General features: G+C 65.5%; 49 protein-coding genes and 3 tRNA genes (1 of these 52 running past the window's edge). 22 read left to right on the plus strand and 30 right to left on the minus strand.

Going from position 1 to position 57,671, the window contains the following annotated elements:
• Positions 1-366: 366 nt before the first annotated feature.
• Genes JYA52_RS05775 through JYA52_RS05785 form a run of 3 tightly spaced genes read right to left on the minus strand, consistent with a single transcriptional unit; the run spans position 367 to position 7,998 of the window.
• Positions 367-4,122, minus strand: coding sequence for a 1,4-alpha-glucan branching enzyme (locus tag JYA52_RS05775; protein WP_205652251.1), 3,756 nt, complete (start codon positions 4,120-4,122; stop codon positions 367-369).
• Position 4,123: 1 nt separating this feature from the next.
• A complete protein-coding gene (gene treS, locus JYA52_RS05780; protein ID WP_205652252.1) occupies positions 4,124-5,920 on the minus strand; it encodes a maltose alpha-D-glucosyltransferase in 1,797 nt (598 codons plus the stop codon).
• Positions 5,921-5,925: 5 nt separating this feature from the next.
• Entirely contained in the window at positions 5,926-7,998 is a 2,073-nt protein-coding gene (locus JYA52_RS05785) for an alpha-1,4-glucan--maltose-1-phosphate maltosyltransferase (protein WP_205652253.1), read from the minus strand.
• 131 nt (positions 7,999-8,129) lie between these two features.
• Here JYA52_RS05785 and glgP point away from each other — a divergent pair, with 131 nt between their 5' ends.
• Positions 8,130-10,748, plus strand: coding sequence for an alpha-glucan family phosphorylase (glgP, locus tag JYA52_RS05790; RefSeq protein ID WP_205652254.1), 2,619 nt, complete (start codon positions 8,130-8,132; stop codon positions 10,746-10,748).
• A gap of 32 nt (positions 10,749-10,780) precedes the next feature.
• Here the strand turns inward: glgP and JYA52_RS05795 are convergent, their stop codons facing one another.
• From JYA52_RS05795 to glgX, 3 genes are read right to left on the minus strand one after another with little or no spacing between them, the layout of a single operon-like run.
• Positions 10,781-11,137: a barstar family protein gene (locus JYA52_RS05795; protein WP_205652255.1), complete on the minus strand. Its 357-nt coding sequence runs from the start codon at positions 11,135-11,137 to the stop codon at positions 10,781-10,783.
• A 4-nt stretch (positions 11,138-11,141) separates the two neighbouring features.
• Entirely contained in the window at positions 11,142-11,603 is a 462-nt protein-coding gene (locus tag JYA52_RS05800) for a guanyl-specific ribonuclease (protein ID WP_205652256.1), read from the minus strand.
• 25 nt (positions 11,604-11,628) lie between these two features.
• The gene (gene glgX, locus JYA52_RS05805) at positions 11,629-13,737 is read right to left on the minus strand and encodes a glycogen debranching protein GlgX (protein ID WP_205652257.1); all 2,109 of its coding nucleotides are present in this window, start codon (positions 13,735-13,737) and stop codon (positions 11,629-11,631) included.
• A gap of 113 nt (positions 13,738-13,850) precedes the next feature.
• On the opposite strand from glgX, the gene JYA52_RS05810 reads away from it, so the two are divergent.
• The gene (locus JYA52_RS05810; RefSeq protein WP_205652258.1) at positions 13,851-14,660 is read left to right on the plus strand and encodes a carbon-nitrogen hydrolase family protein; all 810 of its coding nucleotides are present in this window, start codon (positions 13,851-13,853) and stop codon (positions 14,658-14,660) included.
• A gap of 297 nt (positions 14,661-14,957) precedes the next feature.
• Here the strand turns inward: JYA52_RS05810 and rlmB are convergent, their stop codons facing one another.
• The 6 genes from rlmB to JYA52_RS05840 form a co-directional block, all read right to left on the minus strand.
• Complete coding sequence (rlmB, locus tag JYA52_RS05815; RefSeq protein WP_205652259.1) at positions 14,958-15,953, minus strand: 23S rRNA (guanosine(2251)-2'-O)-methyltransferase RlmB; 996 nt, start codon at positions 15,951-15,953, stop codon at positions 14,958-14,960.
• 92 nt (positions 15,954-16,045) lie between these two features.
• Entirely contained in the window at positions 16,046-17,500 is a 1,455-nt protein-coding gene (cysS, locus tag JYA52_RS05820; RefSeq protein ID WP_205652260.1) for a cysteine--tRNA ligase, read from the minus strand.
• A gap of 57 nt (positions 17,501-17,557) precedes the next feature.
• On the minus strand, positions 17,558-17,884 hold the full coding sequence (locus JYA52_RS05825) for a hypothetical protein (protein WP_205652261.1): 327 nt from the start codon (positions 17,882-17,884) through the stop codon (positions 17,558-17,560).
• Positions 17,885-17,971: 87 nt separating this feature from the next.
• A complete protein-coding gene (gene ispF / locus JYA52_RS05830) occupies positions 17,972-18,490 on the minus strand; it encodes a 2-C-methyl-D-erythritol 2,4-cyclodiphosphate synthase (RefSeq protein ID WP_205652262.1) in 519 nt (172 codons plus the stop codon).
• Between the two features lie 4 nt (positions 18,491-18,494).
• Positions 18,495-19,277 carry a 2-C-methyl-D-erythritol 4-phosphate cytidylyltransferase gene (gene ispD, locus JYA52_RS05835; protein WP_205652263.1) on the minus strand — a complete coding sequence of 261 codons (783 nt, stop codon included), beginning with the start codon at positions 19,275-19,277 and terminating at the stop codon, positions 18,495-18,497.
• Between the two features lie 150 nt (positions 19,278-19,427).
• Entirely contained in the window at positions 19,428-19,910 is a 483-nt protein-coding gene (locus JYA52_RS05840; protein ID WP_026266570.1) for a CarD family transcriptional regulator, read from the minus strand.
• Positions 19,911-20,237: 327 nt separating this feature from the next.
• On the opposite strand from JYA52_RS05840, the gene JYA52_RS05845 reads away from it, so the two are divergent.
• The gene (locus tag JYA52_RS05845) at positions 20,238-20,807 is read left to right on the plus strand and encodes a hypothetical protein (protein WP_205652300.1); all 570 of its coding nucleotides are present in this window, start codon (positions 20,238-20,240) and stop codon (positions 20,805-20,807) included.
• Positions 20,808-20,905: 98 nt separating this feature from the next.
• On the opposite strand, the gene JYA52_RS05850 is transcribed toward JYA52_RS05845, so the two are convergent.
• Both JYA52_RS05850 and JYA52_RS05855 read right to left on the minus strand, forming a co-directional pair.
• Positions 20,906-21,586 carry a response regulator gene (locus JYA52_RS05850; RefSeq protein WP_205652264.1) on the minus strand — a complete coding sequence of 227 codons (681 nt, stop codon included), beginning with the start codon at positions 21,584-21,586 and terminating at the stop codon, positions 20,906-20,908.
• Entirely contained in the window at positions 21,583-22,764 is a 1,182-nt protein-coding gene (locus tag JYA52_RS05855) for a sensor histidine kinase (protein WP_205652301.1), read from the minus strand. The genes JYA52_RS05850 and JYA52_RS05855 overlap by 4 nt, the downstream gene beginning before the upstream one ends.
• Before the next feature lie 206 nt (positions 22,765-22,970).
• Here JYA52_RS05855 and phoU point away from each other — a divergent pair, with 206 nt between their 5' ends.
• Positions 22,971-23,636, plus strand: a complete 666-nt coding sequence (gene phoU / locus JYA52_RS05860; protein ID WP_205652265.1) for a phosphate signaling complex protein PhoU — start codon at positions 22,971-22,973, stop codon at positions 23,634-23,636.
• Between the two features lie 81 nt (positions 23,637-23,717).
• Here phoU and JYA52_RS05865 read toward each other — a convergent pair whose 3' ends face one another.
• Positions 23,718-24,464, minus strand: a complete 747-nt coding sequence (locus JYA52_RS05865) for a phosphoglyceromutase (protein WP_205652266.1) — start codon at positions 24,462-24,464, stop codon at positions 23,718-23,720.
• A 70-nt stretch (positions 24,465-24,534) separates the two neighbouring features.
• On the opposite strand from JYA52_RS05865, the gene JYA52_RS05870 reads away from it, so the two are divergent.
• Positions 24,535-25,365: a class I SAM-dependent methyltransferase gene (locus JYA52_RS05870; RefSeq protein ID WP_205652267.1), complete on the plus strand. Its 831-nt coding sequence runs from the start codon at positions 24,535-24,537 to the stop codon at positions 25,363-25,365.
• Positions 25,366-25,378: 13 nt separating this feature from the next.
• Here the strand turns inward: JYA52_RS05870 and JYA52_RS05875 are convergent, their stop codons facing one another.
• Together JYA52_RS05875 and JYA52_RS05880 are read right to left on the minus strand one after the other, a co-directional pair.
• Positions 25,379-25,735 (minus strand): DUF2516 family protein, encoded by a 357-nt coding sequence (locus JYA52_RS05875; protein ID WP_205652268.1) that lies wholly within the window; start codon positions 25,733-25,735, stop codon positions 25,379-25,381.
• 9 nt (positions 25,736-25,744) lie between these two features.
• Positions 25,745-26,929, minus strand: coding sequence for a trans-sulfuration enzyme family protein (locus JYA52_RS05880; RefSeq protein ID WP_205652269.1), 1,185 nt, complete (start codon positions 26,927-26,929; stop codon positions 25,745-25,747).
• 134 nt (positions 26,930-27,063) lie between these two features.
• Here JYA52_RS05880 and tmk point away from each other — a divergent pair, with 134 nt between their 5' ends.
• From tmk to JYA52_RS05900, 4 genes are all read left to right on the plus strand, one after another.
• Positions 27,064-27,720 (plus strand): dTMP kinase, encoded by a 657-nt coding sequence (tmk, locus tag JYA52_RS05885; protein WP_205652270.1) that lies wholly within the window; start codon positions 27,064-27,066, stop codon positions 27,718-27,720.
• Positions 27,717-28,859, plus strand: coding sequence for a DNA polymerase III subunit delta' (locus JYA52_RS05890; RefSeq protein WP_205652271.1), 1,143 nt, complete (start codon positions 27,717-27,719; stop codon positions 28,857-28,859). Before tmk ends, JYA52_RS05890 begins: the two co-directional genes overlap by 4 nt.
• A 63-nt stretch (positions 28,860-28,922) precedes the next feature.
• Positions 28,923-30,494: an alpha/beta hydrolase gene (locus tag JYA52_RS05895; RefSeq protein ID WP_205652302.1), complete on the plus strand. Its 1,572-nt coding sequence runs from the start codon at positions 28,923-28,925 to the stop codon at positions 30,492-30,494.
• A 132-nt stretch (positions 30,495-30,626) separates the two neighbouring features.
• Positions 30,627-30,699, plus strand: a tRNA-Thr gene (locus JYA52_RS05900).
• 862 nt (positions 30,700-31,561) lie between these two features.
• Here the strand turns inward: JYA52_RS05900 and JYA52_RS05905 are convergent.
• Both JYA52_RS05905 and JYA52_RS05910 read right to left on the minus strand, forming a co-directional pair.
• Entirely contained in the window at positions 31,562-32,770 is a 1,209-nt protein-coding gene (locus tag JYA52_RS05905) for an MFS transporter (RefSeq protein ID WP_205652272.1), read from the minus strand.
• A 5-nt stretch (positions 32,771-32,775) separates the two neighbouring features.
• Complete coding sequence (locus tag JYA52_RS05910; protein WP_205652273.1) at positions 32,776-33,690, minus strand: LysR family transcriptional regulator; 915 nt, start codon at positions 33,688-33,690, stop codon at positions 32,776-32,778.
• Between the two features lie 275 nt (positions 33,691-33,965).
• Here JYA52_RS05910 and JYA52_RS05915 point away from each other — a divergent pair, with 275 nt between their 5' ends.
• From JYA52_RS05915 to JYA52_RS05935, 5 genes are all read left to right on the plus strand, one after another.
• Positions 33,966-35,045 carry a PrpF domain-containing protein gene (locus tag JYA52_RS05915; protein WP_205652274.1) on the plus strand — a complete coding sequence of 360 codons (1,080 nt, stop codon included), beginning with the start codon at positions 33,966-33,968 and terminating at the stop codon, positions 35,043-35,045.
• Between the two features lie 83 nt (positions 35,046-35,128).
• On the plus strand, positions 35,129-36,328 hold the full coding sequence (locus JYA52_RS05920; protein ID WP_205652275.1) for a Bug family tripartite tricarboxylate transporter substrate binding protein: 1,200 nt from the start codon (positions 35,129-35,131) through the stop codon (positions 36,326-36,328).
• Between the two features lie 8 nt (positions 36,329-36,336).
• Complete coding sequence (locus JYA52_RS05925) at positions 36,337-38,307, plus strand: tripartite tricarboxylate transporter permease (protein ID WP_205652276.1); 1,971 nt, start codon at positions 36,337-36,339, stop codon at positions 38,305-38,307.
• Between the two features lie 40 nt (positions 38,308-38,347).
• Positions 38,348-38,728: a universal stress protein gene (locus JYA52_RS05930; protein ID WP_205652277.1), complete on the plus strand. Its 381-nt coding sequence runs from the start codon at positions 38,348-38,350 to the stop codon at positions 38,726-38,728.
• Positions 38,729-39,281: 553 nt separating this feature from the next.
• Complete coding sequence (locus JYA52_RS05935; RefSeq protein WP_205652278.1) at positions 39,282-40,727, plus strand: SLC13 family permease; 1,446 nt, start codon at positions 39,282-39,284, stop codon at positions 40,725-40,727.
• Positions 40,728-40,764: 37 nt separating this feature from the next.
• Here the strand turns inward: JYA52_RS05935 and JYA52_RS05940 are convergent, their stop codons facing one another.
• Entirely contained in the window at positions 40,765-41,838 is a 1,074-nt protein-coding gene (locus JYA52_RS05940) for a DNA polymerase IV (RefSeq protein ID WP_443623171.1), read from the minus strand.
• 79 nt (positions 41,839-41,917) lie between these two features.
• Positions 41,918-42,376 (minus strand): hypothetical protein, encoded by a 459-nt coding sequence (locus JYA52_RS05945; protein ID WP_205652279.1) that lies wholly within the window; start codon positions 42,374-42,376, stop codon positions 41,918-41,920.
• Positions 42,377-43,096: 720 nt separating this feature from the next.
• Between JYA52_RS05945 and JYA52_RS05955 the strand changes: the two genes are divergently transcribed.
• Positions 43,097-44,104 carry a hypothetical protein gene (locus JYA52_RS05955; RefSeq protein ID WP_205652280.1) on the plus strand — a complete coding sequence of 336 codons (1,008 nt, stop codon included), beginning with the start codon at positions 43,097-43,099 and terminating at the stop codon, positions 44,102-44,104.
• A gap of 39 nt (positions 44,105-44,143) precedes the next feature.
• On the plus strand, positions 44,144-44,323 hold the full coding sequence (locus tag JYA52_RS05960) for a hypothetical protein (RefSeq protein WP_205652281.1): 180 nt from the start codon (positions 44,144-44,146) through the stop codon (positions 44,321-44,323).
• 127 nt (positions 44,324-44,450) lie between these two features.
• Here the strand turns inward: JYA52_RS05960 and JYA52_RS05965 are convergent, their stop codons facing one another.
• From JYA52_RS05965 to JYA52_RS06000, 8 genes are all read right to left on the minus strand, one after another.
• A complete protein-coding gene (locus JYA52_RS05965; RefSeq protein ID WP_205652282.1) occupies positions 44,451-45,296 on the minus strand; it encodes an aldo/keto reductase in 846 nt (281 codons plus the stop codon).
• A 95-nt stretch (positions 45,297-45,391) separates the two neighbouring features.
• Complete coding sequence (locus JYA52_RS05970) at positions 45,392-45,835, minus strand: hypothetical protein (protein WP_205652283.1); 444 nt, start codon at positions 45,833-45,835, stop codon at positions 45,392-45,394.
• 7 nt (positions 45,836-45,842) lie between these two features.
• Entirely contained in the window at positions 45,843-46,517 is a 675-nt protein-coding gene (locus JYA52_RS05975) for a bacterial proteasome activator family protein (protein ID WP_205652284.1), read from the minus strand.
• A 38-nt stretch (positions 46,518-46,555) separates the two neighbouring features.
• A complete protein-coding gene (locus JYA52_RS05980) occupies positions 46,556-47,020 on the minus strand; it encodes a GNAT family N-acetyltransferase (protein ID WP_205652285.1) in 465 nt (154 codons plus the stop codon).
• 2 nt (positions 47,021-47,022) lie between these two features.
• Positions 47,023-47,214 carry a YbdD/YjiX family protein gene (locus JYA52_RS05985; RefSeq protein WP_205652286.1) on the minus strand — a complete coding sequence of 64 codons (192 nt, stop codon included), beginning with the start codon at positions 47,212-47,214 and terminating at the stop codon, positions 47,023-47,025.
• A gap of 13 nt (positions 47,215-47,227) precedes the next feature.
• Positions 47,228-49,528 carry a carbon starvation CstA family protein gene (locus tag JYA52_RS05990; protein ID WP_205652287.1) on the minus strand — a complete coding sequence of 767 codons (2,301 nt, stop codon included), beginning with the start codon at positions 49,526-49,528 and terminating at the stop codon, positions 47,228-47,230.
• A 119-nt stretch (positions 49,529-49,647) separates the two neighbouring features.
• Positions 49,648-50,208, minus strand: a complete 561-nt coding sequence (locus tag JYA52_RS05995; RefSeq protein WP_205652288.1) for a PadR family transcriptional regulator — start codon at positions 50,206-50,208, stop codon at positions 49,648-49,650.
• Entirely contained in the window at positions 50,208-51,191 is a 984-nt protein-coding gene (locus JYA52_RS06000) for an NAD(P)H-quinone oxidoreductase (RefSeq protein WP_205652289.1), read from the minus strand. The genes JYA52_RS05995 and JYA52_RS06000 overlap by 1 nt, the downstream gene beginning before the upstream one ends.
• A gap of 113 nt (positions 51,192-51,304) precedes the next feature.
• Between JYA52_RS06000 and JYA52_RS06005 the strand changes: the two genes are divergently transcribed.
• The 3 genes from JYA52_RS06005 (at position 51,305) to JYA52_RS06015 (ending at position 52,693) form a co-directional block, all read left to right on the plus strand.
• A tRNA-Ser gene (locus tag JYA52_RS06005) sits at positions 51,305-51,392 on the plus strand.
• A gap of 197 nt (positions 51,393-51,589) precedes the next feature.
• Positions 51,590-51,793, plus strand: a complete 204-nt coding sequence (locus JYA52_RS06010) for a hypothetical protein (RefSeq protein ID WP_205652304.1) — start codon at positions 51,590-51,592, stop codon at positions 51,791-51,793.
• Positions 51,794-51,901: 108 nt separating this feature from the next.
• Positions 51,902-52,693, plus strand: a complete 792-nt coding sequence (locus tag JYA52_RS06015) for a VOC family protein (RefSeq protein ID WP_205652290.1) — start codon at positions 51,902-51,904, stop codon at positions 52,691-52,693.
• 272 nt (positions 52,694-52,965) lie between these two features.
• Here the strand turns inward: JYA52_RS06015 and JYA52_RS06020 are convergent, their stop codons facing one another.
• Positions 52,966-54,903 (minus strand): FAD/NAD(P)-binding protein, encoded by a 1,938-nt coding sequence (locus tag JYA52_RS06020; protein ID WP_205652291.1) that lies wholly within the window; start codon positions 54,901-54,903, stop codon positions 52,966-52,968.
• Positions 54,904-54,964: 61 nt separating this feature from the next.
• Between JYA52_RS06020 and JYA52_RS06025 the strand changes: the two genes are divergently transcribed.
• The 3 genes from JYA52_RS06025 to JYA52_RS06035 form a co-directional block, all read left to right on the plus strand.
• Positions 54,965-57,220 carry a prolyl oligopeptidase family serine peptidase gene (locus tag JYA52_RS06025; protein ID WP_205652292.1) on the plus strand — a complete coding sequence of 752 codons (2,256 nt, stop codon included), beginning with the start codon at positions 54,965-54,967 and terminating at the stop codon, positions 57,218-57,220.
• A 139-nt stretch (positions 57,221-57,359) separates the two neighbouring features.
• Positions 57,360-57,447: transfer RNA gene (locus JYA52_RS06030), tRNA-Ser, on the plus strand.
• A gap of 128 nt (positions 57,448-57,575) precedes the next feature.
• Positions 57,576-57,671 carry the beginning of a phytoene desaturase family protein gene (locus tag JYA52_RS06035; protein ID WP_205652293.1) on the plus strand. 1,515 nt of this gene lie beyond the right edge of the window, so only the first 96 of its 1,611 coding nucleotides appear in the window; the start codon lies at positions 57,576-57,578; the stop codon falls past the right edge of the window.

Raw genomic sequence — 57,671 nt, forward strand, 5'->3', positions numbered from 1 at the left:
GGCGAGCCCGGCAAATCAACCAATTCATATAAAATAAACCGGTATCAACAAACTTGGCACACTATTGAGTTCTCAAACAACAGACACACCCGGCACCACCACAACCAACCAAACGGTCGCGGATCGCTCCGGAGCAACTTTCCAAACTTACCCGCTCGCTTCGCCCTAGTCAAATCGGCTCCTGCGACTCCCTGATACCTGAGGCATCTTAGTCGCTGTACCGACCGACTCCGGGGAGCGGCGCGGAAATAAACTCTACCACTACTTTTCCCGGTAGCCAACCCGCCTGCAGAAGGCACGGAAGAGGCCCGGAATCACGGGGATTCCGGGCCTCTTCCGGCAGCCTGGTCAGAACCAGGGGTGCCGTCAGCTCACTGTCGTCTCCGGCAACTCGGCCTTGGCCGAACCGCCCGGCAGGGTCTGGGCATTCGTGCCGGCCGGCTTGAAGTAAACAACGCCCAGCGGCGGCAGCGTCACCGTCAACGTGGCGGGCTGGCCGTCGATGGCCACGTCCTCCGCTGCCAGGTCGCCGTCGTTGAGCACCCCGGAGCCACCGTAGGTCGCTGCATCAGTGTTGAGCACTTCGGTCCAGGCGCCCACGGACGGTACTCCGAGTGCGTAGTCCTTGTGCGGGCCTCCGGAGAAGTTGACCGCCACAACCACGGGGTTTCCCTCGGTGTCCCACCGGACGAAGGTCAGGACGTTGCGGTCCGCATCCGCTCCGTTGATCCACTGGAAACCGCCGGGCTCGTTGTCCCGTGAGTACAGTGCCGGCGTCGACTTGTACAGCTCGTTGAGGTCCTTCGTCAGTAGCTGGAGCCCGCGGTGGGCGGGGATGTCCGCCAGCCACCAGTCAAGGCCGTGCTGCTCGGACCATTCTGCTTCCTGGCCGAATTCGGTGCCCATGAAGATGAGCTGCTTGCCGGGGTGCGCCCACTGGTAACCGAGGAAGGCGCGCAGGTTTGCCAGTTGCTGCCAACGGTCGCCGGGCATCTTGCGGAGCATCGAACCCTTGCCGTGAACAACCTCGTCATGGCTGATGGGGAGGAGGAAGTTCTCGGTGAAGGCATAGACCATCGAGAAGGTGACTGTCCCGTGGTGCCACTTGCGGTTGACAGGATCCTCGGAGACGTACTTGAGCGAATCGTGCATCCAGCCCATGTTCCACTTGAGCCCGAAGCCGAGGCCGCCGTGGCTGGTGGGACCTGTGACGCCGGGGAAGGCGGTGGATTCTTCGGCAATCATGACTGCACCGGGATGGGTCTTGTACACGGTGGCGTTGGTTTCCTGGAGGAAGGAGATGGCCTCCAGGTTTTCGCGCCCGCCGAAGCGGTTCGGCTGCCACTGGCCGTGCTCGCGCGAGTAGTCCAGGTACAGCATTGAGGCGACTGCGTCCACCCGGAGACCGTCGATGTGGAACTCATCAAGCCAGTAGAGCGCGTTGGCCACCAGGAAGTTGCGGACCTCGGTGCGGCCGAAGTCGAAGATCAGGGTGCCCCAGTCCGGGTGCTCCCCCAGGTTCGGATCGGCGTGCTCGTACAGCGGCTGCCCGTCGAACTGGGCAAGCGCCCAGTTGTCTTTCGGGAAGTGTGCCGGCACCCAGTCCAGGATGACCCCAATGCCCGCCTGGTGGAGCGCATCCACCAGGTAGCGGAACTCGTCGGGGTGCCCGAAGCGTGACGTCGGCGCAAAGTAGGAGGTGACCTGGTAGCCCCAGGAGCCGCCGAACGGGTGTTCGGCCACCGGCATGAACTCGACATGGCTGAAGCCCAGCCACTGCACATACTCGACGAGTTCCTTGGCGAGTTCCCGGTAGCTGAGCCCCAGGCGCCAGGATCCGAGGTGGACCTCGTACACGCTCATGGGCGAGTTGTGCGGATCCCGCTCGGCGCGCGCCTTCATCCACTCGGCGTCCTCGAACCGGTAGTGGGACTCGACAACCCTGGAAGCAGTCAGCGGCGGCACCTCGGTGCCGAACGCCAGCGGGTCGGCCTTCTCTACCCAGTAACCGCCCTTGGTCTTGATCTCGAATTTGTAGCACGCGCCAGCCGCAACGCCGGGCACGAACAGTTCCCAGACGCCGGAGGACCCCAGTGATCGCAGGGAGTTTTCCCGCCCGTCCCAGGCGTTGAAGTCGCCCTTGACGCGGACTGCCTCGGCGTTGGGGGCCCACACGGCGAAGGACACGCCGTCGACGTCTCCCAGCGCAGACTTGTAGTGCTGGACATGGGCGCCCAGGACGGCCCACAGCTTCTCGTGGCGGCCCTCGCCGATCAGGTGCAGGTCCACTTCGCCCACGGTGGGGAGGTAGCGGTACGGCTCGTCCACCGTCACGGGTTCCGCGCCTTCGTAGGCCACTTCCAACCGGTAGTCCGGCACGTGGCCGGCCTGCAGGGGCTCCAGCACGGCGACCCAGACGCCGTCGGTCTCATGGGTCATCGGCACGGAACCGGCTTCGGTCACCACGGTGACCGCCTCGGCCAGGTGCTTGACGGTACGGATCGTTACGTGGCCGTAGTTATCCAGATGCGCACCCAGCACGGAGTGTGGGGCGTGATGCTCACCGGCCGCCACTCGTGAGAGCGTGTTCGCATCCACATGGAGGGGGGCATGGGGCCTATCTGTAGGTGCAGAGCCTGTCATCTTCTTACCTTCCGCTGCGGCTCCGGCCGATTCGCCGGGGCCTTTACTGCTGAGGAGCCGCCTGGACGCAGTCACAGGAATGGCTAGCCAGTCCGGCCTGTTGCGCAATTCATACACGACTTCGTACAACGCCTTGTCCAGCCACAATGCCACAAAGAGCGGGGACTTCCGGTCTATGGTGCCGGGAGTGACCTCGGAGTAGCCGGTCAGAAATGCCTCGGCGCAGTCGTCCACCCAGGATTCGGGCACCCGCGCTTCGCTGCTCTCGCGTTCCGCGGCGCCGGCGGCATAGTCGAAGGAGCGCAACATGCCCACCACGTCCCGCAGCGGGACGTCCGGAAAGTTCCGTTCCGAAATGGGCCGCATTGGCTCGCCCTCGAAATCGAGGATTGCCCACCGGTCCGGCCCGCCGTTTCGGCCGGGCACCTGGAGGATCTGGCCAAGGTGAAGGTCGCCGTGGATGCGCTGCAGCGCACCTGCCGGCGCCCCCTCCAGTTGCGTCAGGAGGCTGTGCAGTTCGTTCTCATAGGGCCCGACGGCGGGACCGGCTTCCGTCCAGGCCTGCCGCACCCGCTGGGCTACTCCGGGCGCAATGACCCCGCCGGGGACGGCCTCCGCGGAAACACCCAGGGTTTCCGCGAGCCGCCGGTGGACCGTCGCGGTGGCGTGGCCCAGGGCGTGGGCTTCCTGCGTGAAGTCCGTTCCTGCCGCGGCCGCATCGACCGCAAGCCGCCAGGCGTCCCGTCCGCCGGCCAGGAACTCGTGGGCAACGGCCAGTTCGCCTTGCACCGGGCGTGCCACGGCAGCGTCCGGTCCGGAACCGGTGGCCGCCGCCTGCTGCGGAAGCCACTGGCCGGTGACCCAGCCGAGCGTGGCCGGCACCTCTGAGGTCTGCGCTGCGGACAGGGCAGCTCCGACCTCCACCTCCGGATTGCGGCCGGCCGAAAGCACGCGAAAAAACTTGACGATGGCCGCGGAGACGCCGTCGTCGGCAATCACTGATGTGTTGGACTGTTCGCCAGAGAGGACGCGGACCGTGCCGGCGGCGCTCGGCAGCGGCTGGCCGCCGCCCGGGAGGTGCCCGCTGGCCGCCCCGCCCGAGGCGACTCCCTCTGTTCGCATGAGGTCAAGCCATTCGGCGATGAACACCGGATCGTGGACGCCATCGTAGATCCAGCGGTGCCCCAGTTCGGCGTCGTCGATTTCGCCGATGAGCGCGCGCCCGGCAGCAGCCAACGGCGTGCTGCGGTAGCTGAGCGGCACCTGGACAACATCGGTGCGGCCGCCGCCGTCGGCCGTTTGGGACACCACTGAGGCGAGGACCACCTCGAGTCCTGCCTCACCGGAGGAGTCATTGAGGGTGAAGCCGCCCACCGGGGTCAGCGAAAATGCGGCCGCCTTTACCGGGAACCAGCGCTGGCTTGGCAGCCACTGGCGCAGCAGCTCGTGGAGCGTCGGGGTCAGTGTGGATTGTGTCATGTCAGCCCTCAATGGACAGGATGGGCATCGCCTGGGTGTAAGGGGATGCAGGGTTGGAAGCGGCGGACCGTACGCGGAGCCAGAAGAAATCGTGGCTGCCAAGGGTTAGTGTCAGGTTCCCGTCCTCGCCGACTCCCGGGAACGTCTGGCCACCGAACACATCGCGGAGGCCGCGGCCGGCGAACTGCGGCAGCTTCAACGTCGTCGCCACCGGGTGCTGCGAAAGGTTGAAGGCGCACAGGATGGTTTCGGCTGGTTCCCCGGCCGTGTTGCCTTCCGGAAGTTCACGCAGGTAGGCCAGCACCACTTCGTGGTCGGCTTCGACGTGCCGGAAGCTGCCGAGGCCGAACGCGGCGTGGTTCCGCCTGACGCTCAGGATCTGCCGGGTCCAGCGCAGCAGCGACCCGGAGTGCGCGGCCTCCGCCTCAACATTGGCCATGCTGTAGTTGTAGACCAGCGACTGGATCACCGGGAGGTACAGCTTGCCCGGATCGGCGTTGGAGAATCCGGCGTTGCGGTCAGGGTTCCACTGCATGGGAGTGCGGACGGCATCGCGGTCTTCCAGCCAGATGTTGTCGCCCATGCCGATTTCGTCGCCGTAGTAGAGGAACGGGCTGCCCGGCAGCGACAGCAGCAGGGCGTTGATCAGTTCGATCTCGGCCCTGGAGTTGTCCAGCAGCGGCGCCAGGCGGCGCCTGATGCCGATGTTGGCCCGCATGCGGGGGTCCGGCGCGTACCAGCCGAGCATGGCGGCGCGCTCGTCGGAGGTGACCATTTCCAGCGTGAGCTCGTCGTGGTTCCGCAGGAAGGTCCCCCACTGAGCGCCCTCGGGGATGTCCGGGGTGTCGTGCATCGTTTCGATGATGGGGGCAGCCTTCTGGTCACGCAGGGCGTAGTACAGCCGCGGCATGATCGGGAAGTGAAAGGCCATGTGGCATTCCGGCTCTTCCTCGGTGCCGAAGTACTCCACCACTTCGTTGGGCGGCTGGTTGGCCTCCGCGATGATGACCCGGCCCGGGTAGCTCTCATCCACCATCTTCCGCAGCTTGCGGAGGAACTCGTGGGTGGCGGGCAGGTTTTCGCAGTTGGTGCCCTCCTCCTCGAACAGATACGGGATGGCGTCGGCCCGGAATCCGTCGATGCCCTGATCCAGCCAGAACCGCACGACGTCGAACAGCGCGTCGATGACCTTGGGGTTCTCGAAATTGAGGTCAGGCTGGTGGCTGAAGAACCGGTGCCAGAAGAACTGCCGCCGGATGGGATCGAACGTCCAGTTGGATTCCTCGGTGTCCACGAAGATGATGCGGGCGTCCTGGTACTTCTCATCGGTGTCGCTCCACACATAGAAGTCGCCGAACGGACCGTCCGGGTCCTTGCGCGACTCCTGGAACCAGGGGTGCTGGTCCGAGGTGTGGTTCAGCGGCAGGTCGATGATCACCCGGACGCCGCGGGCGTGGGCCTCGGCCACGAGCCGTTTGAAGTCGCTGATGGTGCCAAACTCATCGAGCACAGAGTTGTAGTCGGAGATGTCATAGCCGCCGTCACGAAGCGGTGACTGGAAGAACGGCGGAAGCCAGAGGCAGTCCACGCCCAGCCACTGCAGGTAGTCGAGCTTCTCGATCAGGCCGTGGAAATCACCCGACCCGTCGCCGTTGGCATCCGCAAAGCCCCGGACCAGCACTTCATAGAACACCGCCTTCCTGTACCACAGTGGATCATGCTGCAATCCCGGCGCATTGAGCTCGAATGTGCTCTTCGGAGTGAAGTGATGTGACGGGTTCTGCGGGCTGAAACTCACTGAGGCTACCTCCGGATGTTCAGTATGTGTGCAGGTTCAACGTGGGCATCGAGTCTGACGTAGTTGTACTCCCCCCATTCCCACGTCTCGCCCGAGATCAGGTCGTCCACCCTGAAGCCGCCGTTCGGCGTAAGGTCGTCCGGGTCGAGCTGCAGTGCGGCCAGATCCAGCGACACCGTGCTTTCCCGGGTGCTGTGCGGGTCCACGTTGACTACCACGATGAGGGTGTCCTTGGTGCCATCGGGCAGGGTCTTGTGCTTGGAGTACACGATGGTGGCGTCATCCGTGCTGTGGTGCAGGGTCAGGTTCTGCAGGTCCCCCAGCGCCGGATGTGCCTTGCGGATCTCGTTGAGCCTGGTCAGGTACGGGGCGAGGGTCCGGCCGGACGCGGCAGCAGCGTCCCAGTCCCTGGCCTTGTACTCGAACTTCTCGTTGTCGATGTACTCCTCCGCGCCGGGCCGGGCCACATGCTCGTACAGTTCGAAGCCGGCGTAGACGCCCCACAGCGGGCTGGCCGTTGCAGCCAGCGCAGCACGGATCTTGAAGGCCGCCGGCCCGCCGTACTGCAGGTACTCGGTGAGGATGTCCGGCGTATTGACGAAAAAGTTCGGCCGGAAGTAAGCCGGCGAGACATGGCTGACCTCCTGGAAGTACTCTTCCAGTTCTTTCTTCGTGTTTCGCCACGTGAAGTACGTGTACGACTGCTGGAAGCCCGCTCGGCCCAGCGCGTGCATCATGGCAGGCCGGGTAAATGCCTCAGCCAGAAATACGACTTCGGGGTTTTTCTTGTTGACCTTGGCGATCAGCCATTCCCAGAACCAGACCGGTTTGGTGTGCGGATTGTCCACGCGGAAGATCTTCACCCCGTGGCTGACCCAAAGCTGGACGATGCGGAGGATTTCCTTGGACAGGCCCTCGGGATCGTTGTCGAAGTTGAGCGGGTAGATGTCCTGGTACTTCTTGGGAGGGTTCTCGGCGTAGGCGATGCTCCCGTCCACCCTGGTGGTGAACCATTCCGGGTGGGACGTGACCCACGGGTGGTCCGGCGCCGCCTGCAGGGCGAGGTCCAGCGCCACCTCGAGGCCCAGCTCCGTGGCACGGGCTACGAAAGCATCGAAGTCCTCGAAGGTGCCGAGATCGGGGTGGATGGCGTCATGGCCGCCCTCCTTCGCCCCAATGGCCCAGGGTGATCCGGGGTCGTTCGGACCGGCGATCAGGGTGTTGTTGGGGCCCTTTCGGTGCTGGACACCGATGGGGTGGATTGGCGGCATGTAGATGACGTCGAAGCCCATGTCCGCGACAGCTTCCAGCCGCTTGGCCGCTGTCTGGAAGTTGCCGGAGGTCCAGGCGCCGGTCTCGTGGTTACGGACGGCGCCTTCGGAACGGGGGAAGAACTCGTACCAGGCACCGCGTCCGGCGAGGTCCCGCTCTACTAGGATCGGGAAACGTTCAGAAACCGTGACCAGCTCCCGGATCGGCTCGCGGCCAACGATCTCGACTACGTCTGCGCCGAACCCGGCAGCGAGACGCTCCTCAGCGGACTTGGAGGTATCGGACAGACCCACGACGGCGGCCCTGAGCGTGTTCCGGTCGGCGGAGTTGCGGAAGGACTCCTCGGCGGCCTGCGACAGCAGGGCAGCCCCCTCGTCCAGCATCAGTTCGACGTCGATGCCGGCTTCCACCTTGACCTCGGCGTTGTGGTGCCAGGTGCCATAGCGGTCGTGCCAGGCCTCGATGACGAAAGACCAGTTACCCGTGGCGTCGGGCGTGAGCATGCCTTCCCACAGGTCCGTGCCCTTGCCGCGGTCCCCGGGCGGGGGCTGGAGGCGCACACGCTGGCGCTCCTTGCCCGTCGGGTCCAGCAGGACGGCACTGACGCCCAGCTGGTCGTGGCCTTCACGGAAGGACTGTGCACTGACCACGATTCCTTCGCCAGGGAGCGCCTTGGCGGGAAACTTCCCCCCTTCGACTACCGGCTTAACGTTCGTGATCGGGAAACGACCAAATCGAAGGCCATCCGCGATCGAAGCTTTGGACGTTTGCTTGGCTGGGGCACTGGTTCGCGTGTTAGTCGTCACAGGCTCGACATTAGCGAGAAAAGCAAGCCATTGCTAAGCCTGCGATCTTAATTAATGAACTGATTCGTCATTTACCGGAAAGTAATCGAAACCGGTTCCTGCCGTTCATCTTCTCGATTAGTGTGGCGCAGGTGAAGGCAATCCGCAGATTTACCGTCCGAACCGTTCTTCCCGAGCCGATCCGGCCGCTGGCCCGGTTGGCCACGAACCTGCGCTGGTCCTGGCACCGGCCCACCAGGGAACTCTTTGAAGGACTCAACCCCAAGGTGTGGGCTGAATGCGGCAACGATCCGGTCAGCTTCCTCGGGCTGGTGGGCCGCGAAGAAATGCATCGGCTGGCCACGGACCGGGACGTCGTGGCCCGCGTGCGCGCCGCGGCGGACGACCTGGACCGGTACCTGGAGCAGCCGCGCTGGTACCAGGGCCTGGGCGAGGACGCTCCCGCCTCCATCGCGTACTTCTCCCCCGAATTCGGCATCACGGAGGTGCTGCCGCAGTACTCCGGCGGCCTGGGCATCCTGGCCGGAGACCACCTCAAGGCAGCGTCGGACCTCGGCGTTCCCCTGATCGGCGTGGGCCTGCTGTACCAGGCAGGCTACTTCAAGCAGTCCTTGTCCCGCGACGCCTGGCAGCAGGAGACGTATCCGGTCATTGACCCGGATGGGCTGCCCCTGACGCTGCTGCGCGAACCGTCCCCCGACGGAAGCGGAAAGCCCATCGAAATTTCGCTGCCGCTGCCCAACGGGCGGCGCCTTGCGGCGCACATCTGGCGTGCCGACGTCGGACGCGTTCCCCTGCTGCTGCTGGATTCCAACGTTCCGGGCAATGACGACGCCGCCCGCGGCATCACCGACCGCCTCTACGGCGGCGGCGGTGACCACCGCCTGCAGCAGGAGCTGTTGCTGGGCATGGGCGGGGTGAAGGCGCTGCGCGTCTACCAGCGGCTGACCGGAACCCCTGCCCCGGAGGTGTTCCACACCAATGAGGGCCATGCCGGTTTCCTCGGGGTCGAGCGGATCCAGGAACTGATGGCCGGTGATCAGGCACTCACCTTCGATGAAGCGCTGGCCGCGGGCCGCGCGTCCACGGTTTTCACCACGCATACGCCGGTGCCGGCCGGCATCGACCGCTTCGAAACCGCACAGATCCAGCACTTCTTCGAGGCGGGGCTTGCGCCTGACGTGCCGACTGCCCGCATCCTCGATCTGGGCCGCGAGAACTTTGCCGACGGCAACCCGTTCGTCTTCAACATGGCGGTCATGGGCCTGCGCCTCGCGCAGCGCGCCAACGGTGTGGCCAAGCTGCACGGCGAAGTGTCCCGCGGCATGTTCGCCGCCCTCTGGCCAGGATTCGATCACTCGGAGGTGCCCATCACGTCCGTGACGAACGGTGTGCACGTGCCGACGTGGGTAGATTCGAGGATTTCCAAGCTCGCCCGGGAACGGTTCGGCGCGGAAGCGGAAGCCATGGGTCGCTGGGACCTCGCCTACAACGTCAGCGACGCCGAGGTCTGGGGCCTGCGGCGCGAAATGCGGGCCTCGCTCGTGGAGGATGTCCGGCGCAGGCTCCGCGCGGCGTGGAAAAAGCGCGGCGCCGCGGATGCCGAGCTCGCGTGGACGGACTCCGTGCTGGATCCGGACGTCCTGACCATCGGCTTCGCCCGGCGTGTGCCCACGTACAAGCGGCTGACCCTGATGCTGCGCGAACCGGAACGGCTCAAGGCCTTGCTGCTGCACAAGGAGCACCCCATCCAGCTGGTCATTGCCGGCAAGTCCCACCCCGCGGACGACGCGGGGAAGAAGATGATCCAGGACCTGGTGCGCTTCACGGATGACCCCAAGGTCCGTCACCGCATCGTGTTCCTCCCCAACTACGACATCGCCATGGCCCGCACCCTGTTCCCGGGATGCGACGTCTGGCTTAACAACCCGCTGCGCCCGCTGGAAGCCTGCGGCACGTCCGGCATGAAGGCGGCCATCAACGGCTCCCTCAACCTTTCGGTGCTCGACGGCTGGTGGGATGAGATGTACGACGGCGAAAACGGCTGGGCGATTCCGACCGCCAACAACGGTGCTTCAGCGGACGAACGCGACGACATCGAGGCAGCCGCCCTGTACGAACTGCTCGAGACGCAGGTGGCGCCGCGCTTCTATGGCAACACGGTTTCCGAGGCGGCCGGGGCTGCCGGACCGTCCGCCACCGGCCACGAGAAGATCCCCACGCACTGGGTGTCCATGATCAAGCACACGCTCGCTCACTTGGGCCCGGCCGTCTCCGCCGAGCGCATGCTCCAGGACTATGTCAACGTGCTCTACCGGCCGGCTGCGATCTCCGGCCGGCACGCTGTGGCGTCCTCCTTCAGCCAGGCCAAGGAACTCGCGGCGTGGACCTCCAAGGTCCGTGCAGCCTGGCCCCAGCTCCACGTGGAGCATGTGGATTCCCTGGGCGTGTCCGAGGATCCGCAGATCGGCGACACCCTCGAAGTCAATGCCTACGTGGGACTGCACACCCTGACGCCCCAGGACGTGGCTGTGGAAGTCGCCTACGGGCAGGCCGAGGAGAGCGATGAACTCGCCAACGTGACCCTTGTAGAGCTTGATCCGAAGGACGAACTCGGCAACGGCCGCTACTTGTTCACAGGCTCCATCGTGATCGACCGCTCCGGGTCCTTCGGCTACACGGTGCGCGTGCTGCCCAAGCACGATGCGCTGGCATCCAAGGCGGAGCTGGGACTGATCGTCAACGCCTAAGCCGGGTGGCGCCGCAGCTCAGCCATCCTCGGCTACAGGAGCACCGCGATGACGGCCAGGTCCTTCCCGGCGTAGCTTTCGGCGTCCTGGAGGATTTCGCAGATGATGCCGAAGGACCTGTCGCTGCGGAAGGCTGCCGGCACCTGCCAGATGACCGTGAGGGGCTCCTCTCCGTTGTCGGAGATGGCGTCCGCGAAGTCGTGCAGTGAGTCGTTGAGTGCGTCCAGGTTAACGCCGTAGTGTTCCGGGAATTCCAGTGCTTCGCCGAAGGTGGCCAGCACTTCCTTCCTGGAATCGGCCGCCGGGACCACGAGGCTGCGGCGGCCGGCGTCGGCGACCTGGTCAGTCAGTTCCTCGACGGTCCACGTGTCTGCGGAATAGATCTTCATTGCGCTATTTGCCCTCTGCTATGAACTTGAACGACCCGTAGTGGTCTGCCGTGTAGTATTTTTCGCCCGCCTTGCCCGCCACGATTCTGCGGGCGCCGCGGTCGGATTCACCGGGTGTGGGGACAGTGTACTCGCGGTAATATCCGCCGGATTTCCGCGGCAGGATCCGCTCAAAGTTTCCGAACGTCACGCCGTCGCGCTCGTAAGGGTACGGCCCGCCCCGGCGGATGAGCGCGAGGGTTCTGCGGCCTTCGGCGGGAAGCTGCGATTCCCGGATGGTGGCCAGGCCTGAGGGGTTGGGAACCGCACTGACCTCTGCCGTTGCCGAAGGTGCGCGCGAGGACGGTGCCGCCGTCCCGGATTCCGCCGGGGCGGGACCGCCCGGCTGCGGCTGCAGCCCGCTGGACACGACGAGCGCCACTCCCAGCAGCACCACCAGCACCACGGCTGCCAACAACCTGCGCATGTTCACGCTTTCCCGTCCGGTGGTGCTAGGTGCGGTAGATGTTGATGGTGTTGGCCTGCACGACGTCCCGCTCGCCGGACGCCACCTCGAAACCCTGGCGCTGGTCATGGAGGTCGGATGTGGTCAGGCGCAGTTCGAACAGCCGCTTGGCTGTGCCGTCGTCGTTGACCGCCTGGGGAAGGGCGACCTGGATATCTTCCCGGCCGCCGTTGACCACAATCAGACCGGCCATCTGCCCATCGTCCGAGCCCAACAGCAGCTGCACCACCCGATGCCTGGGATCGTTCCACCGTTCCATGGTCATCGGCTCGCCATTCTGGTCATACCAAAACAGGTACGACAGCGCGTCCCGCACCGGATAGTCATGCGGCTGCCCGGCAAGGAATTCCTTGCGCAGCCGGATGACACGCTTGGTGCTCCGGAGCATGGCGTGCGATTCTGGCGTGCTGGTCCAGTCAAGCCAGGCGAGCGGGTTGTCCTGGCAGTAGGCATTGTTGTTGCCCTGCTGGGTGCGGCCCAGTTCATCGCCGGCCGTGATCATGGGGACCCCGAGGGAGATCATCAGCGAGGCCATCAGGTTCCGCTGGGTCTGAGCCCGCCGGGCAAGGATGGTTTCGTCCTCGGTCGGGCCTTCAAGGCCGTGGTTGTAGCTGCGGTTGTCGCCGTGCCCATCCCGGTTCTGTTCCCCGTTGGCCTCGTTGTGCTTGCGGTCGTAGGACACAAGGTCGGCCATGGTGAATCCGTCATGGGCCGTGATGAAGTTCAGCGAGGCCAGCCTGGAGCGGCCTGACGGTTCGAAGAGGCTGGCGGAACCGGACATGGCATCTGCCAGCCGGGCCACCGAGCCGCCGTGGCCGCCGGCCTCGATGGCCGCGCGGTCGGCGAGCCAGAACGAACGCATGGCATCGCGGTAGTGGTCGTTCCAGTCAACCCAGCCGCCCGGGAAGCGGCCGGTCTGCCAGCCCCCGTACCCTACGTCCCAGGGTTCGGCTATGAGCTTGACCCGCGACAGTACCGCATCGGCAGCAACTGCCTTCAGGAAGGGGTGGTTCGGATCAAACTCATTGGCGGCGTTCCGGCAGAGCGTCACGGCGAGGTCGAAACGGAAGCCGTCCACGTGGAATTCATCCACCCAGTACCGGAGCGAATCCAGCACGAGCTGCACGACGCGCGGCTCGCCAAAGTTGAGTGTGTTCCCGCAGCCGGTGGTATCGATGTACCTGCCGTTGCCGTCCGTGCGGTAGTACTTCTCCTCCCCCAGCCCTCGGAAACAGACAGTGTTTCCGTCCGGCCCGCCTTCGGCGGTGTGGTTGTAGACCACGTCCAGGATGACCTCGATGCCGGCGGCGTGCAGGAGCTTGACCATGCCCTTGAACTCATCCTGCACCGCCTGCGGCCCGGACTCCTGCGCAGACTGCGTTGCATATGCGGGGTGCGGGGCAAAGAACGCGGCGGTGTTGTAGCCCCAGTAATTTGTCAGGCCCAGGTTCTGAAGGTGCGGCTCGTCGAGGTGGAAATGGACCGGCAGCAGCTGCACCGCAGTAATTCCAAGGCCGGTGAGGTGCTCAATCATCGCAGGGTGGGCCATGCCGGCGTAGGTGCCGCGCAGCGCCTCCGGGATGTCCGGGTGCAGCATGCTCTGCCCACGGACGTGTGCCTCGTAGATGATGGTGTCCCGCCACGGGGTGTGCAGCCTGTCGTCGGATCCCCAGTCGAAGTCGCTTGACATCCTCACGCTGGTGAGCAGGTCCCCGCGCTGGTCCACCGCCCGCCCATAGGGATCGAGCAGCAGCGGGTGCCGCTCGCCGTCGTCGAAATCCACTGTGGGGACCGAGAGCGGAAGGACCTCGGCATCGGGGGCGGCACGGAAGCCGTAGCGCGAGCCGATGGGGAGGCCCTCGACAATGCCGTGATGGACGCCGTCGGTGACGTTCGGCAGGGTCTGGATGCGCCAACTGCCGCCCGGTGCCTGGTAGGCGATCTCCAGGGTCCGTACACCGGGAGCATAGACCGCCACGTTAGTTCCGCCGGAGGAGCCGTCAGCGGCCGGCCCCGGGCGGAGAGTACTTACGCCGAGGGGCAACGCCCGGGAGGCGTCTACTGCGGAGGCTGTGTCTACTAAGGGCATTACCATCGATTAAAGCTTAACTGTCACGTTCTAAAAGCCGTTCTATTCCGGCGTGTGACGTTTCGCTAACGTGGCGGCGCCGCTGCCGACCGGAATAAGGCACCGAGGTGGAGGTATTTGTGAAGATTGCACTGGCCCAGATCATCACCGGTCGGGACGTGGAGGGCAACCTGGTCCTGGTTGCGGAGTACGCCCGCCGGGCCAAGGAAGGCGGCGCCGAACTGGTTGTTTTCCCCGAGGCCACCATGCGCGCGTTTGGAAATCCGCTGATCGGCATCGCTGAGCAGCTCGATGGACCTTGGGCGGACCGGGTCCGTTCCATTGCTGCCGAGCTGGGCATCGTCATCGTCGCCGGTATGTTCACCCCCGGTGCGGCGTCCGCGGCAGGAGGCGGCAAGGTCCGGAACACGCTGCTCGTGACCGGCCCGGGCGTCGAAGCAAGCTACGACAAGGTGCATCTGTTCGACGCGTTCGGCTTCCTTGAGTCGGATACCGTGGACGCCGGAAGGGGGCCTGTGACGTTCGACGCCGGCGGTCTCACCTTCGGCTTGGCCACCTGCTACGACATCCGGTTCCCGTCCCTCTTCACCGCAAATGCCGACCGCGGAGCCGTTGCCAACATCATTTGCGCGTCCTGGGGTTCCGGCCCGGGCAAGGTGGACCAGTGGAAGCTTTTGGCCCGTGCCCGCGCCATCGACACCACGACCTATGTGCTTGCCTGCGGCCAAGGTGACCCTGCCACCGAGGGCATCGAACCGCGCGGCGTAGCGCCCACCGGAGTTGGGCACTCCGCCGTCGTCTCGCCGTTCGGTGAGGTGCTGGCAGAGCTCGACGGCGCCGCCGGCCTGTTGTTCGCCGACCTCGATCCCGCCGTCGTCAAGGAAGCCCAAACCAGGCTGCCCGTCCTGGCCAACCGCCGCTCGTTCTAGGCAGGCGCTGAGCGCAGCTTCCGCACCCAAGGATGACCCTCCCGCACTTCCCACAACCTAACGGAAACCCTCCCGCACTTCCCGCAACTTAAACGGAAACCCTCCCGCAAATGATGAACTGCGGGAGGGTTTCCCGTTTTCCGGCAAGAAGTGCGGGAGGGTTTCCCGTTCTCCTGCAAAAACTGCGGGAGGGTTCTCATCTATCCAGCGAAAGGTGAGGGAGCGTCTCGACAGGCTCGACGACCAGAGGGTGCCGTTCCCGCTAGCCGTCGACGGCGGACACCACCCGGGAGGGTTCTACTTCGTTGCGCGCTGGCGGGACACTTCGTAGAGGGAGATACCGACGGCCATGGAGGCGTTGAGCGATTCCATGGCGGAGTCGATCGGGATCGAGACGATCTGGTCGCAGTTCTCGCGGACCAGCCGGCTGAGGCCCTTGCCTTCTGAACCGACCACGATGCAGACCGGCTCGGTGGCCAGGGTGAGGTCCGGCAGGGAAACGTCGCCGTCGCCGTCGAGCCCCAAAACGAAGATGCCCATGTTCTTGAACTGCTTCAGGGCGTTGTTCAGGTTCGACGCACGAGCCACGGGCACGCGGACGGCCGCGCCGGCGCTGGTCTTCCAGGCGGAGGCCGTGACACCCACGGAGCGGCGCTCGGGGACGATGACGCCGTGGCCGCTGAATGCGGACACCGAGCGGATGATCGCGCCCAGGTTGCGGGGATCCGTAATGCCGTCGAGGGCGACAAAGAGGGGTGCGTTCGAGACGTGCCCCTTCTTCCAGCGGTCCACGGTCTGTTCAGCGAGATCGTAGGCGTCCTGGTATTCGTACGGCGGGATCTGCAGCACGAGGCCCTGGTGCACGGCGTCGTCGGTCATCCGGTCGAGCTCGGGCTTGCCGGTTTCCAGCAGCGGGATGCCGCGTTCGGCAGCGAGTTTGAGGGATTCCTTGACGCGGTCGTCCATCTCGATCCGGATGGCCACGTGCAGTGCCTTCGCCGGGATCCCGGCGCGGAGCGCCTCCACGACAGAGTTCCGGCCCGTGACTACTTCCTCAGTGGCGCGGCCCTTCGGGCCCGACCGTGCACCGGCGCTGCGGCCGCCGCCGCCGGAGCGCTTGGCCTCGGAGCGCTCGGAGAGCTGCTTGTTCTTGTAGGCCTTGTGATACGGGCGGTCTTCGGCCTTGGGGGTTGGCCCCTTGCCTTCGAGTGCCTTGCGGCCGTGGCCACCGGTTCCGGTGGTGGGGCCCTTCTTGAGCTTGCGGATTGCGCCCGGGCGACCGTTGTTGGCCATGAGTTCCACCCTTGGTTGTATTGAGTACGTCTGAACTCCAGTCTACTGACTCAAGTTAAATCGCTGACCGGGGCGGGTCGCTGCCGGAGGAATCAGCCGCGCTGAAGGCTCCACGTGGCGCCGTCCGCGCCGTCTTCAACCACGACGCCGGCGGCCGAGAGCGCGTCCCTGATGGCGTCCGAGGCGGCCCAGTCCTTCCGGGCTCGGGCATCGGCGCGGGCGGCGAGCTGCGCCTCCACGAGAGTTCCGAGGGCGGAGGTGGCCTGATCGTCGACGGCGGGCTGCGCGGCGTCGCTGATTCCCAGGACGCGGAGCATGTCGGTCACGCTGGTGAGCGCCTGCCGTGCCGCCGCGAAGTCGCCGGCGGTGAGCGCTGAATTACCGGCCCGGACGGTGTCGTGCAGCGACGCGAGGGCCTGCGGCACGTTGAGGTCATCGTCCATGGCGGCGGCGAACGCGTCCGGCACCGTGCCGTGGCTGCCGAAGAGCAGGGAGCCGTCCGCCGACAGCGCCCGTACAGCCCTCGCGATGAAGCCGTCGATGCGTTCGACGGCGGCGGTGGCTTCCTGCAGGGACGTCGGCTGGTAGTCCAGCACAGAGCGGTACTGCGCCTGGCCGAGGTAGTAGCGGACCACGCGGGGCGGGGCGAGTTCCAGCATTTCAGCCGGGCTGACGGTGTTGCCGACTGACTTGGACATCTTCTCGCCCTGATAGGTGACCATGCCGTTGTGCATCCAGAAGTTGGCGAAGGGGTGGCCGGCGGCCTGCGACTGGGCCATCTCGTTCTCGTGGTGCGGGAAGCGCAGATCCAGCCCGCCGCCGTGGATGTCGAATTCGGTGCCGAGGTACTTGGTGACCATCGCGGAGCATTCGAGGTGCCAGCCGGGGCGGCCGGCGCCCCACGGCGAAACCCAGCTTGCCGTCGTCGGCTCGCCCTCCTTGTGCCCCTTCCACAGCGCGAAGTCCCGCGGGTCCTTCTTGCCGCGGGGGTCAGCGTCAGTGGCCCCCTGCATGTCGTCGATCTTCTGCCGGGTGAGCGAGCCGTATTTGTTCCACGAGCGCACGTCGAAGTAGACGTCGCCCGAGCCGTCCGGCGCCGGGTAGGCGTGGCCGCGGTCGATCAGCTGCTGGATGAGGGCGTGCATCTCGGGGATGTGGCCCGTCGCCCGGGGTTCGTAGGTGGGCCGGGAGACACCGAGGGCGTCGTAGGCCTTGAGGAACTCCTGCTCGTACCGGTAGGCCAGGGCCCACCATTCCTCTTCCGGTACGGTGTCCGGTTCGTGCTCGAAGTCCGGGTGAAAGGATGCCTCGGACTTGGCGAGGATCTTGTCGTCGATGTCGGTGACGTTCCGGACGACGGTGACGCGGAACCCTCGGTACTCAAGCCAGCGCGTGAGCTGGTCGAAGGCGATGGCGGAGCGGATGTGCCCCACATGCGGCATGCCCTGCACCGTGGCGCCGCAGTAATACAGGCTTACCTTGCCCGGTACCAGGGGAACGAAGTCGCGGACTTCGGCGGATGCAGTGTCGTAAAAGCGGAGGGTCACCGCTCCAGATTAGCCGATGCCTCTGTCCCCGCTTACTTCCCGCTTACGCGCTTCCGTCTACTTGCAGACATCGCCGATCCTGTTGTTCTGCCTGGTGAGCTCGGCGACCTGCTCCGCGCTCTTGTTCCCGAGTGATGTGCCGGCGACCTGCTTCATGATGTCGGCCATCTTCCGGATCGGATCGGCGACTTCCTCGGCCACCTTGTCGGCAACCTCCTCGTAGTGCTTGGCGATCTGCTCTGCCTGCTGCTGCTGGTTTCCGGTGGGTTTGAACGTGTCGCTATTGAGGAAGGTGCAGCTCTCGCCCACGCTCATCCTGGGCGTACCGCCGCAGCCTGAAAGCAACAGGCAGGCAATCACGACGGCGGGAAGCAGCTTTTTCACGGGAGGTCTCCTGGTGTTGCGGTACAGATCGTGCCGGCGGGCGCGCCGCCGGTCCTGTTCCAGCGTAGGCGATTGCGCCTGCGGTGGTCAGGACGACGGGTAGACGAGGGCAGTGGCCACGGCGGAGATCCCCTCGCCCCGGCCGGTGAAGCCGAGTCCGTCGCTCGTGGTGGCCGAAACGCTGACCGGAGCGCCGGCGGCCTCTGTCAGGACGCGCTGCGACTCTTCGCGGCGCGGTCCGAACTTGGGGCGGTTCGCCACGAGCTGCACCGCCACATTGCCGATCTCAAAGCCGGCGGCCCGCACTATCCGCGCCGCTTCGGCCAGCAGGGTGACCCCGGAGGCGCCCGCCAGCTCCGGACGGTCGGTGCCGAAGTGCGTGCCGAGGTCACCGATCCCGCAGGCGGAGAAGAGTGCATCGGCTGCGGCGTGGGCCACGGCATCGCCGTCGGAATGACCGGCGAGGCCCCGTTCGTTGTCCCAGAACAAACCCCCGAGCCATAGCGGCCGGGGATCGCTCTCCGGGGCGAAAGCATGGACGTCGATGCCGATGCCGGTCCGGGGCAGGACCGGCCGGGCGGATTCCTTGTGGTTCTCTGAAGCCATCCTGTCAGCCCTCCACCCAGCGGACACCCAGGGGCCCTTCGAGGAGGCCCTCGGCAATGATGAGGTCCAGCGGCGTGGTGATTTTCAGGGACTGGCTCGCCCCGCGCACGGCATGCACCGGGACACCGAGGAGCTCCACCAGCATGGCGTCGTCGGTGACGGCCGCGGCCCGGTCTTCATCGAACGCGAGGGCAGCCTCGTGGGCGGCCTTCAACGTGTCCACGCTGAAGCCCTGCGGTGTCTGGACCGAGCGGAGCTCCTGCCGCGACACTGTGCCGGTGACAATCTCCGGCGCGATGTCGGAGTCACTGCCGTCGGTGGCGGCAACAGTTTTGACGGTGTCCACCACCGGGATGACCGGGATAACGGCCGAGGCTCCGTTGGCCAGCGCCTGCGCCACCCGGTGGAAGACAGACTCCGGCGCCAGGGCGCGGGCGGCATCATGCACGAGCACGGCCTCGGTGCCGTCCTCCAGGGCGGCCAGCGCCGACCGGACGGAATCCGCCCGGGTGGCTCCGCCGTCGACCGTTGTCAGCAGCGGCCCGCCATCCGCCAGCTCCAGCCTGAAGTCCTCGATCAGCTGCCGCAGTCCGGTTTCGCCCTCGGGCAGCGCAACACAGACCTGGCTGGCCACGCCGGCCGCGACGATGCCGCGGAGGGCGTGCAGCAGGATGGGTTCGCCGCCCAGCGGCACGGCCGCCTTGGGCATGCCGTAGCCAAGGCGCTGCCCGGAACCGGCGGCGACGAGGATCACTGCGGTAACAGGTCGTCTGGGTGCATCGTTCATGCGGACAAGCCTACGTCCCGGCCGCCTCGCCCCGCCCAACTGGGGGCGGCACACGCCGTTTTGGGCGCCCAGAGCAGCGTGTGCCGCTGCTTAGCCGGGAATTTTGGGCAAAAGAAACCCCGGCGGCACTCTGCCACCGGGGTTCAATTCTCAGGAAGCCAAGACCTCGTCGAGAACGCTTGCAGCCTTCTCTTCGTCGGTCTTCTCAGCCAAAGCCAATTCTGAAATCAGAATCTGACGTGCCTTGGCCAGCATTCGCTTCTCACCTGCGGAAAGGCCCCGATCGTGATCCCGGCGCCACAGGTCGCGGACGACCTCTGCAACCTTGATGACGTCACCGGAAGCAAGCTTCTCCAGATTTGCCTTGTAACGACGCGACCAGTTGGTGGGCTCTTCAGTGAACTCGGCACGGAGCACATCGAATACGTGCTCCAAACCTTCCTTGCCCACTACGTCGCGTACCCCAACGAGGTCAACGTTCTCTGCTGGAACTTCAATGGTCAGATCACCCTGAGCCACCTTGAGCTTGAGATACATCTTCTCTTCGCCCTTGACGGTGCGCATCTTGATTTCTTCAATTTTTGCTGCACCGTGGTGAGGGTAAACTACTGTCTCGCCGACCTCAAAAACCATGTGGACTTTCCCCTTTCCCGCAGACCAGTTTATCACGATTAGGGCATACGACTGGCATGGATCGGGGCCGGGAACCGCGAGAATACGCGGAAAATGGGCCGAATCGGCCCCTCAGACCCCTTGACGAACGCGGATAATAGTGCATCCCCCACGCGCGGACAAGCGCTACGCACGGGTAGCCAGGGAACCCCGAGGCAGCCCGAGGGGCCCCCGAAATGGGCACTATTGTGTACCGGCCGAATCCTCGTTTGGACCCGTTTGCCGATAGGCTATGGCTGAAAACTGTTTCAAGACTTTCTAGGAGTGCGTGACGTGCGTTTCACTGCGATGAACCGGGGCCAGCGCGGCAAGTTGGCAATGGCGGCTGCCGCCCTGAGCGTGGGACTGCTCGCCCTGACGGGCTGCGGCTACATCAACGCGCAGCAGACCTCCGAGCAGTATGCCGCGTCGGACGGAACGCGCTCCGACGTCGGACCCCTGGAACTGCGGAACATGCTCATCGTCGCCGCGGACGAGAAGCAGCCGGGCCGTCTGATCGGCGCCGTGTACAACTCCTCGTCCAAGGACGTCAAGGTCACGCTGAGCGGAGCCGAAGGATCCCAGACCGAGGTTTCCGTCGCGAAGAACTCCTACACGCTGCTCAACGACTCCACCGACGCCGCCATCCTGAGCACCGCGGGCGGCAAGCCGGGGTCCCTCGTAGACATCAAGGTCACCGAGGACGGCACCAACGTGAACAAGACCGTCAAGGTGCCCGTTGTGGACGGCACGCTCAAGGAATACCAGGCGTACCTTCCGGAGGGCAGCACCCCCGCCCCGACACCGAGCGAGACCGCCACATCCCACGAGACCGGCACGTCCCACGAGAGCACGGCGCCGGCCACCGGCGGCCACTAACACCCTTCCCGGGAGCCACGGGCCACGGACAAGAAGAAGGAGGGGACCCCGGCGGGGTCCCCTCCTTCTTCATTGCTGCGGGCTGCGTGCTGCCGTGGCTACGGTTCGAACTTGTAGCCCAGCCCGCGGACGGTAACCAGGTACCGCGGGAGGGACGGGTCAGGCTCGATCTTGCTCCGGAGGCGTTTCACGTGGACGTCGAGCGTCTTCGTGTCGCCCACGTAGTCGGACCCCCAGACCCTGTCGATCAGCTGGCCGCGGGTCAGGACCCGGCCGGAATTCCGCAGCAGCATCTCAAGGAGTTCAAACTCCTTCAAGGGAAGGGGTACCTGCTCGCCGCCGACGCTGACAACGTGGCGTTCGATGTCCATCCGCACCGGTCCGGCCTGCACTGTGGAGGACACGAGTTCCTCCGGTTCGCCCTGCCGGCGGAGCACTGCCCGGACACGCGCCACCAGCTCGCGCGACGAGTACGGCTTGGTGACGTAGTCGTCGGCGCCCAGTTCGAGGCCCACGACCTTGTCGATTTCGGAGTCCTTGGCAGTCAGCATGATCACCGGGACGCTCGACCGCTGGCGCAGCTGCCGGCATACTTCCGTCCCCGACAGGCCCGGCAGCTGCAGGTCCAGCAGCACCAGGTCCGCCCCGTTTCGGTCGAATTCGGTAATCGCGTCGAGGCCGTTGTCGACGACCTCCACCTCGAACCCTTCCTTGCCCAGCAGATAGGACAGGGGATCGCTGAACGATTCCTCGTCCTCAACAATAAGAATCCTGCTCAAGCGGTAACTCCTCGTTCATGGGCGCCGGCGGCGTCCTTTGGTTCCTTGGCATTCGGCGCCTGGCCTTCCATCTCCGGCAGGCGCAGCGTGAACGTCGATCCCTGCCCCGGCTGGGACCAGAGGGTGACCTCCCCGCCGTGGTTGGAGATGACGTGCTTGACGATGCTCAGTCCCAGCCCGGTGCCGCCGGTGTGCCGGGAGCGTGCCGTATCCACGCGGTAAAAGCGCTCGAACACCCGCTCCTGGTCCTCGGCGGAAAGGCCTTCGCCCTGATCCGTCACGGAGATCGCGATCAGGCCTTCCTTGGCGCGCACTCCGATCCCCACCCGGGTGTTCTCGGGCGAATAGCGGATGGCGTTGTCGATCAGGTTGCGCAGCGCCGTCACCAGGAGGTCCTGGTCGCCGTAGACCTTCGCGTCGACACGGCCGCCGATGACGATCTGGATGTTCTTACTCTCGGCCGGCAGCTGCGAGCGGTCCACCGCTTCCGAGATCACGTCATTGATGTCCACGGGGTGGCCCTCTTGCGCCACGTTTGCCGCCTGCAGGCGTGACAGCTCGATGATGTCCTGGACCAGTGCCGCGAGCCGGGCGGACTCCTTGTGCATGCGGGCGGCGAACCGCCGGACGGCCTCTTCGTCGTCCGCTGACGACTCCAGCGCCTCAGCCAGCAGCGAGATGGCACCCACCGGTGTTTTCAGTTCATGGGACACGTTGGCCACGAAGTCGTTGCGGATCTCTTCCGTACGGGTGATCTCTGTCCGGTCATCGGCCAACAGGAGGATGTATTCCTCACCGAGCATCGCAGCCCGCACCTGGACGATGATGACCCCCTGCCCAACCGGGCCGCGCTGCAGCTCCAGCTGCTTCTCCAGGATCACACCGTCCCGGCGCACATTCGCGGTCATGTCCAGCAGCTCCCGGTGCACCACCGTGTGGCCGCGCACCAGGCCGTAGGCGTAGGCTGCGGGACTTGCCCGGACCACGCCGTCGATGGCGTCCACCACCACGAACGCCTTGCCGACGACGGCCAGCACCTCGGCGGCACCCGGCGGCAGGGCGGGCTCATCGAATTCGACGTCGACGATCCTTCGCTGCTGCTCGCTGATCCTGAACGCGAGCACGCCGAAGACGCCGAACGACAGGCCGAGAAGGCCGGCGATGACACCGATGAGCATTGGATCCACGGCTCCAGCTTATGCTTTCGAAACTCCCGAACGGCCGCTCCGGGACCACAATGGGATGGATTCAGCTAACGTTCATCTAGAGGTGCGTAACAGTTCACCCGGCGCTGGAAGAGTGGCAGGTTGGACTGACGGAACGGTGACACGAGACTCTGGCTGCCATCGCGGCGGGGCGGGGTTTCCAAGGAAAGGACGCCTACGTGCGTAAGGTTTTTCAGGAAGAGCTCGCCCAGGTGGGCGAAGACCTCGTCGAAATTTCAAAGCTGGTCAGCGAGGCGATCAGCAAGGCAACGACGTCGTTTGAGGTCGCCGACGTTGACCTGGCGCAGGATGTCATCGCGGCGGATGCCCGGATCGATTTCCTGCAGAACAGCCTCGATGAGCGCGCAATCGACATCCTTGCCCTTCAGGGTCCCGTAGCCAGTGACCTGCGCATGATCGTGGGCTCCCTGCGCATGAGCGCATCGCTGGAACGCATGGGTGACCTTGCACGCCACATTGCGCAGCTTGCCCGGCTCCGTTTCCCCTCCACCGTCATCCCGGCGTCCCTGACGGAGACCTTCAAAAGCTTTGCCGAACAGGACATCCTGATCGCGAACAAGCTGACTGAGCTGCTGGAGACCAGGGACCTCGAAGTGGCCCGCGACATCCTCAAGGCGAACACGGCGGTGAACGATCTGCACCTCAGCGTCTTCAAGGCCATCGCCCGCAGCGACTGGCAGGAATCCCCCGCCACTACCGTGGACGTCGCCCTGGCCAGCCGCTACTTCGAGCGTTTTGCCGACCACGGCGTGTCCGTGGCCCAGAAGGTCACCTACCTTGTGACCGGCGCCTGGCACCCGAACAGCACCGTCGAGCACGGCTGACGTTCCCGTCCCAAGAACGAACGACGGCGGCTGGTCACTTAGGTGACCAGCCGCCGTCGTTCGTTCTAGAACCGCGGAGCCTTACTTTTTGCCCTGGTTGGCCACGGCCAGGATGGCTTCGGCGGCAGCCTCGGGGTCGAGGTAGGTTCCGCCCGGCTTGACGGGCTGGAAGTCCTCGTCCAGGTCGTAAACCAGCGGGATGCCGGTGGGGATGTTCAGGCCGGCGATAGCGTCGTCGCTGATGCCGTCAAGGTGCTTCACCAGCGCCCGCAGGGAGTTGCCGTGGGCCGTGACCAGAACGGTCTTGCCTGCCTTGAGGTCTTCCTTGATGTCTGATTCCCAGTACGGAAGCAGCCGAACGAGGACGTCCTTGAGGCACTCCGTACGGGGCAGGTCATCGCCCAGGTCCGCGTAGCGGGGGTCACGTGCCTGGGAAAACTCGGAGTTGTCGTCCAGGGGCGGCGGCGGGGTGTCATAGGAACGGCGCCATTCCATGAACTGTTCCTCACCGTACTCGGCAAGGGTCTGGGCCTTGTCCTTGCCCTGCAGGGCGCCGTAGTGGCGCTCGTTGAGGCGCCAGTCGCGCTTCACCGGGATCCAGCCGCGGTCGGCCTTGTCCAGGGCGATATTGGCGGTGTTGATGGCACGCTTCAGGAGCGACGTGTAGAGGATGTCCGGGAGCACCTCGTGCTCAACCAGGAGCTCACCCCCGCGTGCTGCTTCCTCGCGGCCCTGATCGTTAAGGTCGACGTCCACCCAGCCGGTGAACAGGTTCTTGGCGTTCCATTCGCTGTGGCCGTGGCGCAGCAGAATCAGCTTGTAAGTCATGATTTTCATCCTAGCCGAGCAGACACTTCCCCTGCCGAGCGTTACATTGCCCGCACGGTAGTCTGGGGCGGTGGTGCAGAAAGCAGAGCGGGTGGCGAACCCTGCAAACCGGGGCAACCGCCGGCGGCCCGTCGGGAACATAACCCGCGGCACCACCAACCCGAACCGCATGCGCCGCCTGGACCGCTGGCTGGCCGGGCCGCAGGCCTGGCGGCTCCGGTCCGCGGCTGACCCGCTCGTCGTCGACCTGGGCTACGGCGCTTCCCCGGCCACCGCCGTCGAACTTTTTGAAAGGCTTGCCGCGGTCCGGCCCGATGTGCGCGTGTGCGGCATCGAAATAGAGCCGGACAGGGTGCGGGTGGCCAAGGCCCTTGAACGTCCGGGCCTCAGCTTCCTGGTGGGCGGCTTTGAGCTCCCCGTGCCTGGCCGGCCGGTCCTGGTGCGGGCCTTCAACGTGCTCCGCCAATACGAGGAGGCGGATGTCCCAGGCATCTGGCGGCTGGTGCAGGACCGGCTCGCGCCGGACGGGCTGTTCATCGACGGAACCTGCGACGAGATCGGCCGGCGCGTCACGTGGATCGCGCTGGATGCCGCGCGCCCGCTGACCCTGAGCATGTCCGTGCGCTTCGGCAGCTTCGATCTGCCGTCCGATGTGGCCGAACGCCTGCCCAAAGCGCTCATCCACCGGAACGTACCCGGCGAACGCGTCCACGCGCTGTTGCAGGCCATGGACCAGGCGTGGCTGGAGTCGGCGCCGCTGGCATCCTTTGGAAACAGGCAACGCTGGACCGCCATGTGCCGGGCGCTGCTCGACGGCGGGTGGCCGGTTCACGACGGCCCCTCGCGCTGGCGACTGGGGGAACTCACCGTCGGCTGGGAAGCAGTGGCACCGCTGGCTTAGGCGCTGGTGGGGATTACCAGGGGCCGTAGGGGCCCCGGTTGCGGCTACCGCCGCGGCCGGCATCCTTGACCGCTGGGCGGACGTCCGCCAGGTAGATGGATGCTGCCACCACGGCTGCCAGGCCGAAAAGGCCGAACGGCCCAATCAGGCCGCCTCCCCCGCCGCCGAGAACGGACAGGGCGCCGACGGCCATGCTGCCGCCGGTCACTGCCAGCCAGAACGTCTTGGTCCGTTTGCCCACGGCTTCGAAGGCGTTGGCCCTGTGGCGGACACAGTCAAAGAAGGCCCACACTTCCAGGGCCAGCGCCACCAGTCCCAGGATGTAGTAAACCGCGCCCTCGACAATTCTGATCAGTCCTGTTCCATCCACGCGTCAAGCCTAACTGTCCAAGGCGTCCAAAGCCTGCTGCAAATCGGACCAAAGGTCTTCGACGTTTTCGATTCCCACGCTCAGCCGGACCAGATTGTCGGGGACGCTGACCGGCTCAGCCGTGTGCCGGCGTCGTCGTTCAATGAGCGATTCCACACCGCCGAGCGATGTGGCGGGCAGCCACAGCTGCAGGGCACGGACCAGCTCGTCGGCGGCGTCGGCGCCGCTGAGGCCGCCGACCGGCGCAACCTGGATGCACAGAATGGAACCGAAACCGGACATCTGGGACTTGGCACGGTCGTGGCCCGGGTCGGTGGCCAGGCCCGGGTACCGGATACCCTCGACCCGGGGGTGCGAGGCCAGCCGTTCTGCCAGGACTGCCGCCGACGCCTGCGAGCGTTCGATCCGCAAGGCGAGGGTCCGCAGACCCCGCAGCGCGAGCCAGGCTTCGAAGGGGCCCGCGATTCCGCCGTGGATGGTGCGGTGGTGGAGCAGAGTGTCCCGCAGTTCCTGGTTGGACGTCACCAGGGCGCCCAGCACGACGTCGGAATGCCCCGCCAGGTATTTGGTCACCGAGTGAAGGACGACGTCGGACCCCAGGCTCAGCGGCTGCTGCACCAGAGGCGTGGAAAAGGTGTTGTCCGTGACAACGACTGCTCCGGCGTCGTGCGCCGCCTGGGTCAGCGCCCGGATGTCTGCGATGCCAAGCATGGGATTCGTCGGGCTCTCCAGCCACAGCATGGCCGCCGGGTTGCCGTCCGCGGGGGCGAGCTGGGCGATGACGGCGTCGGTGTCGGCAATGTCCACCAGACGGAGCTCGAAGAAGCCCTTTTCCGCCAGCTCCGAGGCCATCACCAGCGAGCCGGAGTAGCTGTGCGTCGGCATCACCAGGGCTCCGCCGGCAGGGATGAGTGACAGTGCTGAGCTGACGGCTGCCAGGCCGGAGGCGTACAGGAGGCCAGGCAGCGCGGCACCTTCAAGCTGCCCCAGCGCTTCCTCGAACGGGTCCCAGGTGGGGTTGGAGTAGCGGCCGTAGCCGCGGTCGCCGTCGTCCAGGGCGCCAGTGCCGAAATACGTGGAGGACAGCACGATCGGCGGGTTGACCGGCTCGTCCCGTTCGCGTGGCGGGCGGCCGGCGGCCACGACCACCGTCTCAGCCGAAAGGGATGCGGCATGGTGTTGGGAAAGGCTCATGAACAAAGCGTACTTTGGGCTCCGGCCGCTCGGAAAAGCGGTGGCTGGCGGGCGGTCCTTGTCGGTGACTTGCCAGTGACTTGCCAGAGACTTGTCAGAGAGACCTTGTCAGTGGGAGTGGGTAGGCTGGATGAGTGAATAATCAGAGTCCCGGACTTTTCATCGCTTTCGAAGGCGGTGACGGCGCCGGCAAGTCCACGCAGGCCGCCCTGCTGGCCGGGGCCCTTGAATCCCGTGGACTGACCGTGCTGAGGACCAGGGAACCGGGCGGAACGCCGATCGGCGAAAAACTGCGGTCCCTGGTGCTGGACCACGGCAACGGGCACATCGATGCCCATACCGAAGCGCTGATTTTCGCCGCGTCCCGCGCTGCCCACGCCAGCCAGGTGATCCGGCCTGCGCTGGAGCGCGGCGAAGTGGTGCTGACGGACCGGTACATCGACTCCTCCGTCGCTTACCAGGGAGCGGGGCGGGATCTGGGCACAGACGCCGTCCGGAGCGTCAATGAGTGGGCCACTTCCGGGCTGCAGCCTGATCTCACCGTGCTGCTGGATGTGGACCCCGCAGACGGCCGCAGCCGCCGCACGGCCGGTGACGCCGCAGAGGACAGGCTGGAATCGGAAGCCGACGAATTCCATGCCCGGATCCGGCAGGCCTTTCTGGATCTTGCCGCGGCGCGTCCGGACAGCTACCTGGTACTTGAGGCGCAGCTGTCCGTGGACGAACTTGCCGCCCGCATCCTGGACCGCGTGGACCGGCTGCTGGCAGCCACCGGCAGGAGCCGTAAATGACGGTATGGGACGATCTCCAGGGCCAGCCAGCCGTCGTCGCGCAGCTGCAGCAGGCCGCCACGGGTGATTCACTCACCCACGCCTGGCTGTTCACCGGCCCGCCGGGCTCGGGCAGGTCGAACGCGGCCAAGGCCTTTGCCGCGGCCCTCAACTGCGATCAGGACGACGTCTCCCGGCGCGGCTGCGGCGAGTGCCACGCCTGCCGGACCATCCTCGGCGAAACCCACGCCGACGTCGTTTTCGTCCGCACCGAAAAGGTGACCATCACCATCGATGAGGCCCGGGAGCTCGTATCCACGGCCGGCAACAGGCCCTCGTCGGGCCGGTGGCGGATCATCGTGGTGGAGGACGCCGACCGCATGGCGGAGCGCACCACGAACGTTCTGCTGAAGGCCATCGAAGAACCCACGCCGCGGACCGTCTGGATGCTGTGTGCCCCCTCCCCGGCGGACGTCCTGGTCACCATCCGGTCGCGGTGCCGGGCCGTAGCACTCCGGCTTCCCCCCGCCGCCGACGTCGCGGCGCTGCTGGTGAGTCGCGACGGCGTCGATCCGGCCGTGGCCGAAAGCGCCGCACGCGCAGCGCAAAGTCATGTCGGGATCGCCCGCCGCCTGGCCCGCGACGCCGAGGCCAGGCAGCGCCGGCTGGAGACTGTCCGTTTTCCGCTGGGCCTCCGGGGCATTACGGCCGCCGTGATGATGGCTGATAAGCTGGTCAAGATCGCCACCGAGGAGGCCAACAGCTCCAATGAGGAGCGGGACGCCGCCGAGAAGGCCGCACTGTTGGCCACGCTGGGCGCTCCCGAGACCGGAACCCTGCCGCCCGCCATGCGCAGCCAGGTGAAACAGCTTGAGGATGATCAAAAGCGGCGCGCTAAGCGGTCCATCACGGACTCCCTCGACCGGACGCTGACCGACCTCCTCTCCTTTTACCGGGACGTGCTGATCATCCAGATGGGGAATTCCGTGGAGCTCGTCAACGTTGAGTTGAGGAGTGAACTGGAGGATTTCGCTGGCCGCTCGGGACCGGAGGTCACCCTCGCCAGGATGGATGCCATCAACAAGGCGAGGAAACGCATCACCACTACCAACGTCGCACCGCTTTTGACCATCGAGGCAATGGCCGCCGGCCTGGTCTAGGCCGAAGCCCAGTCCTGCCTTGCCTGACGCCGCCAAACGCTCTGCCCCAAGGAGAACCGCATGATGTCCACACCTCCCCTGACCGCGCAACCGCGCTCATTCGCGGCTGCAGTGCGGGCTGCCGGAGCCATGGCGGCAGTCCTGTTCCTGACATCGTGCAGCGTCCTCGGGCTTTCCAAGGACGGCAGCCAGGGGAACTCCACGGGGCAGGCCGATCCCTCCATCGCTGCTGAGGCTCCGGCGGGGCTGGAGGAGTTCTACTCCCAGAAGGTGGTTTGGGAGCCGTGCGAGGACAAGATGCAGTGCGCCAAGGTCAAAGTACCGCTGGATTATGCCAAACCGGACGGCGAGACCATTGAAATCGCGGCCCTGAAAGTCGCAAGCACGGGCAAGAAACAGGGCAGCCTGATGGTCAACCCTGGCGGCCCCGGGGCCTCCGGCTATGACTTCGTGCGGGACGCCGGAGTCAGCAACTTCTCTGACAAGGTGCGGGCCAACTTCGACCTCGTTGGCTTCGACCCCCGCGGGGTCAAACGGTCGGCGCCAGTGACGTGCCTGACCGACAAGGAGAGGGACGAGGCCAGGGAAAAGATCTATGTTCCCGAGACGGACGCCGGCCTCGCGACAATGCTGGCCGACAACAAGGCCATCGCGCAGAAGTGCGCCCAGAAGACAGGGCCGGTGCTGGGCCATATCGACACCGTCAGCGCAGCGAAGGACCTTGATGTCCTCCGCGCTGTCGTGAATGACGCCAAGCTCAACTATGCGGGCTTCTCCTACGGAACCTTCCTCGGCTCCACGTACGCCTCGTTGTTCCCGGACAAGGTTGGGCGGATGCTGCTCGATGGAGCGATCGATCCTTCCCTCGGCGCTGAGGAGCTCACGCTGGGCCAGGCCAAGGCCTTCGAGAAGTCACTCCGCGCCTACGTCGAGCACTGCCTGCAGCAGGAAGGCTGCCCGCTGAGCGGGACAGTTGACGACGGCGTACAGCAGATCAGCGACGTCATCCAGTCGGTTATCGCGACACCGCGTGCTGCAAAGGACGGGCGGATCGTGGGCGGCAATGCCTTCGTCAGCGGCCTCATCGTTCCCCTGTATGCCAATGAAAACTGGCCGGTCCTGACGCAGGCCCTCGATGCCGCCATGAAGGGCGATGTCAGCCTCATGCTGCGCCTGGCGGACCTGGGAGCCAACCGCAACTCGAACGGAAAATACACGTCGAACACCACGTTCGCCTTCTCCGCGATCAACTGCCTTGACTACCCCATGACCAGCGATCCAGCAGCCATGCGGGCGGAGGAGCAGCAGCTCCGTGCGGCGTCACCGACGCTGGGGTACTTCTTCGCCTACGGCGGCACGAACTGTGCCCACTGGCCATACAAGAATGTCCGGGCCGCCCCGGGGGCCGCAGAGTACACGGGCTCAGCCCCGATCGTGGTGGTCGGTACCACCGGAGATCCCGCGACCCCCGTGGAATGGGCCAGCGCCCTGCGCAAGCAGCTGGGCAACTCTTCCCTGCTGACATGGAAGGGCCAAGGACACACGGCCTACGGTCGGGCCAACAATTGCATCAGGGACGCCGTGGACTCGTACCTGGTGGATGGCAAGAAACCGGCGGACAACACCGTCTGCTGATGTGCCTGCCGATCGTCTGATTGGCGCCCCGTTCCGACCCGCACATCATCTCATTTTGACCCGGACGCAGGGACTCTATTACAGTTGACTCTGGCATGAACCGGCCGGGTTTTCCCGGTTGTTTGGTGCGGTGCTTCCTTAGCTCAGTCGGTAGAGCGTTTCACTCGTAATGAAAAGGTCATCAGTTCGATTCTGATAGGAAGCTCGGGCAAAACCCCCTGGAAACCAAGGTTTCTGGGGGGTTTTTTGCTGGCGTTGGGACTGCCGTAGATAACCAAGTACGGATCGACTCTCGAGCAGACCGCGTGTTCCGTCCAGCAGGAACAACGAATCCATTGACAGGGTCTTCTCTTCCTCGCAGATGTACCTCTCCCAGGACGGCCACACCTCCCGCGGCACGGGTCCGGGAGCCGTTGCACCCGGGGCGTCCGGGCCGGTGAGGCGAGACAGCATCCACTTTGGCTCCTTGAGCGGCGGAAAGGGCCTGCGACAGTATGCTGTGGGGGGCCGAACTGCTTAGTGCGCGTGATAACCATCCCGTCGACTGGCTCGCCGTCCCTGGCGTCGCTCCCGTTTCTCACCGCGGTCTACGCGAGACAGCAACACCAGGATCGTACCGACCCAGATGACAAGAAACACAAACACCAGAGCAATCGCTTCCTGGCTGGCCATACTGCCATTTTAGGTCCGGAGGGGCATAAAAGCGCGTGGAGGCCAGATGCTGCTAGGGCCAGCAGAGCGACACCAAGCAGTTCTACGGGATGCGGCTCCGGCCGCGGCGGGAGGGCCTTCGACGGTGCGCCAGCCGCCGCACTCGTGTAATGCGGTGCACCCGCTGGTGAACCGCCCGGTCCGCCCTCCGTTCCTGGCGCTGCACCCGCCTTTCAGGGCGGTCAAGCCTGGAAAGCAACACCAGAATCGTGCCGGCCCAGATAAGAGCCATCGCGAATACCAGTGCGATCGCTTCCTCGGGGCGCATACGTCAATTTTACGCCTTGGTGAGTGTCAGGTATCGGAGGCACATGACTATTCTTGCCGACCTCGACCGGGCCACATCGAGTGCCTGCTCAGGTTTTCCTCGGCCACCGTATTGATGCGGCGCACAGCACGGCTGAGGACATCCAGAGGGCACCGCCCGGTCCCGCCGGCGCGGCAAGGAGGCCTGCGCAGATCGGCAAGGCTACCTGTCCGAGCCGGTTGCCCAGCAGCCTCAGCGCCAAAGCCGCGCCGCGGGCATCGGGAGGGACGGCCTGGGTGATCAGCGTCATCGTGATCGGTTGCCCCAGGCCGAGGAAGAACCCGGCAACGGCCAGAAGGATGCCGGCTACAACTGGGTTGTCGAACAGCCAAGGCAGGATGGCCAGACCAATGCCGGCACCAGCAAGGCTCGAGGTAATGAGACCGGTTCTGCTCCAGCGGGACAGCAGGACGGGCAGGAGAAGGCGGGACGAAATCGAGGCCGCCGCCCGGACCGCCAGCAGGACTCCAATTCCAACGGGAGCAATACCGGTCTCTTCCCCCAAAAGAGGAAGAAAGGCAACAATGATGTCGGTTGTGGCAAGAAGGGCAAGGCTGGCGATCATGTTGGTCTTGACCGTGCGGACTCCCAGGAGGTGCACCACTGACGTCGGCCGGGAAGGCGCGGGTGCCGCTGCGGTGTTTGCCCGGGCTCGGCGTGTTCCCGTTGCCGATGCACCTAACGCGACCGGAACCGCGAGCAGGGCGATTGCCCCGGCGAGGAGCAGCGCCAAATTGGCGTCTGTGAGCCGGGTTTCGGCAGATACGTTTCCAGCGGACCCCATGGCAAGGCCCGCGACGAGTGGGCCCACGAGCTGCCCGAGTGAGAATGCGGCCGTGAACCATCCGAAGGCTGCATCCATTTGGCTCAGCGGGACGAACCTCGCGATGGCGGACTGGCCGGCAATCGTGAAGCACAGGTGTCCCATCCCCAGCACGGCACTGGCCAACGCCACCAAGAGAAGGGATGGGGCAGAGGAGAGCAGGAAAGGACCGGCAGACAGTAACAGCGTCCCGACGACTGTGATGCCCCGGAGCGACGTTCGGCGATCGGACATCCGACCCAGCCAAAGCGCGAAGGCAACTGGCAGGAGTGCGAAGGAGGCAGATGTCAGCCCGACCATCACCGAGTCCCCGCCAAGGGCCAGCACCTTATAGGAGATCAGGGGACGGGCAAGGTTGAGAGCCATCTGGCACAGCACGGCGGCGGCGATCAGCATCCACAGCCACCGCCGCGGTGCCCTTTCGGGCTTTGGCATGCCCGTCACCGGAAGTCTGCGGTGGTGTCTTTTGCGACCTCCAGGAGCGTGGTTTGGAAGGCTATTTCAGCGGCCGCGCGTACCCTGTCATGTCGGTGGGCCAGGAGCACTCGTCGGGATGGTGCGCTGCTTCCGAGAGAAACGATGCTGACGCCGGGGTGCTTATTGACCACGGCCGTTCTAGGTGCCAAGGCGATACCCAGACCGACACTCACCATGGCCTGGGCTTCCTGGTAATCATTGGCATGGAAGGCGATACGGGGCGTGAAACCTGCTGCGCGGGCGCTTCGGTGCAGCACTTCGACGACGGGATGCGCCTCTTCACGCACAATCCATTCCTCAGCGGCCAGGTCTGCCATGTCCACCTGCTTCCGGCGTGCCAATCGGTGGTCCTTGCCCACAATCAGGGCCGTCGCGTCCTCGAACACAGTAGTCAGGGCAAAGTCCTCCGGGTTTATCCGGTTCCACTCGTAGTCCCAAAGGAGGGACATTCCCACCTGGCCGTTCTCGAGCATCTCAATAAGCTCCCCGAAGCGGCTACTGCGGACGTGCAACTCGATCGCCGGGTATTCCTTCTTGAACCTGCTAATCACCACGGGGAGGAACGAACCGCCCAAGGTGGGGAAGGTTCCCATTGTGAGGCTTCCGCGGTTGAGCCCGGCGATTTCCGCCAGGTCAGCCTCGGCCGCGGCCATCTGCCGCAGGATCCGACGGGTGTGCGAGGCGAGAACATGCCCGGCATCGGTGGGAACCATCCCCCGGGTTTGTCGCTGCAGAAGGGGTTGGCCGATTTCGGCTTCGAGTCGCCGAAGCTGCTGGGACACTCCTGATGGAGAATACACATGCTTCTCCGCAGCGGCAGTGATCGAACCGAGTTCCACCACATCAAGCAGTAACTCAAGTCTGCGCACGTTCAACAAGGCGTCTCCCTTTGAAGTATTTGTTATGCCCCCCACAGCATTCTACGTATTCCGTTCATGCTCGGCTCGTTTCAAGGACCTGTGAGAACGGAGGAGCATCGTGGCCGCGGCAGATTTACACGCCGAGCCGTCTGAAAGCGCCACTGATTGAAGCAACAGTGCATACTCATGCAAGAATTGGCGTTTGTAATTCATCTGAGGTTCGCATCACACTTGTACAAGCCGGACAGGCTTGTCGGCCCAACGAAGGGCCCAGGAAGGTGTGAAAAGCAATCATGTACAAAATCCCAGCAGTGTGGATGCGGGGCGGCACCAGCAAGTGCTGGGTCTTCGAGTGGGACAACCTTCAGGTCCCCGGGAAGAGTGTGGACGAAGTTCTCCTGCGCCTTTTCGGCAGCCCCGACAACCGTCAGGTCGACGGCGTCGGCGGCGGAACGTCAACGACGAGCAAAGCTGTCATCCTCTCCCGCTCCCTAACCGACGACGCTGACGTCGACTACACGTTTGCCCAAGTCGCCATTGATGAGCAGAAAGTGGACTGGGGAAGCAACTGCGGCAACTGCTCAGCAGTCGTTGCACCGTATGCCATTGAACGAGGCTGGGTCTCCCCGGGCCAGCAGAGCACATCGGTCAGGACCCTGAACACCAACACCGACCAGCTCATCCTGCAGAAGGTTCCCACCCCGAACGGCGAGCTCCAGGACCCCGGCACCCAAATGATTCCGGGCGTGCCGTTCCCCGGGCTGGCGGTTGGCATGGGCTTCCTGGATCCTGCGGGCCGGACCACCGGAAAGCTGTTCCCCACCGGAGAACCGCTGGACAAGGTGACATTCGACGGGCAGGAGGTACCGGCCACGCTCATTGACGCCGGCGCTCCCCTGATCATCCTCGACGCCGTCTCGATCGGCCTGACTGGCCACGAGACCGCCGCTGACATCGATGGCCAGGCGACACTCCTCGTCCACCTCGACGATGTACGCCGAGATGCTGCCGTCCGCATGGGCCTTGCGGTGACCAGGGCAGAGGCAGCACGCGCCATTCCGAAACTTGCACTCGTGGCCAGGGCATCGCCGAACGACGAAGCTGACCTCATCGTCCGAATGCTGTCCATGGGCAAACTCCACCCTGCTCTCGCAATCACCGGAAGTGTAGCGCTCACCATGGCTGCGCAGCACGAGGGCACCGTGGTCCGGGACCTGCTGTCCATGGATCCTTCATCCGGCCTCGTCATGCGCACGCCTGCAGGCGTCGTTCAGACCTGGGCGGAACTACGTGACGGCGTCCCCGTTGTCGGCACGCTTCGAAGCGCCCGCCGCATAGCTGACGCAGAACTGCTGCTTCCAGGCACCTGGTAAGCGGAATCCAACAAAGCCTTCCCATGCCTGGTACGCCGCATTGGTGTTGCATGGTGGTAGGCACTTAATCAAAGGACCTCTCAATGACGAGCAGTAAGTCATCCTTGGAGCCGCCCGGAACTTCCCGGGAAGGCAGCGTCGGACAGACCGAGCAGCCCGATCCGCCCAAACACTCCCGACGGACCGTCCTTGCCGCCGTCGGTGCCTTCGCACTTCTTGGCACGGCGACCACGGTCCTCGGCGGGAGCCTTTTGAACCCGCCGTCCAGCACGGAAGACGGAGACTTCAGCGGCGAAACGCTTGAGTTCCTCATCCCCCTTGCCTCTGGCGGCGGAACAGACACGTGGGCTCGTTTCATCGGGACGGAACTGACAAACTACGTCCCTGGACGTCCCGGGTTCGCACCCGTGAACGAAGCTGGCGGAGAAGGCATTCTGGGGACAAACAGGTTCGCCCGCTCAGCCAAGACAGACGGTACCGAACTCCTCGTCGGCACGGCATCCACCGTTGTGCCATGGGTCCTGGGACGCTCGGCGGTCAAGTACTCCTTCGAAGACCTGAAGCCTGTCGTCGTCAACGGAACTGGCGGAGTCATCTACGCCCGGGCCGAAGCCGGGGTAGCCGGCCTTCAGGACCTGATCAACCGGGATACACCACTGGAATTCGGCGGCATCAGTGCCACGGGCCTGGACATCACCACCTTGGTGGCTTTCGACCTGCTCGAAGCCGATGTCACAAGCACATTTGGCTTTGAAGGCCGAGGACCCGTCAACCTGGCCCTCCAGCGCGGTGAAATCGACGTCGACTACCAGACCACCTCCGCCTACGCGTCTGCAGTCGCTGGCATCGCCAAGGAAGGCAAAGCCGTCGTCCTTATGTCCTTCGGCCAGCTGAACGATGCGGGGGAAGTAATCCGTGACCCGAACTTCCCTGACGTGCCCACGGTCGCAGAAGCCTACGAAACGCTCCACGGAAAGAAGCCCTCCGGCGAAAAGTACGAGGCCTACAAGACCCTTCTCGGACTGACGTACACCTACCAAAAGGGACTGTGGGTTCCACAGGAGACCCCGGAGAACGCCTACAGGCTGCTGCGCGAATCCAGCGAAAAGCTCGGCACCGATCCCGGATTCCAGGAAAAGGCATCCAAAGTCCTGGGCGGCTATCCCCTGGTAGCCGACTCCGGCGTGGCAGACCGCGTCCGGGACGCCTACACAGTCAGCAGCTCCGTACGGTCCTATGTCACTGGGCTGCTCGCGGACAAATACAACATCCACGTTGAATAAGGACCATCATGCTTGACTCCGCAATGGCAGCGCTGGCATCCCTCGCTGATCCTTCCCTTCTCATCATGCTCCTGATCGGCACCGTCGCCGGTCTGATCATGGGCCTCATTCCGGGATTGGGCGGCACAGGCGCCGTCGCGATCCTGCTGCCCATCACATTCGGCATGGAACCGCCCCAGGCTCTGGCGCTCCTCATCGGTGCCCTCGCCGTCGTCCACACGTCGGACACCGTCTCCGCGGTACTGCTCGGGGCCCCAGGGTCCGCCTCGGCCAGCGTCACGATGCTCGACGGATACTCCATGGCAAAGAAGGGGCAGGCCGCCCGAGCCCTGACCCTGGCCTTCCTCTCCTCCATGGCCGGCGGCATCATCGGCGCCATCGGCCTGACCCTGGCCATCCCGCTCGCCCGACCGCTGGTCCTTTCCTTCGCCAGCCCCGAGCTCTTTATGCTCACCGTCCTCGGTGTAGCTTTGGCCGCGGTCCTGTCCCGCGGAAACATCATCAAGGGAGTCTCCGCAGGCCTCCTGGGCCTCATACTCGGCATGGTCGGCACGTCACCCACCACCGCAGAGGAACGCTTCACCTTCGGCAGCCTCTTCCTCGGCGACGGCCTGTCACTCGTAGCCGTCGCTTTGGGCATCTTCGGCCTCGCCGAGATCGCCTCACGTGCAAGCCAGCGCCGCGGACAGAAGGAAACCATCACCCTCGGCGGCGGCTGGGGCCAAGGCATCCGCGAGTGGCTCACCCACTGGACCCAGGTTATTCGCGGAGCCCTTATCGGCATCTGGGCCGGCGTCCTGCCCGGCGTCGGCGCCACCGCCGGAACCTGGCTGGCCTACGGCCAGGCCGTTGCAACGGCCAAGGACAAGCGCCAGTTCGGCAAGGGCGACCCCCGCGGCATCGTTGGCCCTGAAAGTGCCAACAACTCCGTGGAAGCCGGCGACCTGATCCCCACCCTGCTGTTCGGCATCCCGGGCGGCGTCCCTTCAGCGATGCTCCTGGGCATGCTCCTTACTTACGGCATCCAGCCTGGACCCTCCATCATCACCGAACACCTGGACCTGATGTACCTGATCGTTTGGTCCTTCGCGATCGCTTCGATCTTGGGCGCGCTGTTCTGCTTCCTGAGCGTCAAGCAGCTCGCCAAGCTCACCAAGGTCCCCTTCGCAGTTCTGGCAGCAGGCCTGGTGGCCGTCATGCTCCTGGGCTCCTTCCAGGAAGGCGGCCAGCTCGGCGACCTCTGGATCATGATCATCCTTGGCATCTTCGGCTGGCTGTTGAAGTCCACCGGATTCCCCAGGGCACCTTTCCTCATCGGCTTCGTCCTGGCCATCCCGCTGGAACGCTACTACTTCCTCACGGACAGCCTGTACGAAGGATTCGACTGGATGGCCCGCCCTGGCGTCCTGGTCTTCCTGGCCATACTGATCTTGCCGATGATCTGGGCCTTCATGAAGTTCATCCGCGCACGCCGGAAGACCAACCTGGACGACGGTCACCGGGACGAACAGCCCGAGGACGACGAAGCGCCGCTGAAGAATTCAACCTGGTCCCTCGTGGCGTCAGGCATTTTCGCCCTCGCCTTCGCTGCAGCCCTGATCTCCTCCGCATCATTCTCGCCGGAAGCGCGGCTCGTCCCGCAGCTGGTGAGCATCGGCGGCCTGGTGTTCTCTGGAATCTTGCTGTTCATCGAGATTCGGACTCGTCTTCGGGCCAAGGCCGGGCGCGCAGGGTGGACCCTCGATGCCGGCTTCGCACTCAAAACCTTCGTCTGGATGACAGGATTCCTCGCCCTCACCGCAGTCTTCGGATACCTGATCGCGGTAACCATCTTCATCCCCGCGTTCCTGCTGGTGGTCGCAAGGGCACGGCTAAAGGTCGCCATCATCTACACCGGAGTTCTGTACATCGTGCTCCTTGCCCTTCCCTCCCTACTGCCGATCGACTTGCCCCAGGGCTGGCTCAACACCCTGGTTTAGTTCTCAGACGCCGCACATTGAAAGCCATTGGAGAAAACACATGACGGTACTCGTAGCCTATGCACCCGCAGCGGAAGGCAGGGAGGCGCTCACAGAGGGCATCAAAGAAGCCCATCTGAGAAAGGCCGACCTGCTCATCGTGAATATCGGACGTGGACACCACGACCTGGAGGCGCAGGAAGTGCAGGAACTGGAAGGCCAGTTGACCGCCGCCGGCCTTGCCCTGACCATCGAATCCTCTGTCCTGGCCGATCCGGGGGACGCCGTGATCCAGATTGCCCAGGAACGAAACGTCGACATGATCGTCATTGGACTCCGGCACCGGTCCATGGTGGGCAAGCTCATACTTGGCAGCACCGTCCAACGGATACTGCTTGACGCCACCTGCCCCGTGCTCGCCGTCCGGGCGGACAAACTCTGACCCGACGCCCTTTGACTGCCGGCCCAAACGTCCGGCACGCGTGCTGCCGTTCCCGCACTCCATCGCAACAGGTAGCCCGAAGGACGGGCGCGAGGACTACGCAGCATGCAAAGGAGGCAGGGGGACACACTGTCACCCTGCCTCCTCCTACGACTATTCCCCCGCGCGGTCCGTTCCTCAGACGATCTCTCGATCAAGGAGACCTCCATGATTTACCGTCCCCAGCCGGCCAACCCGCATATGGGATCCCCGACTCCGCAGCCAGTTCCCAACTGGTCCAAACTGTCCCGCACCGATGAAGTCGAGATCCACTGCGACGGCCGGCCCGTGACTTCAGGACGCATCGACATGCTCGCCATGGACGGCAGCATGCTCTGGATACAACAGAATGAAGGTAGAGGCCGAGCACTCTTCCTTCGCAGCGACGGGTTGCGCGTTTACCGACTGCCCGCCAGTCGAAACACATAGAGCCTGGGCAACGTCCCCTCCCCAAGCCCTCGGCAGCGCCGTCGAGGCCTCCCTCGCAGGAGCCACTCAATGAGGAGAACCCACCATGACTAAGACTGCGGACCGAACTGTCGCCCCCTCGGCCGACACCCGCGACGACCTTTCCGCGCGTCCTGACCGTCGCCGCCGTATCCTGCTCGTGGCGGTGGCCGCATTCGCGGTTCTGGGTCTGGCCGCCCTTCTGCTGGGGGGTACCCTTTTCAGCCCGGCGGCGACGGCGGAATCTGAACCGACCATGACCGCCGTCCAGATCATCCCGCTCGTCGTCCTCGTCGTGATGTTCGTGGTCGCCACGAAATGGCCGCTGAACATCGGGGTGATGGGGCTTGTCGCATCCTTCGGCGTCGGCTACTTCATGCTCGGAATGACAGACAAGGAGATCCTCGCGGAGTTCCCCGCCAGCATCGTCCTAACAATCATCGGGGTTACCTACTTTTTCAGCATGGCGCAAAAGAACGGCACGATCGACGTCATCGTCCAAAACTGCGTGCGCCTCGTCAGAGGCAAGACACTGCTGCTCCCGTGGGTGTTCTTCCTCATGGCTGCTGCCCTGACGGCACTGGGCACTTTCTCCCCGGCCGCCGTCGCCCTGCTGGCACCGGCCGCCATCGGATTCGCCTACGAATCCCGCATCCATCCGGTACTGATGGGCGCGTTCATCATCAACGGAGCCCACGCAGGCGGCTTCTCTCCGCTGTCCGTGGCCGGAGTTCTGGTGCACGACATCGCCATGGAGAACGGCTTCCCCATCTCCCAAGGCGCACTCTTCGCCGCCAGCTTCGCGCTTAACCTCATCCTCTCCGTACTGACCATCGTTCTCTTTGCCCTCCTTGGCAAACTGCGCGACGGCAGGGGCGGCCAGCACGTCGAACTCGATGCTTCCCGTACAAGCCGTCCACACGGCCAGCAGATCCTCACACTGGTGCTGATCGCAGCGATGCTGGTATGCACCCTGGGCTTCCACATGCCGATCGGCTTTGTCGCCCTCTCCGCCGGACTCCTGCTGGCACTGATCAACATCAAGGAACACCAGACCTTCATCGGCGGCATCTCCTGGTCCACGGTGCTGCTGGTAGCCGGCATGATCACCTACGTCTCCCTGCTCCAGCACGTGGGCGTCATCGACACCCTCGCTGAGCAGGCCTTGGCGCTTGGCGCTCCCCTGCTCATCGCGCTGGTCCTCTGCTACGTGATCGGCGTCGGCTCGGCCTTCGCTTCGTCAACAGCTTTGCTCACCGCCTTCATCCCCATGGCAGGCCCGCTCCTGGCCACCAGCGCGTTGAGCGCCTCTGGAACAGTCGCTGCCCTGGCCATCGCCGCAACCGTTGTGGACGTCTCCCCCTTCTCCACTGACGGCGCCCTGATCGTCGCCAACGCCCGCGAGGACGACAGGCAGCGCGTGTACCGCCAGCTGATGATCTACGCCGGCGCAGTCGTGCTGGTCGCCCCGCTGCTGGCGTGGGCCGTGCTGGTACCCACCGGCATTATGTGACGGTCCCGCCCCGCTGGTCAGGAAGGGAGCGACGCCGTCACCAACCGCCGCGCGTCGGCGTATGCCCCTTTCGGGCATCGTCGGGCATTGCCATTTCGGCCCGCAGGCCCAGCAGACGAATCGGACGGCCCGCTTCGATTGCGGCTGCGAGGTCCAAGGCCCTCGCGAGGATTTCATTCCGGTCGAATGTCTCGGGAATCTTCCTCGCGTGGGTCTTGGTGAAGAACGGCGCGTACCGAACCTTGAGGGTCAGCCCAATCACGGGCCGTCCTTCGGCCACAACATCCTCAAGGACATGCGCTGTCAGCTCCCTCACGGCGTCGTCCACCTGGGCGGGCTCGGTCAGGTCCCGCTGGAAGGTGGTCTCCCGGCTATGCCCGCGGGCAACCCACGGGGTGTCGTCCACAACGCTGGCGCCGTCCCCGCGTCCGAGCTCCGCGTACCAAGGACCCATCCTGGGGCCGAACTCCGGGACCAGGTCTTGGGGGTCGGACGCGGCGAGCTCGGCGACGGTGTTGATGCCGAGTTTGGCAAGCCGGCCCGATACTTTGGTTCCGACGCCCCACAAATCCTTGGTGGGCCGACTGCCCATGACGTCGAGCCAGTTCGCGGCAGTGAGACGGAAGACGCCGGCCGGCTTACCGAAACCGGTGGCAACCTTGGCGCGGACCAAGGTGTCGCCGATGCCCACGCTGCAATGCAGCTGCGTCCGCTCCAGGACAGCGGCCTGCACCTGCCGGGCGTAGGCTTCCGGATTCTCTGTCTCAGTGCCTACAAAGGCTTCATCCCAACCCAGCACCTGCACGGTGGCGCCGGGCTGCGCGCGCAGGGTGGCCATCACCGTTTCAGACGCCGCGAGGTAAGCCTCCTGATCGACGGGCAGGATCACGGCGTCGGGCACTTTCCGGGCCGCAATGCGTAAGGGCATTCCCGAACCCACGCCGAACGCCCTGGCTTCGTAGGATGCGGTCGACACCACAGCCCGTTCCGTAGGATCGCCCCGACCGCCGACAATGATCGGCTTGCCCGCAAGCTCCGGCCGCCGGAGCACTTCGACCGCCGCGATGAACTGGTCGAGATCGACGTGCAGCACCCACCGGATTCCACTCACGCCACCAGTCTGCCCTAAACATCCCTGGCAAGCATCGGCTCTCCACCGAGCTTGCGCGCTGAGTCTGCGGCCTCCTGACCTACTTTGAATTCCAGCGGTGCCCCTGAAAGGCCAGCCAGGCGGTAGCCGCGATTGGCAGCAGCGGGAACACAAACTGGTCTTGGTTCATAGCGACCGCGACACCATTAATGATCCAGAGCACGGCCGTGATGACGGCCGCGGAGATCAGCGATTTCCGCGTGACGGGATATGAGGGCATCTCGATCCCTTCGGCGCGCAGTTGGCGTGTTTCGAGCACGGCAGCACGAATGAGGGGAACGACGACGGCGGCCAGCACGGCGAGCACGAACAGTGAGCGCCACGGCTGCACAACGCCGACCGCCTCAAAGACGGACCCCAGGAGCGAGCCCAGCAGTAACAACCAGAACACAGCCCAGCCTGCCAGCCGCCGGCGTTTCGGCGGCATGCCGTCGAGCGAATCTGGCGGCCAGGACTGCCACCCGTACTTGTTACCGTCTCTGCCTGCCCCCGTGGTCATGCCCACAGACTACGGGCTTCGAGGTGCTGTCCACTGGCTAGGGTCTGCCGGAGCGGAAGGGAGGATCCACCAGGACAGTTCGCGGCCCCCTCGGGGTAAGCTCGGGTCGTGATTACCGGATCGGCTCCCCGCCACTCACGGATTGGCAAGCCGGCAGTACCCTGAGGTTCCGCTGGCGGTACCGACCGCGGCAGCAGGCCTTATCCTTCCTGCTCGTATCTCCCTGTCCACGGGCATCGCCTCTTCGACCGAGCCTACAAGCGGCTGGTCGATTGGGAGGTCACCCATTGGGCTGACCCTCAGATGACCAGGCCGGGCGAGACCAACAGCGGACACGGAGGGCGGGGCGTGTACTTCAAAGACCCCGCCGGGCATGCCGTCGAACTCATCACCCGGCCCTACCTCTAATAGCGCGGCGTGCACTTGGGGGGAAGCCTGCCCGGCGGGTTCCTGACAAGTCTTCCTCCAAAGTGCACCCGCATGCGCGCCGAACGCCCGCCGCCCGCCGTCAGGCAGGCGGTCATCAATGGTGTCGTCAACCAGGCTGTTTCAGCGCCTCAAGGGGAGGATAATAGAAGTGGATCACCGGGGCTGGGCCGGCGGCGGTGCCGCCTGTCTGAGACCAGGGCGGTGTCCCCCCAGCCGCCGTCGGCCCTTTGTGCGCGGAATTCGCGCGGCAGGGCGGCGATGCAACGGTCGCCGCGTCCTAAGATGGCTGACATGGAAGAGCAGGAGCTTGCCGACGTCGCCGGGCGCCTGTATGCGTTGCCCTTCGATGAATTCGTGGCCGCCCGCATCGCCGCTGCGAAGGCTGCGGCGGCCGCATCCAATCGGCTGCTCTCCCAGGCCATCAAGACCCTCCCCAAGCCCTCCGCCGCCGCGTGGGCGGTCAACATGCTGGCGCACCACCGGCCGGAAGCAGTGCGGGAGCTGCGCACCCTTGGGGAGACGATGCAGGGCGCGCAGGCCGCTCTCGACGCCGCGGCTCTGCGGGAGCTTTCCCGGGAGCGGCGAAAGCTGCTCGCCGAAGCCGTCAGCGCCGCCCGGCTGGCTGCGGAGCAGCAGGGCCGGGCCATCAGCGGGCCGGTGGCCTCGGAAGTGGAAGAGACGCTGCGGGCAGCCACTGCAGACGCGGCTGCGGCCGCTGCCGTGCAGAGCGGCATGCTCCTGCGGGTTCTCACGGCCGACGGCGTGGACCGGGTTGATCTCGAGGGTGCTGTCGCCGTTCCTTCCGCCCTCGGGCAGGTGCCCGAGCCGCCCGTACGGCCGCGGGCGTCGCCAGCGGCCCAGAAACCAGAAACTCCGCGCACTGCCGGTGGCCGGTCAGGGAGTCCGTCGAGGCCCAAGCGCCCGCCTGCGGACGCGCCGGAGAAACCCCGGCTGCAGGCGGTGGGACGGACGCCCCGCCCGCCGTCGCCGTCCATCCTGGACAAGGCCCTGGCCGCCCTGGCGGAGGCCGAGACAGCGGCGGCATCAGCCGCGACAGAGACCAAAACCCGGGAGGAAGCCTTACAGGAAGCGTCCGGCGAATTCACACGGCTGACAGCCGAAGTCAGCGAGGCCAAGCAGCGGCTGCGGGCGTTGGAGGCCTCGTTGGAGGCCGTCCGAAAGGACCGCGAGGCGGCGGCAGCCGAGGCGAAGCAGGCTGCCCGGGCGGCCGAGCGGAGCCGGCGGACGGCGGACCTGGCGAAGGAACGGGTGCTCCGGCTGCGCAACACACCGGACTGAAGAGCAAAAAATGTCAGACCCCGGTTGCACCATGGAGTCATGGAAATGAACCAGGAATTCCACGTCACGTTCTTCGAAGCCGACAGCGGCCGGATCCGGACCGAGGTCTTTGATACCTCTGCCGACGCCGAGCGGTTTGTGAGCCGCTGCCTCTCCGGTGAGGACGACTGGGCCACTGTTGATGCTGTGGCCGTCCGCCAGGACCAGCTGGCAGCCTAACGGGGCTTGGCGCCCGGACCGCAAGGCCCCGGCTTATGCTGACAAAGGCCCCGCGCCGCTCAAAGGTGCTGCCGTCACGGCAGTTTCAGCGGGGCGGGGCCAGCGCAGCGGACGGCGCGCCTGAAGATCAGGCGAAGTCAGAGACGGCGGGATCAGGTCCGATGCGTCCCGCTCCGGCGGCCGTGCGGTCCAGGCCGTTGATGGCTTCGACGTCCCCGGCATCCAGGATGATGTTCAGCGCTTCATAGTTCTCCCGGATCCGCGATTCGGTGACGGACTTGGGGATGACCACGTTGCCGATGGCCAGGTGCCAGGCGATGACCACCTGGGCGGGCGTGGCACCGTGCTTGTCCGCGAGTGCGGTGATGGTGGCATCCTCCAGGAGCTCGCCGCCCTGCCCCAGCGGCGACCAGGCCTGGGTCAGAATGCCCTTGGACGCGTTGAACTCCCGGAGCTCGGCCTGGTTGAAAAAGGGGTGCAGTTCCACCTGGTTGATGGCCGGCACGACGCCGGTTTCGTCGATGATGCGCTGCAGTCCCTCAATCGTGAAGTTGGAGACGCCAATGGACTTCACCCTGCCGCGCTTCTGCAGCTCAATCAGGGCCTTCCAGGTGTCCACGTACTTCTCCTGCTTCGGCTGGAGCCAGTGGATCAGGTACAGGTCCAGCGTTTCGAGACCCAGCCGCTCCATGGATTCCTCGAACGCCGCGAGCGTCGATTCATAGCCCTGGTCGGAGTTCCACAGCTTCGTCGTGATGAAAATTTCCTCCGGCGACAGCCCGGAGCTTGCGATGGCCCGGCCCACCCCGGACTCGTTACCGTAAATCTTGGCCGTGTCGATGTGGCGGAACCCTGCCTGGAAGGCCTGGAAGACGACCTTTTCAGCAACGTCGTCTTCCACCTGCCATACCCCGTAGCCGAGCTGGGGAATCGTGTTTCCATCATTGAATGTCAGTGTCGGTGAAGGAGTCATCCACCCATCCTGCCAACACTCCCGCCGGGATGCAGCCGCTGGCCGGAAGCTAAGCTAGGCGCTTAATGCCCGCAAGCGGGGAATATTTGACGGGCTCAGGCTTCGGCAAGCAGGCGCTCAGCGTCCGCCACCTGTTCGAAGACGGTCTCTGCCCGCCGCCAGACCGAGGCCGCTCCCACGGGAACCGGCCCGACCGCAAGCCGCAGCATCGCTGCCGCCTCCGCGGTGGCCGCGAGCGAATTTCCCGCCTTCGACAGGGCGCGGTGAACACCGGCCAGCGAGTGCGGGATGTCCAGCCCGTCGCTTGGGGAACGCTGCTGCGCCTCAACGCAGACGTTCCGGACCCGGCCGGACAATTCCGCCAGCTGGTTGGCTATTTCGACGAGTTCGGCATACAGCTGCTCATCCTCCACGCCCTCGAGGACCTGGTGGTAGCGGTCCAGCCCACGGTGGAAGCGGTCGTTGGCGCGGCGCCATAGCCCCTTACCCAGTTCGGCGTCGTCTTTCCGCCCTTGCCGGGCAGCGGTGAAGAACCCCAAGCCGGACCTACAGGTACTGGCCGGGGCCGTGGTCAGGTTCTTCCCGCCGGCCCGGTTTTAGCGGATCGGAGGCCGGCTCAGGGGCCTTGGCCCGCTGCGGTTCGCCGTTCTCTCCGATGACCACCCCGGGCGCAATGACCGTGCCGGGAGGAAGCTGCCTCAGCTGCATCTGCGCCATGGCGTGCTCCCGTGCCGCGTGCTGGGCTGCTATGGCTGTTTGGATGCCGTGGAACAGTCCTTCCAGCCAGCCAACCAGCTGGGCCTGGGCAATGCGGAGTTCGGCATCAGACGGCGTCCCGTCCTCGGGGAAAGGCAGGCTGATCCGTTCCAGCTCGGCCACGAGCTCCGGGGCCAGTCCGTCCTCAAGCTCCTTGATGGAGCGTTCGTGAATTTCGGCGAGCCTGCCGCGCGCGGCGTCGTCCAGCGGCGCCGACTTCACCTCTTCAAGCAACTGGCGGATCATGGTGCCGATGCGCATCACCTTGGCCGGCTCATCCACGAGGTCCTGAAGGCTGCTTCCCCGCGGCTTGGCCTGCTCCGCGGGCTTGTCGCCATCGGCAGTGACAGCCTCAACATCAATGGTGGTGCCCTCCACGGGCACGTCATCGCCCGGCCGCGGCGCCTGGAAACCGGCGCGTGAGTCAACCGCAGGGCCGGTTTGAGTGTCGTTCGGATCGCTCATGCGTTCATACTCTCACGAGCCCGGAATGCGGAGTCCAGTCAATGAAGCTCCTTGACCAGGATTTCGCCTTCGTCCGTAGCGAAACCGCATTTCCGGTAGAAGCCGACGGCAGAAGTGTCGGCAGGCACCCATACGTCGCGCACCCCGTTGGCCCGCATCCAGTCCTCCATGGCGGCGATCAGCGCCCGCCCGATCCCCTGCCTGCGGTAACCGGCGTGGGTGCCCATCTCCATGAGGAGCAGTTCGGCCCATGGGCCGTGAGTACGACGGCGCTGCACGCAGCAATGCAGGAAGCCCACCGTCAGGTCTTCGACCCGAGCCAGCCAGAACAGGACGGTGGGATCCGCCAGGAAGTCCCTGGCGCCGTCGGGCGTTAAGGCAACCGACGGCGCCACGGCGGGATCTTCATCGAACAGGTTGTCCGTCTCGGCCAGGGCATTGAGCGTCGCGCCGTCCTCCGGCCCGATCCTGCGGATCGACAGCCCGGCGGCGGGGTCCGTCATGGTCAACAGCACCGTCCCTGCGGGTTGCTGTCCTGGCGGTCCGTCCTGTCCCGCCAGAATTCCCGCTCCGTCATGGGCTGGTTCAAGTGCCCGGACGCGTAGTGGTGCTCCAGGTACTTCTGGTAGGCATCGGCCCCCATGACTCCACCAAGGTACCGGGCGAAGCCCCGGAAGCCTTCGACAAGCGCGCTCATGGCCGGCTCCGCATCAGTGGTGCGCGGACTTTTCGAGCCGCAGGTCCGCCGGGAGCTTGTTCCACTCGGCCATGAGTTCCCGCTCGGCGGCCGTCGGAATCAACCCTGCGGGCGCGTAGCCCCTGGACGGAACAGCCGGGTCTTCGTGGTCATCATGGCGGATGCCGGCAGCCTCATTGCGGAAGGCCTTCACGGTGGCGATCACGGCCGTGATGATGACGATGATGCTCAGCAACACGAAGATCACAGACAGCCACCCCTGGATCATGGTGTTGCGGACCACGGCCTCCATGGCGGCAACGGTCTTCGCGGTACCGAATTCCGTCTTGCCGTCCGCCAGGGCCTTGGAGAAGGCCGCATTGTTGGCGAAGTAGCCCACGGCCGGGACGGGCGAGAAGATCTTCTGGAAGCTGGCGGTAATCGTAACCACCGCCGCGAACGCCAGCGGCAGGGCCACAATCCAGAGGTACTTGAAGGAGCCGCGCTTGGCCGCGATGGCCATGCAGACAGACAGGGCGATGGCTGCCAGCAGCTGGTTGGCTATACCGAACAGCGGGAACAGGGTGTTGATGCCGCCCAGCGGGTCCGTGACGCCCATCAGCAGCACCGCGCCCCACGCACCGACCATTATCGCCGTGCAGAGCCACGCTCCCGGCCGCCACGAGTGCTCCTTGAACTTGGGGACGAAGTTGCCGATGGAGTCCTGCAGCATGAAGCGGGCGACGCGGGTTCCGGCGTCGACCGCGGTCAGGATGAACAGCGCCTCGAACATGATGGCGAAGTGGTACCAAAACGCCATCATGGCCGTGCCGCCGATGAACTGCTGCATGATGTGCGCCAGTCCCACAGCCAGTGTGGGGGCACCGCCGGTGCGTGAGACGATGCTCTCCTCACCGACGTTCCTGGCGGTCTCCGCCAGGAGATCCGGGGTGATGTTCACACCGGCAAGCCCCAGGCTGTTGACCCAGGTGGCGGCGGTTTCGACCGTGCCGCCTGTCAGGGCGGCGGGTGAGTTCATGGCGAAGTACAGTCCGCGGTCGATGGAGATGGCCGCCACGAGGGCCATGATGGCCACGAAGGATTCCATCAGCATGCCGCCGTAGCCGATGAGGCGGGTCTGGCGTTCCTTTTCGATCAGCTTCGGTGTGGTGCCGGAGGAGATCAGGGCGTGGAAGCCGGACAGCGCGCCGCAGGCAATCGTGACGAAGAGGAACGGGAACAGCGCCCCGGGGAACACCGGACCGTTCTCACGGCTGGCGAACTCGCTGAAGGCCGGAACGGTGATTTCCGGGCGGACCACGATGATGGCCAGCGCCAGCATGACGATGACGCCGATCTTCATGAACGTGGAGAGGTAGTCGCGAGGGGCGAGGAGCAGCCACACGGGCAGGATCGCGGCGATGAAGCCGTAGACGATGAGGCCCCATGCGATGGTGACCTTGTCCAGGTGGAAGACTGCGGCACCCCACTCGGTCTCCGCGACGATGCCGCCCCCGATAATGGCAGCCATGAGCAGGACGAAGCCGATCAGCGAAACTTCCATGACTTTGCCGGGCCGGATAAACCGGAGGTAGACGCCCATAAAGAGGGCGATCGGGATGGTCATTCCTACGGAGAAAACGCCCCACGGGCTTTCGCCGAGTGCGTTCACGACGACGAGCGCGAGGATGGCGACGATGATCACCATGATCAGCAGGGTGGCGACGAGGGCGGCGGTTCCGCCGATCACGCCGAGTTCCTCACGGGCCATCTGGCCCAGCGAGCGGCCGCCGCGCCTCATCGAGAAGAACAGCACGAGGTAGTCCTGGACGGCCCCGGCCAGCACGACGCCGATGATGATCCAGATGGTGCCGGGAAGGTAGCCCATCTGGGCCGCGATGACGGGTCCGACAAGTGGGCCGGCGCCTGCGATGGCGGCAAAGTGATGGCCGAACAGGACATTGCGGTCCGTGCGGACATAGTCCTTACCGTCCGCCTTGTACTCGGCCGGGGTGGCGCGCCGGTCGTTAGGCCGGGTGATGTAGCGTTCGATCACCTTCGAGTAGAAGCGGTAGCCGATCAGGTACGTACAGACGGAGGCAAACACGAACCAGATCGCGTTGACCGTTTCTCCACGAATGATGGCCAGCATGAACCAGGCCACGCCGCCCAGCAGCGCGATCGCTGCCCAGACGGCGATCTTCGCGGGCGTCCACTTCCGCTCTTCCGCTTCGCGGACCGCCTCGTCCACCGCGGTCGGCGGCAGCGACGGGTCTGGTGTCAGTTCCAGATCGTCGTCCGCGGTCCGAGCCCTGCCGCCAGGCATGCTGCTCATGTCTCCTCCTCGAGATTAAAAATGTTGCAACCCTCTTACGCGCACACTACCAACGGGCGCCTCAAATCGATACGCTCTATTGCCGGGTGCCGCCGGGCGCAGCGCCAAGCGGTTATGGGTCAGCGCTCAGCGGTCGCCGAGGCGGTCAGCGCTGCCGGGGCCAGCTGCGCCATGCGCGCCTCGCAGAGGTCCAGCCAGCGGACCTCCGCCTCGGCGTGGAAGATGAGTGAATCCAGCACCAGCAGCCCCGCGAGGTCGGCGCTGCGCGGGCTGGCGGCGGTATCCCGCCTGGACTTGGTGTACTCCTGCAGCACGGCCAGGGACGCTGCGCGCTGGACCCGGATCATGGCGGTCACGTCCACCCCGGGCAGCGTCAGGGCAAGGGACACTTTGATGGCAAGTTCGTTGCGGGGCGGGGCGCTGCGCTCCACGGGAGAAGAGAACCAGGCCCGTACCTGGCCGGACCCTTCGTCCGTGATGCCGTAAACCACCTGGCTGCCGCCGTCGCCTCTTTCCTTCCGGACCAGGCCGTCACGCTCCAGCCGGTCCAGGGTGGTGTAGACCTGACCGATGTTCAGCGGCCAGGCCGAGCCCGTGCGTTCGTGGAACTCGCTCCGGAGCTGGTACCCGTACCGCGGCCTGTCGTGCAGCAGGGCCAGGAGACTGTGCCGGACGGACACTAGATCACCAGCAGGATCTTGCCCACGTGCTCCCCCGAGTCGAAGTATTCGTGGGCGGCCCTGACCTCGTCCAAAGGAAACGTCTTGTCCACGAGGGGGTGGATACGCCCGTCGGCGATGAGGGGCCACACGGCATCCCGGACGGCTGTCATGATCACGCCCTTCTCTTCGACGGGCCTGGGCCGGAGCGCCGTGGCTACGACGGCCGCGCGTTTGCGCAGCAGCTGTCCCAGATCCAATTCGCCCTTGGCGCCGCCTTGCAGTCCGATGACGATGAGCCGTCCGTAATCGGCGAGTGCGTCAACGTTCTGCTGCAGATACTTGGCACCCACGACGTCCAGGATCACGTCCGCGCCCTTGCCGCCGTTCTGGGCCCGGAGGCTCTCGGCGAAGTTCTCCTCCGCATAGTTGATCGCGATGTCGGCACCCAGGAAGGCCTTGGCGGTGCCGACTTTCTCGTCGGTTCCGGCCGTCGCGGCAACAGTGGCCCCGATCGCCTTCGCAAACTGGATGGCCATGGTGCCGATCCCGCCGGTGGCGCCGTGGACCAGGACCGTTTCACCGGCCTGAAGCTGGGCAGTCATGATGAGGTTCGAATACACCGTCGCGGCAACCTCCGGGAGGGCCGCAGCGGTGACCAGGTCAACGCCGTCGGGAATTCTCACCACCTGCTCCGAGCGGACCGCCACCTGCTGCGCATACCCACCGCCGGCCAGCAGCGCCACAACCTTGTCGCCGATGGAAAAAGGTTTCGTGACGCCTGTGCCGAACCCGGCGATGCGGCCGGAAACTTCCAGCCCCGGAATTTCCGAGACGCCCGGGGGCGGTGGGTAGAAGCCCTTCCGCTGGTGCACGTCTGCGCGGTTCACGCCTGCCGCCACCACATCGATCAGGACTTCACCGTGCCCCGGCACCGGCGCCGGGACCTCCCGGATTTCCAGCATTTCCGGCCCGCCCGGCTTGGAGATGTAGACGGCTTTCATGGAGAACTCCCGATTTCTAGCTGATTCCTGCCCCAAAAATAGTGGGCAGCGGCAGCAACTGCCACATTTCGGTTTTTGTTGCAGCCAACTGCCTATGAAACACTACTAGTCAGGGAAGGTTGTCCGAGCGGCCGAAGGAGCTGGTCTTGAAAACCAGTGTGCGGTAACCCCGTACCAAGAGTTCGAATCTCTTACCTTCCGCGCGGCGCATGGTGCGCACGACAAAGGCCGGTGGGGCCAACCGCAGGGTTGGCTCCGCCGGCCTTTTGTGCAGGCAGGTAGAGCGTGTACCCGGCACCGGAAAACAAGTACCGGCGAGTACCGGTGCCCTGAAAATTCGAGTACGCACCACTCATGTGCAGACCACCCCCGCGGGCGTTCCATTGAAGGTACCAGCGGTGCTCCTGCCCCGGTTCCGGGATGAGGGCACCATTCCACACCCGCCGCCGCTGTTGGGGGAGGTCGCCGTCGTGAGCAAGGCCGAGAAGCAGAGCCTGAGGTACTCGGACTACTACTGGTGCATGTCGCTCAAGGACTTCATCGAGTGGGTCGAGGCCGACGACGACAACGAACCCGGGACGTCGTTTTCCGACCGGCCCTGACGGCGGAAACCATTGAAACTGTCATAGCCCCGGCATAGTGTCGGTCCTGTCTCCACATCCCTTGACCTGCGGACATGCATTCCCGCGGCACCCAAACAGGAGCTGACTATGCCTACCCCTGACATCACCCCCGGCGCGCCCTGCTGGATTGACCTGATGACCTCCAACACCGACACCGCGAAGCAGTTCTACGGCGACCTGTTCGGCTGGGAATTCCAGACCGGGGACGAGGAAAAGTACGGCGGGTACATCACCGCAAACAAGAACGGCAAGATGGTCGCGGGCATTATGCAAAAGCAAGCGGACCAGGCTGCCATGCCCGACATGTGGTCCACGTACCTGCGCACGGACGACGCCGCAGCGACGGCTGCGGCTGTCACCGCAAACGGCGGCCAGGTGTATGTGGAACCGATGGACGTCCCCGAGCAGGGCCACATGGCCATCTTCGGCGACGTTTCCGGCGCTGCCATCGGAGCGTGGCAGCCGAGGGAAATGCGGGGGTATGAGCTGGTGGCCGAGAACGGCGCGCCCGCGTGGCACGAGCTGCACACCAAGGACTACGACGCCGCCGTGAAGTTCTACCAGGAGGTTTTTGGCTGGGACACGGACGTCATGAGCGATACCCCGGAGTTCCGCTACACCACGTTGGGGGCCGGTGAGGAGGCCAAGGCCGGCATCATGGACGCCTCCGGCTACCTTCCCGCCGAGGTCCCGTCCAACTGGCAGGTCTACTTTGCCGTCGGGGACGCCGACGCCTCCATCGAAAAGGCGGTCAGCATGGGCGGGGCTCTCGTGGACGGACCCGACGACACCCCCTTCGGGCGGCTGGCCACGTTGACAGACCCCACTGGCGCCATGTTCAAGATCGTGGCGGACACGGGCCAGGCAGCACAGGGCTGAGCGGCCCCCTGATTTCACCAGAATAAATCCTTCGAAAAAACTACCGGCCGGCAGCTCCTCACGAAGCTACCGGCCGGTAGTCTTTGTGCTGGCTGGGGCAGTCCGTTCAAATCGGGCAGCGACAGGAACCGCGGGAGGGTCGCCCAACAGGCGGCAGGAACCGCGGGAGGGTCGCCCAAAAGGCGGCAGGAACCGCGGGAGGGTCGCCCAAAAGGCGGCAAAAACTGCGGGAGGGTCGCCCAAAAGGCGGCAGGAACTGCGGGAGGGTCGAATCAGGGGCGGAGGATGGCGCGGGCGATCTCGTCGGCGTCGCGCAGGGTGCGCTGGCCGCTGGGGTAGACCGGTCCGGCCTGCTGCACGGCCTCTGCGGCGATGGCCGTCCCCCACTGGTTCGCCGAAAGCTGGAGACCCAGCACGAAGAGCCGCCCGGCGACTTCCCCGTTGGCGGCCACCGGGCGGTACGGGTGCGGTCTGACGTCCAGGCCCGAGGCCTGCACCGGCGTTCCTTCCACCGTCATCATCGTCCGCGGCCTCACCAGCCCGTCGGCGAGGAGCTGCTGCAGCAGCGGCGAATCGCTGATGGCAACCCGGTTGGCCGGTGCCAGGGCCTCCACCATGGTGCGCGCTTGCGCGGCGCCGCCCTGCACCCACGGTGAGGTGGCCCTGAACAGCCCGGCCTCGCGGTCAAGTCCGAATTTGGGGTCCGGTCCGACGAAGCTGACCACCCCCGCCCGCGCCAGCGCTGCCAACTGCTCGGCGCGGAGGGCCGGCGGTCCGCTCGCGAGGCCCTCGACGAACGACTCGAACCAGCCGCGCAGGCCGGCGACCCACGACTCGTCGGTGATGCCGCCGTCGGCCACCACCGATTTCAGCACCGCACGGCCGTGGTGCAGCGCGCCGATGGTCATCTTTACCGGATCGCTCTCGCCAAGGGCCGAGCGGCGGGCGTCGTCGAGCAGATAGTCTACGACGGCGGCGTCAAGATCCGCACGGGACCGGAACGCCCGTCCCGCCAGCGGCGCCGCCAGGCTCAGCAGGTCCAGCCTGTCTTCGGGCCGGACATGGCTCTCGACGACGGCTTTGACCGACTCCTCCCACTTCGCCGTTGTGTGCGCGTGCGGGTGCAGCGCCTCGTCCAGTTCATCCAGAAATGCACCGGGATCCGGCACAGCTCCGGGTTCGGAACGCATCAGCGTGGAGTAGTAGGCCCACAGGGCATCGCGGTGCAGCAGGGGCCAGATGTCGTGGTCGAAAGCCGGGATGATGCCTGCCGACTCGAACCGCTGCAGCGCGGCCGCGGTGCAGTACCGCAGGGTCACCGACGCCGGGTAGTAGCCCTCCAGCGTGGCTTTGGCACGGTACGGGGTACCCCGCCGGGAGGCCGCGATGATCAGCGGCTCCTGGCCTGACGGCAGGTATTCAAGGACGTCCCCGGCGTCGACGAACTTTCCGCCCCGCCCCTCGGTGAGCTGGCCCATCACATCGAAAAAGTTCAGCCCCATGCCGCGAACCAGCACGGTTTCCCGGGCCGGGACGGCAGACCAGTCGACGTCTGCGGGGGCGGCGGGCGGAAAGTACCGCAGGCCCAGCTGGACGGCGCCCGCCTGCAGCTGCCGCTGCTCGGGGCTGAGCCGGGAGTCCAGGTGGCCCAGGGCGAAGACCACCGAGTCCGCGGTGAGCGTGCCGCGGCCGGCCAGTTCGACGTCGAACTTTCCGTCCCCCACGGGGCGCACGGCGGTTGCCGCCGCCTCGTGGAAATCCACGGTGACGCCGTCGGGCAGGACGGCGAGCAGTTCCTCGAGCGTGCAGCGGAGGTACCGGCCGTACAGTGCGCGGCTGGGGAAGTCGCGGGCCTCGAGGACGGCGAGTTCGGCGCGTTCCTCGTCCGACAGCGTGGGCAGGGGATCCTGCTGCTGGCGTTCCCGCCAGCGGTCGAACGTCGTGCCGGCCAGGGGCGGGGCCAGCTGCGGGTCCTCCGGGACGAGCGTGGGATAGAACGACTGCGTGTTCATCAGGTACAGGCGCGACTGCCCGGGCTGCCACACATGGCCCGGGCCGGCAGGGTGGGGATCGATCACGTCGATGTGCAGTCGGGATCCCGCCCGGGCGGCCCCGCCGGCCGCCCAGTTGGCCAGCAGCCGCTCCAGCACGCTGGTACCCCTCGGGCCGGCGCCTATCAGTGCCGTCCGGATGCTTTGCGATGTGACCACGGCATCCAGAGTATCGGCATGTGACTTGCTACCTGCGCCGGGATGTTGTTTGGATGGGGCGATGACCACCACCGCAGCTGATTCTGCCTCCGCGTCGGGCGTTCCCAACGGAACCGCGCCCGAGCCCACCGACGAAAACATCTGGCTGGAGGACATCTACGGCGAGGAGCAGCTGGCATGGGTCCGGGAGCAGAACGCCCGGACCGAGGACCTGCTGGAGGACGCCGAGTACGCGCGCCTGGAGGGCGAGATCCTCGAAGTGCTGGACTCCACGGACAAGATCGCGATGGTGTCCAAGCGCGGAGACTGGTACTACAACTTCTGGAAGGACAGGGAAAACCCGAAGGGCCTGTGGCGCCGGACCACGTGGGAAAGCTACTGCAGTGATGCCCCGGAATGGGATGTGCTGCTGGATGTGGACGCGCTCGCCGCCGCGGAAGGGGAGGAATGGGTCTTTCACGGGGCAAACTTCCTCCGGCCGGAGCCGGGCCAGCCATACCGGCTGGCGCTGCTGGCCCTCTCCCCCGACGGCGGTGACGCCAACCGCTACCGCGAGTTCGACGTCGAGACCCGCACTTTCGTTGACCCCGCGGCCGGCGGTTTTGACCTTCCGACGGCGAAGGGAAACGTCTCCTGGCTGGACGCGGACACACTGCTGGTCGCCAGCACCGCCGACGGCCTGCCGCGCACCGCGTCGTCCTACGCGCGCACGGCGGTGAGGCTGCACCGCGGCCAGCCGCTGGCCGAGGCCGCCCGCATCTTCGAGATCCCCGAGGATCACATGATGGCGATCGTGTCCCACGACTCCACGCCCGGCTTTGAGCGGACCTTCGCGGTGGACTGGATCGATTTCTTCAACAGGACCACGTCGGTGCTGCGGGACGGGTCCTGGACGGCCATCGATGTGCCCACGGACGTCAATCTCAGCGCGCACCGGGACTGGCTGCTGTTCCGGCCGCGGCGGGAGTGGACCGTGGGCGGAGCGAGCTATCCGGCCGGATCGCTGCTCGCAGCAGACCTTGACAGGTACATCGCCGGCGAGCGCTCCCTGACGGTCCTCTTCACCCCGGACGCCCACACGTCCCTGCAGTCCTGGAGCTGGACGCGGAACTTCCTGCTGCTCAACCTGTTGCGGGATGTCTCCTCGGAGATCCGGGTGCTCGACCCGTCCGCCGGCTGGTCGTCCTCGGTACTGGACGCCTGCCCTCCGCTGCATGATGTCAACGCCTTCGCCGTGGACGACGAGGACGACGCCGAGGGCGGCTCCGAGGGTGACCACCGCTCCCCCGGCCCGAGAGGAGCAGGCGACGATTTCTGGCTCGTGGCCACCGGCTTCACCACCCCCACCACCCTGACGCGCGGAACCCTGAGCCACGGAGCCCTGAGCCGCGGAGCCCATGCCGGGGACGCGGGCGTGGTGAGCAGCCATGCGGTGGTCAAGGCATCGCCGTCGTTCTTCAACGACGCGGCCTACGAGGTCCAGCAGCACTTTGCCGTCTCCGAGGACGGGACCCGGGTGCCGTACTTCCAGATTGCGGCGCGCAACCTGGTGCTGGACGGGCAGAACCCCACCCAGCTGTCCGGCTACGGCGGATTCGAGGTGTCCCGTACCCCCGCCTACAGCGGCGCGGTGGGGAGGGCCTGGCTGGAGCGCCGGACCGCGGAATCTGCCGGCACGGACGGCACGGCACCGCACAGCCGCGGCGGCGTCTACGTCGTGGCCAACATCCGGGGCGGCGGCGAATACGGGCCCTCCTGGCACCGGGCGGCACTGCAGGAAAACCGGCACCGCGCCTACGAGGACTTCGCCGCCGTCGCAAAACACCTGATTTCACGGGGCGTCACGAGCCGGGAACGCCTGGGCTGCGTGGGCGGCTCCAACGGCGGTCTTCTCGTGGGCAACATGCTGACCCGGTATCCCGATCTGTTCGGCGCGGTGTCGTGCGGCGTTCCTTTGCTGGACATGAGGCGGTACACCCGGCTGTCTGCGGGCCATTCGTGGATTGCCGAGTACGGTGATCCGGAGCTCCCGGAGCACTGGGACTTCATCCGGACCTTCTCGCCGTACCATCTGCTGAAGGACGGCGTGGACTATCCCGAGACCTTCATCTGGACCGCAACCTCCGACGACCGGGTGGGGCCCGTGCAGGCCCGCAAGATGGCCGCCCGCATGCAGGCCATGGGCATTCCCAACGTCTGGTTCCACGAGGCACTCGAGGGCGGGCACGCCGGCGCATCGGACAACAGGCAGGCTGCCGCGCTGCAGAGCCGCAGCCAGCACTTTCTGTGGAAGTCGCTGGCCGGCGGGACTGCCTGACCGACGCCGGCGCGTCCTTTAGCGGCGTGCCGCCCGGGCCGTTGGCGGCCGGCCGTCTGTTCCTTTGGCGGCCGGCGCGGCGCCGTTTTGCACTGCATGGCCGGTTCTGCGTATCCTTGGTTGGCTAGTAATAGCGAATGGAGACGTGCCAGAGCGGCCGAATGGGCTTCACTGCTAATGAAGTGTGGGGCACAACTCCACCGGGGGTTCAAATCCCCCCGTCTCCGCGTTTGGCCCCGGTCCCGGACCGGGGCCTTTTGCGTACCCGGAGACTTTTACGGCCATCGGCCCTGGGGTCGGTCCGGGGAACGGACTGGTGGCGCCGTCACCACTTCCCGGGTGGCAGGATAATCGCATGACTGGCAACGAGGCATTCGACTCCATCGTCGTGGGTGGCGGGCACAACGGGCTGGCGGCCGCAGCGTACCTGGCCAAAGCGGACCAGCGCGTG

The organism is Arthrobacter pascens (genome assembly GCF_017052465.1).
Classification (GTDB): domain Bacteria; phylum Actinomycetota; class Actinomycetes; order Actinomycetales; family Micrococcaceae; genus Arthrobacter; species Arthrobacter pascens.

Excerpts from the sequence above, each read along its gene's own strand:
- JYA52_RS05845 (WP_205652300.1), top strand. The coding sequence starts at position 20,238 with ATGAACCGGGGCCAGCGCGGCAAGTTGGCAATGGCGGCTGCCGCCCTG.
- rlmB (WP_205652259.1), bottom strand. The coding sequence starts at position 15,953 with ATGGCCAACAACGGTCGCCCGGGCGCAATCCGCAAGCTCAAGAAGGGC.
- JYA52_RS05945 (WP_205652279.1), bottom strand. The coding sequence starts at position 42,376 with ATGACCACGGGGGCAGGCAGAGACGGTAACAAGTACGGGTGGCAGTCC.
- glgX (WP_205652257.1), bottom strand. The coding sequence starts at position 13,737 with ATGGTAATGCCCTTAGTAGACACAGCCTCCGCAGTAGACGCCTCCCGG.
- JYA52_RS05865 (WP_205652266.1), bottom strand. The coding sequence starts at position 24,464 with ATGACTTACAAGCTGATTCTGCTGCGCCACGGCCACAGCGAATGGAAC.
- JYA52_RS05840 (WP_026266570.1), bottom strand. The coding sequence starts at position 19,910 with ATGGTTTTTGAGGTCGGCGAGACAGTAGTTTACCCTCACCACGGTGCA.
- JYA52_RS05905 (WP_205652272.1), bottom strand. The coding sequence starts at position 32,770 with ATGCCAAAGCCCGAAAGGGCACCGCGGCGGTGGCTGTGGATGCTGATC.
- JYA52_RS05960 (WP_205652281.1), top strand. The coding sequence starts at position 44,144 with ATGGAAATGAACCAGGAATTCCACGTCACGTTCTTCGAAGCCGACAGC.
- JYA52_RS05990 (WP_205652287.1), bottom strand. The coding sequence starts at position 49,528 with ATGAGCAGCATGCCTGGCGGCAGGGCTCGGACCGCGGACGACGATCTG.
- JYA52_RS05775 (WP_205652251.1), bottom strand. The coding sequence starts at position 4,122 with ATGACACAATCCACACTGACCCCGACGCTCCACGAGCTGCTGCGCCAG.
- JYA52_RS05925 (WP_205652276.1), top strand. The coding sequence starts at position 36,337 with ATGCTTGACTCCGCAATGGCAGCGCTGGCATCCCTCGCTGATCCTTCC.
- JYA52_RS05935 (WP_205652278.1), top strand. The coding sequence starts at position 39,282 with ATGACTAAGACTGCGGACCGAACTGTCGCCCCCTCGGCCGACACCCGC.
- JYA52_RS05890 (WP_205652271.1), top strand. The coding sequence starts at position 27,717 with ATGACGGTATGGGACGATCTCCAGGGCCAGCCAGCCGTCGTCGCGCAG.
- JYA52_RS05880 (WP_205652269.1), bottom strand. The coding sequence starts at position 26,929 with ATGAGCCTTTCCCAACACCATGCCGCATCCCTTTCGGCTGAGACGGTG.
- ispF (WP_205652262.1), bottom strand. The coding sequence starts at position 18,490 with ATGGCTTCAGAGAACCACAAGGAATCCGCCCGGCCGGTCCTGCCCCGG.
- JYA52_RS05855 (WP_205652301.1), bottom strand. The coding sequence starts at position 22,764 with ATGCTCATCGGTGTCATCGCCGGCCTTCTCGGCCTGTCGTTCGGCGTC.
- JYA52_RS06015 (WP_205652290.1), top strand. The coding sequence starts at position 51,902 with ATGCCTACCCCTGACATCACCCCCGGCGCGCCCTGCTGGATTGACCTG.
- JYA52_RS05955 (WP_205652280.1), top strand. The coding sequence starts at position 43,097 with ATGGAAGAGCAGGAGCTTGCCGACGTCGCCGGGCGCCTGTATGCGTTG.
- JYA52_RS05800 (WP_205652256.1), bottom strand. The coding sequence starts at position 11,603 with ATGCGCAGGTTGTTGGCAGCCGTGGTGCTGGTGGTGCTGCTGGGAGTG.
- JYA52_RS06025 (WP_205652292.1), top strand. The coding sequence starts at position 54,965 with ATGACCACCACCGCAGCTGATTCTGCCTCCGCGTCGGGCGTTCCCAAC.
- JYA52_RS05965 (WP_205652282.1), bottom strand. The coding sequence starts at position 45,296 with ATGACTCCTTCACCGACACTGACATTCAATGATGGAAACACGATTCCC.
- JYA52_RS05980 (WP_205652285.1), bottom strand. The coding sequence starts at position 47,020 with ATGACGGACCCCGCCGCCGGGCTGTCGATCCGCAGGATCGGGCCGGAG.
- ispD (WP_205652263.1), bottom strand. The coding sequence starts at position 19,277 with ATGAACGATGCACCCAGACGACCTGTTACCGCAGTGATCCTCGTCGCC.
- JYA52_RS06000 (WP_205652289.1), bottom strand. The coding sequence starts at position 51,191 with ATGAAAGCCGTCTACATCTCCAAGCCGGGCGGGCCGGAAATGCTGGAA.
- JYA52_RS05915 (WP_205652274.1), top strand. The coding sequence starts at position 33,966 with ATGTACAAAATCCCAGCAGTGTGGATGCGGGGCGGCACCAGCAAGTGC.
- JYA52_RS05895 (WP_205652302.1), top strand. The coding sequence starts at position 28,923 with ATGTCCACACCTCCCCTGACCGCGCAACCGCGCTCATTCGCGGCTGCA.
- JYA52_RS05930 (WP_205652277.1), top strand. The coding sequence starts at position 38,348 with ATGACGGTACTCGTAGCCTATGCACCCGCAGCGGAAGGCAGGGAGGCG.
- JYA52_RS05920 (WP_205652275.1), top strand. The coding sequence starts at position 35,129 with ATGACGAGCAGTAAGTCATCCTTGGAGCCGCCCGGAACTTCCCGGGAA.
- JYA52_RS05985 (WP_205652286.1), bottom strand. The coding sequence starts at position 47,214 with ATGAGCGCGCTTGTCGAAGGCTTCCGGGGCTTCGCCCGGTACCTTGGT.
- JYA52_RS05975 (WP_205652284.1), bottom strand. The coding sequence starts at position 46,517 with ATGAGCGATCCGAACGACACTCAAACCGGCCCTGCGGTTGACTCACGC.
- JYA52_RS05795 (WP_205652255.1), bottom strand. The coding sequence starts at position 11,137 with ATGAAGATCTATTCCGCAGACACGTGGACCGTCGAGGAACTGACTGAC.